This is a genomic window from Streptomyces sp. NPDC050564 (assembly GCF_044457265.1).
Lineage (GTDB): Bacteria > Actinomycetota > Actinomycetes > Streptomycetales > Streptomycetaceae > Streptomyces.
Genome location: NZ_JBITGS010000012.1, coordinates 1 through 54071 on the forward strand (window position 1 = coordinate 1; position 54071 = coordinate 54071).

52 protein-coding genes are annotated in these 54071 nt (G+C 70.1%); 23 read left to right on the forward strand and 29 right to left on the reverse strand.

From position 1 onward, the window contains the following. Positions 1-248: 248 nt before the first annotated feature. The 3 genes from ACIBK0_RS19960 to ACIBK0_RS19970 form a co-directional block, all read right to left on the reverse strand. Complete coding sequence (locus ACIBK0_RS19960) at positions 249-2537, reverse strand: HelD family protein (protein ID WP_399081894.1); 2289 nt, start codon at positions 2535-2537, stop codon at positions 249-251. Positions 2538-2668: 131 nt separating this feature from the next. After that, the gene (locus tag ACIBK0_RS19965; RefSeq protein ID WP_399081427.1) at positions 2669-3001 is read right to left on the reverse strand and encodes a thioredoxin family protein; all 333 of its coding nucleotides are present in this window, start codon (positions 2999-3001) and stop codon (positions 2669-2671) included. Further along, entirely contained in the window at positions 2998-3426 is a 429-nt protein-coding gene (locus tag ACIBK0_RS19970) for a MerR family transcriptional regulator (RefSeq protein ID WP_399081429.1), read from the reverse strand. Before ACIBK0_RS19970 ends, ACIBK0_RS19965 begins: the two co-directional genes overlap by 4 nt. A 68-nt stretch (positions 3427-3494) precedes the next feature. On the opposite strand from ACIBK0_RS19970, the gene ACIBK0_RS19975 reads away from it, so the two are divergent. After that, the gene (locus ACIBK0_RS19975) at positions 3495-4496 is read left to right on the forward strand and encodes a hypothetical protein (protein WP_399081431.1); all 1002 of its coding nucleotides are present in this window, start codon (positions 3495-3497) and stop codon (positions 4494-4496) included. Here the strand turns inward: ACIBK0_RS19975 and ACIBK0_RS19980 are convergent. Continuing rightward, positions 4483-5004: an Lrp/AsnC family transcriptional regulator gene (locus ACIBK0_RS19980; protein ID WP_399081433.1), complete on the reverse strand. Its 522-nt coding sequence runs from the start codon at positions 5002-5004 to the stop codon at positions 4483-4485. The genes ACIBK0_RS19975 and ACIBK0_RS19980 overlap by 14 nt on opposite strands. Positions 5005-5069: 65 nt before the next feature. Here ACIBK0_RS19980 and ACIBK0_RS19985 point away from each other — a divergent pair, with 65 nt between their 5' ends. Beyond that, the gene (locus ACIBK0_RS19985) at positions 5070-6005 is read left to right on the forward strand and encodes an NAD-dependent epimerase/dehydratase family protein (protein WP_399081435.1); all 936 of its coding nucleotides are present in this window, start codon (positions 5070-5072) and stop codon (positions 6003-6005) included. 1 nt (position 6006) lies between these two features. Next, on the forward strand, positions 6007-6900 hold the full coding sequence (locus tag ACIBK0_RS19990) for an aldo/keto reductase (protein WP_399081437.1): 894 nt from the start codon (positions 6007-6009) through the stop codon (positions 6898-6900). A gap of 1 nt (position 6901) precedes the next feature. On the opposite strand, the gene ACIBK0_RS19995 is transcribed toward ACIBK0_RS19990, so the two are convergent. Together ACIBK0_RS19995 and ACIBK0_RS20000 are read right to left on the reverse strand one after the other, a co-directional pair. Further along, the gene (locus tag ACIBK0_RS19995) at positions 6902-7024 is read right to left on the reverse strand and encodes a hypothetical protein (protein ID WP_399081440.1); all 123 of its coding nucleotides are present in this window, start codon (positions 7022-7024) and stop codon (positions 6902-6904) included. Between the two features lie 15 nt (positions 7025-7039). Then, a complete protein-coding gene (locus ACIBK0_RS20000) occupies positions 7040-8416 on the reverse strand; it encodes an MFS transporter (RefSeq protein ID WP_399081442.1) in 1377 nt (458 codons plus the stop codon). Positions 8417-8942: 526 nt separating this feature from the next. Here ACIBK0_RS20000 and ACIBK0_RS20005 point away from each other — a divergent pair. Continuing rightward, positions 8943-9953 (forward strand): Lrp/AsnC family transcriptional regulator, encoded by a 1011-nt coding sequence (locus ACIBK0_RS20005; RefSeq protein ID WP_399081444.1) that lies wholly within the window; start codon positions 8943-8945, stop codon positions 9951-9953. Positions 9954-9960: 7 nt separating this feature from the next. Here ACIBK0_RS20005 and ACIBK0_RS20010 read toward each other — a convergent pair whose 3' ends face one another. After that, on the reverse strand, positions 9961-10602 hold the full coding sequence (locus ACIBK0_RS20010; protein ID WP_399081446.1) for a maleylpyruvate isomerase family mycothiol-dependent enzyme: 642 nt from the start codon (positions 10600-10602) through the stop codon (positions 9961-9963). Positions 10603-10680: 78 nt separating this feature from the next. Between ACIBK0_RS20010 and ACIBK0_RS20015 the strand changes: the two genes are divergently transcribed. Next, on the forward strand, positions 10681-11121 hold the full coding sequence (locus ACIBK0_RS20015; RefSeq protein ID WP_399081448.1) for a MarR family winged helix-turn-helix transcriptional regulator: 441 nt from the start codon (positions 10681-10683) through the stop codon (positions 11119-11121). Positions 11122-11246: 125 nt separating this feature from the next. On the opposite strand, the gene ACIBK0_RS20020 is transcribed toward ACIBK0_RS20015, so the two are convergent. Both ACIBK0_RS20020 and ACIBK0_RS20025 read right to left on the reverse strand, forming a co-directional pair. Then, positions 11247-12020, reverse strand: coding sequence for a DUF2127 domain-containing protein (locus ACIBK0_RS20020; protein ID WP_399081450.1), 774 nt, complete (start codon positions 12018-12020; stop codon positions 11247-11249). Positions 12021-12167: 147 nt separating this feature from the next. After that, positions 12168-13934 (reverse strand): MFS transporter, encoded by a 1767-nt coding sequence (locus ACIBK0_RS20025; protein WP_399081452.1) that lies wholly within the window; start codon positions 13932-13934, stop codon positions 12168-12170. Positions 13935-14083: 149 nt separating this feature from the next. Here ACIBK0_RS20025 and ACIBK0_RS20030 point away from each other — a divergent pair, with 149 nt between their 5' ends. Further along, complete coding sequence (locus ACIBK0_RS20030; RefSeq protein ID WP_399081454.1) at positions 14084-14701, forward strand: TetR/AcrR family transcriptional regulator; 618 nt, start codon at positions 14084-14086, stop codon at positions 14699-14701. A 210-nt stretch (positions 14702-14911) separates the two neighbouring features. Here ACIBK0_RS20030 and ACIBK0_RS20035 read toward each other — a convergent pair whose 3' ends face one another. After that, entirely contained in the window at positions 14912-16327 is a 1416-nt protein-coding gene (locus tag ACIBK0_RS20035; protein ID WP_399081456.1) for a cation:dicarboxylate symporter family transporter, read from the reverse strand. Between the two features lie 230 nt (positions 16328-16557). On the opposite strand from ACIBK0_RS20035, the gene ACIBK0_RS20040 reads away from it, so the two are divergent. Continuing rightward, entirely contained in the window at positions 16558-18249 is a 1692-nt protein-coding gene (locus ACIBK0_RS20040) for an ATP-binding protein (RefSeq protein ID WP_399081458.1), read from the forward strand. Next, complete coding sequence (locus ACIBK0_RS20045) at positions 18246-18929, forward strand: response regulator (protein ID WP_399081460.1); 684 nt, start codon at positions 18246-18248, stop codon at positions 18927-18929. Before ACIBK0_RS20040 ends, ACIBK0_RS20045 begins: the two co-directional genes overlap by 4 nt. 10 nt (positions 18930-18939) lie before the next feature. Here the strand turns inward: ACIBK0_RS20045 and ACIBK0_RS20050 are convergent, their stop codons facing one another. From ACIBK0_RS20050 to ACIBK0_RS20060, 3 genes are read right to left on the reverse strand one after another with little or no spacing between them, the layout of a single operon-like run. Continuing rightward, positions 18940-19098, reverse strand: coding sequence for a hypothetical protein (locus ACIBK0_RS20050; RefSeq protein WP_399081921.1), 159 nt, complete (start codon positions 19096-19098; stop codon positions 18940-18942). A 30-nt stretch (positions 19099-19128) separates the two neighbouring features. After that, positions 19129-19557 (reverse strand): hypothetical protein, encoded by a 429-nt coding sequence (locus tag ACIBK0_RS20055; RefSeq protein ID WP_399081462.1) that lies wholly within the window; start codon positions 19555-19557, stop codon positions 19129-19131. Positions 19558-19594: 37 nt separating this feature from the next. Next, positions 19595-20155, reverse strand: coding sequence for a hypothetical protein (locus tag ACIBK0_RS20060; protein ID WP_399081464.1), 561 nt, complete (start codon positions 20153-20155; stop codon positions 19595-19597). 338 nt (positions 20156-20493) lie between these two features. Here ACIBK0_RS20060 and ACIBK0_RS20065 point away from each other — a divergent pair, with 338 nt between their 5' ends. The 3 genes from ACIBK0_RS20065 to ACIBK0_RS20075 are packed head-to-tail and all read left to right on the forward strand — an operon-like array spanning position 20494 to position 23658. Beyond that, positions 20494-21864, forward strand: coding sequence for an extracellular solute-binding protein (locus tag ACIBK0_RS20065; protein ID WP_399081466.1), 1371 nt, complete (start codon positions 20494-20496; stop codon positions 21862-21864). 41 nt (positions 21865-21905) lie between these two features. Next, on the forward strand, positions 21906-22796 hold the full coding sequence (locus ACIBK0_RS20070) for a carbohydrate ABC transporter permease (RefSeq protein ID WP_399081896.1): 891 nt from the start codon (positions 21906-21908) through the stop codon (positions 22794-22796). 1 nt (position 22797) lies between these two features. Further along, the gene (locus tag ACIBK0_RS20075; protein ID WP_399081468.1) at positions 22798-23658 is read left to right on the forward strand and encodes a carbohydrate ABC transporter permease; all 861 of its coding nucleotides are present in this window, start codon (positions 22798-22800) and stop codon (positions 23656-23658) included. Here ACIBK0_RS20075 and ACIBK0_RS20080 read toward each other — a convergent pair. Continuing rightward, positions 23648-25792 (reverse strand): ATP-binding protein, encoded by a 2145-nt coding sequence (locus tag ACIBK0_RS20080; protein WP_399081470.1) that lies wholly within the window; start codon positions 25790-25792, stop codon positions 23648-23650. The genes ACIBK0_RS20075 and ACIBK0_RS20080 overlap by 11 nt on opposite strands. A 114-nt stretch (positions 25793-25906) precedes the next feature. Here ACIBK0_RS20080 and ACIBK0_RS20085 point away from each other — a divergent pair, with 114 nt between their 5' ends. The 3 genes from ACIBK0_RS20085 to ACIBK0_RS20095 all read left to right on the forward strand — a co-directional run bounded on the left by ACIBK0_RS20085 (position 25907) and on the right by ACIBK0_RS20095 (position 29809). Further along, complete coding sequence (locus ACIBK0_RS20085; RefSeq protein WP_399081472.1) at positions 25907-26770, forward strand: nucleosidase; 864 nt, start codon at positions 25907-25909, stop codon at positions 26768-26770. 172 nt (positions 26771-26942) lie between these two features. Then, complete coding sequence (locus tag ACIBK0_RS20090; protein WP_399081898.1) at positions 26943-28844, forward strand: tetratricopeptide repeat protein; 1902 nt, start codon at positions 26943-26945, stop codon at positions 28842-28844. A 335-nt stretch (positions 28845-29179) separates the two neighbouring features. After that, entirely contained in the window at positions 29180-29809 is a 630-nt protein-coding gene (locus tag ACIBK0_RS20095) for a helix-turn-helix domain-containing protein (protein ID WP_399081900.1), read from the forward strand. A gap of 132 nt (positions 29810-29941) precedes the next feature. On the opposite strand, the gene ACIBK0_RS20100 is transcribed toward ACIBK0_RS20095, so the two are convergent. Beyond that, positions 29942-30967, reverse strand: a complete 1026-nt coding sequence (locus ACIBK0_RS20100) for an ATP-dependent 6-phosphofructokinase (protein ID WP_399081474.1) — start codon at positions 30965-30967, stop codon at positions 29942-29944. A gap of 263 nt (positions 30968-31230) precedes the next feature. Between ACIBK0_RS20100 and pta the strand changes: the two genes are divergently transcribed. The 3 genes from pta to pyk all read left to right on the forward strand — a co-directional run bounded on the left by pta (position 31231) and on the right by pyk (position 36093). Then, entirely contained in the window at positions 31231-33321 is a 2091-nt protein-coding gene (pta, locus tag ACIBK0_RS20105) for a phosphate acetyltransferase (protein ID WP_399081476.1), read from the forward strand. A 38-nt stretch (positions 33322-33359) separates the two neighbouring features. Continuing rightward, positions 33360-34583: an acetate kinase gene (locus ACIBK0_RS20110; protein ID WP_399081903.1), complete on the forward strand. Its 1224-nt coding sequence runs from the start codon at positions 33360-33362 to the stop codon at positions 34581-34583. 73 nt (positions 34584-34656) lie between these two features. Continuing rightward, complete coding sequence (gene pyk, locus ACIBK0_RS20115; RefSeq protein WP_399081478.1) at positions 34657-36093, forward strand: pyruvate kinase; 1437 nt, start codon at positions 34657-34659, stop codon at positions 36091-36093. A gap of 91 nt (positions 36094-36184) precedes the next feature. Here the strand turns inward: pyk and ACIBK0_RS20120 are convergent, their stop codons facing one another. The 4 genes from ACIBK0_RS20120 to ACIBK0_RS20135 all read right to left on the reverse strand — a co-directional run bounded on the left by ACIBK0_RS20120 (position 36185) and on the right by ACIBK0_RS20135 (position 40392). Then, positions 36185-37480 carry a hypothetical protein gene (locus ACIBK0_RS20120; RefSeq protein WP_399081480.1) on the reverse strand — a complete coding sequence of 432 codons (1296 nt, stop codon included), beginning with the start codon at positions 37478-37480 and terminating at the stop codon, positions 36185-36187. Continuing rightward, positions 37470-38036, reverse strand: coding sequence for a DUF6114 domain-containing protein (locus ACIBK0_RS20125; protein WP_399081482.1), 567 nt, complete (start codon positions 38034-38036; stop codon positions 37470-37472). Before ACIBK0_RS20125 ends, ACIBK0_RS20120 begins: the two co-directional genes overlap by 11 nt. A gap of 118 nt (positions 38037-38154) precedes the next feature. Beyond that, the gene (locus tag ACIBK0_RS20130) at positions 38155-38787 is read right to left on the reverse strand and encodes a DUF6230 family protein (protein ID WP_399081484.1); all 633 of its coding nucleotides are present in this window, start codon (positions 38785-38787) and stop codon (positions 38155-38157) included. Between the two features lie 621 nt (positions 38788-39408). Further along, complete coding sequence (locus tag ACIBK0_RS20135; protein WP_399081486.1) at positions 39409-40392, reverse strand: tetratricopeptide repeat protein; 984 nt, start codon at positions 40390-40392, stop codon at positions 39409-39411. Between the two features lie 245 nt (positions 40393-40637). Here ACIBK0_RS20135 and ACIBK0_RS20140 point away from each other — a divergent pair, with 245 nt between their 5' ends. Further along, on the forward strand, positions 40638-41264 hold the full coding sequence (locus tag ACIBK0_RS20140; protein WP_399081488.1) for a TetR/AcrR family transcriptional regulator: 627 nt from the start codon (positions 40638-40640) through the stop codon (positions 41262-41264). Positions 41265-41426: 162 nt separating this feature from the next. On the opposite strand, the gene ACIBK0_RS20145 is transcribed toward ACIBK0_RS20140, so the two are convergent. The 4 genes from ACIBK0_RS20145 to ACIBK0_RS20160 form a co-directional block, all read right to left on the reverse strand. Beyond that, a complete protein-coding gene (locus ACIBK0_RS20145) occupies positions 41427-43127 on the reverse strand; it encodes a methylmalonyl-CoA mutase (protein ID WP_399081490.1) in 1701 nt (566 codons plus the stop codon). Between the two features lie 75 nt (positions 43128-43202). Next, positions 43203-43541, reverse strand: a complete 339-nt coding sequence (locus ACIBK0_RS20150) for a DUF3817 domain-containing protein (protein WP_399081492.1) — start codon at positions 43539-43541, stop codon at positions 43203-43205. A gap of 67 nt (positions 43542-43608) precedes the next feature. Next, a complete protein-coding gene (locus ACIBK0_RS20155; RefSeq protein WP_399081494.1) occupies positions 43609-44118 on the reverse strand; it encodes a MarR family winged helix-turn-helix transcriptional regulator in 510 nt (169 codons plus the stop codon). Between the two features lie 69 nt (positions 44119-44187). Then, positions 44188-45441, reverse strand: a complete 1254-nt coding sequence (locus ACIBK0_RS20160) for an MFS transporter (RefSeq protein ID WP_399081905.1) — start codon at positions 45439-45441, stop codon at positions 44188-44190. A gap of 166 nt (positions 45442-45607) precedes the next feature. Here ACIBK0_RS20160 and ACIBK0_RS20165 point away from each other — a divergent pair, with 166 nt between their 5' ends. Continuing rightward, entirely contained in the window at positions 45608-46591 is a 984-nt protein-coding gene (locus ACIBK0_RS20165; RefSeq protein WP_399081496.1) for a DUF5937 family protein, read from the forward strand. Positions 46592-46711: 120 nt separating this feature from the next. On the opposite strand, the gene ACIBK0_RS20170 is transcribed toward ACIBK0_RS20165, so the two are convergent. From ACIBK0_RS20170 to ACIBK0_RS20190, 5 genes are all read right to left on the reverse strand, one after another. Continuing rightward, the gene (locus ACIBK0_RS20170) at positions 46712-47344 is read right to left on the reverse strand and encodes a TetR/AcrR family transcriptional regulator (RefSeq protein ID WP_399081499.1); all 633 of its coding nucleotides are present in this window, start codon (positions 47342-47344) and stop codon (positions 46712-46714) included. Then, positions 47341-48021, reverse strand: a complete 681-nt coding sequence (locus ACIBK0_RS20175) for a DUF4166 domain-containing protein (protein WP_399081501.1) — start codon at positions 48019-48021, stop codon at positions 47341-47343. Before ACIBK0_RS20175 ends, ACIBK0_RS20170 begins: the two co-directional genes overlap by 4 nt. Beyond that, a complete protein-coding gene (locus ACIBK0_RS20180) occupies positions 48018-48770 on the reverse strand; it encodes a hypothetical protein (RefSeq protein ID WP_399081503.1) in 753 nt (250 codons plus the stop codon). The genes ACIBK0_RS20175 and ACIBK0_RS20180 overlap by 4 nt, the downstream gene beginning before the upstream one ends. A 148-nt stretch (positions 48771-48918) precedes the next feature. Next, positions 48919-49212 carry an MTH1187 family thiamine-binding protein gene (locus ACIBK0_RS20185; protein WP_399081506.1) on the reverse strand — a complete coding sequence of 98 codons (294 nt, stop codon included), beginning with the start codon at positions 49210-49212 and terminating at the stop codon, positions 48919-48921. Continuing rightward, the gene (locus ACIBK0_RS20190; protein ID WP_399081508.1) at positions 49209-49553 is read right to left on the reverse strand and encodes a DUF3817 domain-containing protein; all 345 of its coding nucleotides are present in this window, start codon (positions 49551-49553) and stop codon (positions 49209-49211) included. Before ACIBK0_RS20190 ends, ACIBK0_RS20185 begins: the two co-directional genes overlap by 4 nt. Positions 49554-49732: 179 nt before the next feature. On the opposite strand from ACIBK0_RS20190, the gene ACIBK0_RS20195 reads away from it, so the two are divergent. The 4 genes from ACIBK0_RS20195 to ACIBK0_RS20210 all read left to right on the forward strand — a co-directional run bounded on the left by ACIBK0_RS20195 (position 49733) and on the right by ACIBK0_RS20210 (position 52383). Next, positions 49733-50365 carry an AIM24 family protein gene (locus ACIBK0_RS20195; protein ID WP_399081907.1) on the forward strand — a complete coding sequence of 211 codons (633 nt, stop codon included), beginning with the start codon at positions 49733-49735 and terminating at the stop codon, positions 50363-50365. A 1-nt stretch (position 50366) separates the two neighbouring features. Continuing rightward, positions 50367-51017: an AIM24 family protein gene (locus ACIBK0_RS20200; RefSeq protein ID WP_399081510.1), complete on the forward strand. Its 651-nt coding sequence runs from the start codon at positions 50367-50369 to the stop codon at positions 51015-51017. Continuing rightward, on the forward strand, positions 51014-51814 hold the full coding sequence (locus ACIBK0_RS20205; RefSeq protein WP_399081512.1) for an AIM24 family protein: 801 nt from the start codon (positions 51014-51016) through the stop codon (positions 51812-51814). Before ACIBK0_RS20200 ends, ACIBK0_RS20205 begins: the two co-directional genes overlap by 4 nt. Positions 51815-51906: 92 nt before the next feature. Next, positions 51907-52383 (forward strand): MarR family winged helix-turn-helix transcriptional regulator, encoded by a 477-nt coding sequence (locus ACIBK0_RS20210; protein WP_369249246.1) that lies wholly within the window; start codon positions 51907-51909, stop codon positions 52381-52383. 78 nt (positions 52384-52461) lie between these two features. On the opposite strand, the gene ACIBK0_RS20215 is transcribed toward ACIBK0_RS20210, so the two are convergent. After that, positions 52462-53721 carry an MFS transporter gene (locus ACIBK0_RS20215; protein WP_399081514.1) on the reverse strand — a complete coding sequence of 420 codons (1260 nt, stop codon included), beginning with the start codon at positions 53719-53721 and terminating at the stop codon, positions 52462-52464. Positions 53722-54071: the final 350 nt, after the last annotated feature.

The window sequence follows — 54071 nt, forward strand, 5'->3', positions numbered from 1 at the left end:
CGTCAAACCCGAACCCACCGGCGCCCACGGCCGCCCCGCCAGCATCCAACTGACCCTGCCACCCCTGGCCACCATCTGGCTGCGACCCGCCTAGGCGTTTTTCGCCCCCTCCGCCCCTGCCCGTTCCCGTCCCTGGGGGCTGCGCCCCCAGACCGCCCAAAAGATTGCGCAGTTCCCCGCGCCCCTGAAGGGGCGCGGGGAACTGCGCGTACGGGACGGGCAGGGGCGGAGGGGGCGAGAACCCGCCTTTACCTCAGCCCGACCCCACGCAACGACTCCGGCAACTCCCCTGTATGGAGCACCCCCAGCGCCTGCGTGGCCCGAGTCAGCGCGACATACAGGTCACTCGTCCCGTACAGCGCGGGCTCGACCACCAGGACGGAGTCGAACTCCAACCCCTTGGCCTGCCGAGGATCGAGAAGGACGACGGCGCGGGTCAGATCGGGCTCGGCGCCCGCCGTCACCCCGTCCAGCCGCCCGGCGAGCGAGGCATGCAGGGAACGCGGGGCGATGACAGCGACCCGCCCCTCCACGGGAGTCAGCTCGGCCACCGCCTTGGCGACGGCGCCGGGAAGATCGTCCCCAGCGGGGCGCACCCACGGCCGTACCCCAGTGGACCGTACGGACCGAGGCGGCTCGAACCCAGGACGCTCCGCCCGTACCACCTCCGCCGCCACATCCATGATCTCGGACGGAGTCCGGTAGTTGACGGCAAGACGCGTGTGCTCCCACCGGTCCTCGACGTACGGCGCGAGGATCTCGGACCAGGAGCCGACCCCCGCCGCCTCGGCGGTCTGCGCGGGATCGCCGACGAGCGTCATGGACCGCGTGGGACTCCGCCGCATCAGCAGGCGCCACGCCATCGGCGACAGTTCCTGCGCCTCGTCGACGATGATGTGGCCGAAGGCCCAGGTCCGGTCGGCCGCCGCCCGCTCGGCGGCGCTGCGGTGGTCGTCCTCCTCGTGCCGCTCGGCCATCCGCTCGGCGTCGATGATGTTGTGCGCGGACAGGACCTCGGAGTCCTCCTCGTCCTTGTCCTCGAACTCGTAGGTCCGAGAGGCGTAGGAGACGTCCAGGACGCCCTGCGCGTACGCGATCTGGGTACGACGCTCCTGGTCGGCCATCGCCCGCGTCACCCGGTCGTCCTCACCCAGCAGCTCGGCGGCCTCGTCGAGAAGGGGGACGTCCGCGGTGCTCCATTCGCGCGTGAGCGGCCGCCGAATCGCCACCGCCTCCTCCTGCGAGACGTATGCCTCCGGCTCGGCAAGGAAGTCCGCGACCACCCGCTGCGGGGTCAGCCGCGGCCACAGCTGGTCGATCGCGCCCCACACCTCGGGGTTCTCGGCCAGCTCGTCCCGGATCTGCGTGATGTCGCTCGCATCGAGGAGGTTCGAGCCGTCGAACGGATCCGTGCCGATACGTTCGGCCAACATGTCGGTGAGGGTGTTGAGGATGTGGCCCTCGAAGTGCTCGCGCGCGACGTTGTGGGGCAGTTCGGTCTCGCGGGTGCGTTCGCGCGCGACCTGCACCAGCCCGGCGTCGAGCATCAGGATGTCCCGGTCGTGCTCGATCGCGATCACCGGGTCGGGAAGGGCCTGGCGGTCACGGACCACGGCGGCCAGCACCTCGGCCATGTCGGCGCGGCCCTTCACGGCGGCCGCCTCGGGGGTGTCGATCGCCGTGGCCTTCACGCCGGGGAACAGCTCGCCGACCGTCGCGAGCAGGACGCCCGTCTCGCCGAGCGAGGGCAGCACCTCGCCGATGTAGCCGAGGAAGGCCGGGTTGGGGCCGACGATGAGGACGGCGCGCTTGGCGAGCAGTTCCCGGTACTCGTAGAGCAGATACGCCGCGCGGTGCAGCGCCACGGCCGTTTTGCCCGTGCCGGGACCGCCTTCCACCACCAGCACGCCCCGGTACGGCGCGCGGATGATCTGGTCCTGCTCGGCCTGGATGGTCTGCACGATGTCGCTCATGCGTCCGGTGCGCGCGGAGTTGAGCGCGGCCAGGAGCACCGCGTCGCCGGTGGGGTCCTCGTGCCCGGTCCGCTCGCGGTCCCCGAGGTCGAGGATCTCGTCGTGCAGGTCGGTGACGTGCCGGCCGTCGGTGGTGATGTGCCGTCGCCGCCGCAGGCCCATGGGCGTGTGGCCGGTGGCCAGGTAGAAGGGACGGGCGACCGGGGCCCGCCAGTCGATGAGCATCGGGGTGTGCTCGGTGTCGTCGGCGCGGATGCCGATCCGGCCGATGTGGTGGCTGACGCCGCTGGTGAGGTCGATGCGGCCGAAGCACAGCGAACCGTCCACGGCATTCAGTGCGGCGAGCAGGCCCGAGCGCTCGGCGACCAGGACGTCCCGTTCGAGCCTGGCCTGCATGGGCGTGCTGCCCTGGGCGAGCGCGTCCCCCACGGATGCCTCCGTGACCCCGCGCAGGGCGTCCACGCGCGCGTACAACCCGTCGATGAATTCTTGCTCATGCCGCAATTCATCGTCGGGAAATTCTGTGTGTGAGCCCCTGTTTGACAATTCCACTCCCGCCCGGATATACTGTGGCCAGTGAACTTCTCCGCGACCCAATCCCCGTGAAGTCGCGAATCATTGAATATACGCAAAGAAATCCCCCGAGCGCAATCGCTCAGGGGATTTTTCGTATGGCCGGTAAGGTCCGGGGAAGGTCAGAGCACGTCGGACAGCTCCTCCAGCAGCCGTCGCTTGGGCCGTGCGCCCACCATCGACTTCACGGGCTCGCCTCCCTGGAACACCATGAACGTCGGCATCGACAGCACCCCGTAAGCGAGTGTCGTCTGTGGATTGGTGTCCACATCCAGCTGGACGACCTTGAGCCGGTCGCCCTCCTCGAAGGCAAGGGCGCTGAGCACCGGCCCCATCTGCCGGCACGGCGGACACCAGTCGGCCGTGAACTCCACCAGCACGGGCAGATCCGCCCCGATCACCTCCGCCCCGAAGTCCGCGTCCGTCACCTCGGCCAGGCCTGCCGCCTTGATCATCGCGTCCGCCCTCCCAGTTCGCATACGGGTTCCGGGCCGCCCGGAACCTCCGCGTCGGCCGCCAGCTCGTCACGCGCGCGCTCCGCCCGCGCCAACTGCTCACCGACCATCGCGCGCACCGACTGCAACTCGTCGATCAGCGCGTCGAGTTCGCCGAGCTTGCGGCGGTAGACCGCGAGCGACGCGGGGCACGAGTCGCCCTCCGGATGCCCGGCCCGCAGACATTCCACGAAGGGCCGCGTCTCCTCCAGGTCGAACCCGAAGTCCTGCAACGTCCTGATCTGCCGCAGCAGCCGCAGGTCGTGCTCGTCGTACGTCCGGTACCCGTTCTCGCCCCGCCGCGCGGGCACCAGCCCCCGCGACTCGTAGTACCGCAGAGTCCGCGTGGTCGTCCCGGCCCGCGCCGCCAGCTCGCCGATTCGCATGCGTTGACGGTAATCCTTGACGCCGACGTCAACGCAAACAGTGAGGACCCGATCCTGTGACTGGCCCGATGAGGCGTACGACCCCGCCGCGCCCGCTCGACGCGGAGGCACTCTTTCCCGGCCTGGACGCCCACCGACGTACGACCACACGTCTGCATCCGCGACCGGGGAAGCCCTCCGTCGCGGACAGCTCGGTCGGCGGGCCGCTGCTGTGGCCCGCCGATGAACCCTGGCCGGTATGCACGGAGCCGCACCGGCGGAGCAGCGGGGAGCGGCCCGCGGACATCAGGCGCCGCCGGCGCATCCTGGCGCAGGCGTGGGCGCGTACGCCGCGACCCGGTGAACGGCCCGGACCGACCGACGAGGAGCGCGAGATCCTCGACTCGCTCCGTCGCGGACGCCACGCGCCGTGGCTGACGGACACCGACCCGATCCCGATGATCGGTCTGACCCAGCTGTATCGCCGCGACATACCCGATCTGACCGCGGGCCCCGCCGACCGCGACCTCCTCCAGGTGTTCTGGTGTCCCTTCGACCGGCACGGCCCGACGGGTTACGGCATGTCACTGCAGCTGCGCTGGCGTGATGCGGGCACCGTCACACAGGTGTTGGACCCACAGCCCGAGCCGGAAGTCGTCGGGTCGGACGTCTATGTACCCGAGCCATGCGTCCTGCATCCGGAACAGGTGGTGGAGCACCAGTACTCCGATCTGCTCCCGGAACCGCTGCGGGACGCGATCGACGAGTGGGACACGGAGGACTTCGTCTACCAGACCGATCTGTCGATCGCCCCGGGGTGGAAAGCCGGCGGATACGCCTCGTGGCACGTCACCGATCCGGCTCGGACGGAGTGTGGCGAGTGCCGGCAGCCGATGGAGATGCTGCTCGCCATCGCGAGCTACGAGTGGGACGGGGCCGAGTCCAGCTGGACACCGCTGGAGGATCTCCCCCTCGTCGGTACGGATGGCATCAAGACGCCGACGGAGGTCGCCGTCGGCCGCTGGGGAACCGGCTATCTCTTCGTGTGCCCCGCCGACCCCGCCCACCCTCATCGCATCAGCGTCCAATAGGCGGCAGCAGCGGCTTCCGCCCCACCGGCGAGGACAGCACGATCGAGGTCGTCGTACGCCCCAGCGCGGAGGTCTGCTCCAGGACGTCCTCCAGGTGGATCGTGTCCTCGACGGCGACCTTGAGAATCCAGCAGTCCTCGCCGACGACGTGGTGGACCTCGACGACCTCGGGGCGGGACAGGAGCTCAAGGGTCCTGGGGTGCTTCAGGGTGTAGCCGCCGTGCGGGTTGACGCGGATGAATGCCTGGATGCCGTAGCCGAGGCGGGCCGGTGAGACATGGGCGCCGTAGCCGGTGATGGCGCCCGCGGACTCCAGGCGCCGGACGCGTTCGGCGACGGCCGCCGGGCTCAACCGGACGCGGCGGCCCAGCTCGCTGAGCTTGATCCGGCCGTCGCTCTGCAACAGCTCCAGGATCTGCCGGTCGAGCGCGTCGAAGGCCACCGACGTTTCGTTGGTGGCGGCACGCAGCTGCCGTGGTTCCTTCGGTGCCGCGGCCGAATCTCCCATGACTCCCCCTTCAGACCTCACCCCTATGCCGGGAGAATTATGACCACAGGGCAGGGGAACACGGAATGAGAAGCGGGGAGGGCGTCGTGCGCGAGATATGCGTCATCGGCGGGAACCGGTATTTCGGAAAGCGTCTGATAGCGCGGCTGATGGCCGCCGGTGACCGGGTCACCGTCATCAATCGCGGTTCGTCGGCACCGCCCGCAGGGGCAATTCATCTGGTCGCCGACCGCAATGACGAGAATTCCCTGGAGAAGGCGCTGGGTTCGCGGACTTTCGACGTCGTCATCGACCAGGTCTGCTATACGCCCCGGCAGGCGGAGATCGCCCGAAGGGTGTTCGCGGGGCGCACGCGGCGGTACGTCATGACGTCCACCGTCGAGGTGTACGAATACGAGGACTCGGCGGCCCTCGTGCGCGAGGACGCCGTGGACCCTCGCACGGTCGCCGTCGACCTGGAACTCCCCTGGGACGACCCGGAGTTCCTCGACTCGCACTACGGCGAGGGCAAGCGGCAGGCCGAGGCGGTCTTCGCCGGCACCCGAGCGGCCGAGCCCGCGTTCCCGTACGTGGCCGTCCGCGTCGCCCATGTCCTGGGCGGGGACGACGACTTCACCGGCCGCCTCGACCACTACACCGACCGTATCCGCACGGGCGAACCGATCGCCGTGCCCGTCGTGAACCACTCGGCGACCTACATCCATGTCGAGGAGATCGCGGACTTTCTCGCCTGGGCGGCGGGCGCGGACTTCACCGGGCCGGTGAACGCCGCCTCCCACGGGGTTCTCACCACCGAGGAGTTGTGTGAGGCGGTGGCCGCGCGCATCCCGGAGGGCAGGACGGTCTTGCGGAGTGTCGAGGTCGGAGAGGTCTCGCCGTTCTCGTTCGCCCGCTCGTACGGGATGGACAACTCCCGGGCCACGCGGCTCGGTTTCACCTTCGGCCAGTCCGGGCAGTGGCTGCCGCGCGCGATCGCCGAGACGCTCGGAAAGGACAACTGACATGCTGACCAGGGCTCTTGGAGACCTCCACGTCGGCGCGATCGGCCTCGGCGCGATGCCCCTGTCCATCGAGGGCCGCCCGGACGAGGCGCGGGCCCTCGCCACAGTGCACGCCGCCCTCGACGCGGGCGTGACCCTCCTCGACACGGCGGACTCGTACCACCTGCCCGGCGCCGAGCCCGGCCACAACGAACGGCTCCTGGCCCGGGCCCTGGCGACGTACGGCAGCGACACCAGCGATGTGCTGGTGACCACGAAGGGCGGCCGCGGCAGACCGGCCGACGGCAGCTGGACGGTGACGGGGTCCCCCCGGCACCTGAAGTCGGCCGCGGAGGCCTCCCTGAAACGACTCGGCGTCGAGGCGATCGGCCTCTACCAGCTCCACAAGCCCGACCCCGCCGTCTCCTTCGAGGACTCGGTCGGCGCCCTGCGCGAACTCCTCGACGAGGGCAAGATCCGCCTGGCCGGCATCTCCAACACGACCACCGACCAGATCCACCAGGCCCACGCGATCCTCGGCGACCGCCTCGCCTCGGTCCAGAACCAGTACTCCCCCGCGGTACGGCACAGCGAGCCGGAGCTCCGCCTGTGCGCCGCACTCGGCATCGCCTTCCTGCCCTGGAGTCCGCTCGGCGGCATCTCACGCAGTTCCCTGGACGGCCCGTCGAAGGTGGCGTCCGACGACACCTTCGGCGCCTTCCACACGGTGGCCCGCGAGCACGGCGTGAGCCCCCAACAGGTGTGCCTGGCCTGGCTGTTGGCGACCTCCCCCCACGCGATCCCGATCCCGGGCGCCAGCCGCCCGGAGACGATCCGGGACTCGGCGGGGGCGACGGACCTGGTACTGGGCACGGAGGAGCTGGCACGCCTTGACGCGGCCGCGGGCCGAGAGTGAACTACTGGTCCTGATCGTCCTCCAGGACGATGCGGGGTGCCTCCTCCTGGAGGAACGGCCCCTGGGTCCGAACTCCCAGCAGCCTGCGCGTCAGACGGTCCCGGCCCGAGGGCAACTCGGACAAGTACCGACTATTTGGTCAGCTACGCACCGAAAGGTAAGCAGGCGCCCGCCTCGGGACCATGAAGACCACCGCCGCGCCCGTGGCGACCAGCAGCCCGGCCGCCGCCCAGAACGCGTCCTCGGCCCCGCCCCGGAAGTAGACACTGCCGAGCAGGGCGACGCCCAGCGTGGAGCCGAGCTGCTGCACCGCGTTGAGCAGCCCGGCCGCCGAACCGGTCTCGTGCGGACGGACCCTGTGGAGGGCCGTCGTGAAGAACGGCACGGCGAACAGGCCCTGGCCGACACCGCACACGGCGAGCGCGGCGAGCAACGGCCACGGGTAGCCGGTCGCCGGCACGGTGGCGTACGCCGCGACGGCTCCGAGTACACCGGCGAGCAGCGCGGCGAGGCCCGCGTACATCACCCCGGACCCGTACCGCGGGACCAGGCGCCGGCCCGCCGTCCATGAGGAGATCCCCATCGCGCAGGACCACGGCAGCAGCGTCAGTCCCGCGGCCAGGACCCCGATGTGCGGACCGAGTTGGAGCTGCACCACGACGACCAGCATCAGTCCGCCGACCACGGCGAAGAAGAGCACCGAGCCGAGCAGGGCGGCAAAGAAGCCGCGATTGCCGAAAAGGCTCGGTTCGACGAGGGGGCTGAGCGCGCGACGGGTGCGGTGGCGCTGGTGCAGGACGAAGGCCGCGCAGAGGGCGATGCCCAGTCCCCAGGCAGCGGCGTACGAACGGGAGTCGGCGCCCTGGATCAAGGGGTACGTGATCGATCCGACCACCCCGCTCACCAGCACCGTGCCGACGAGGTCGAGGCGGGGGCGGTGCGCCGACCGGTCCTCCCTGAGCAGCGGGGTCGCCAGAAGCGCCCCGAGCCCCAGCGGCACATTGACGAAGAACACCGCGTGCCATGAGGCGGTATGGGTCAGCACCCCGCCGGCCACCGGTCCGCAGACGGCCGCGAGGCCCATGACCGGGCCGATGCTGCCCATGGCCCGGGCGAGTTCGTCCCCGTCGAACATCACGCGGATCAGTCCGATCGTCTGCGGGATGACGAGCGCGGCGGCGGCCCCCTGCACGGCCCGGGCGCCGATCAGCAGCCCGGCCGACGGGGCGAAGGCGCAGGTCAGCGAGGCGAGGACGAATCCGGCGACGCCGATCACGAAGACCCGCCTGCGCCCGGCGATGTCGCCGAGGCGTCCGCCCGCGATGAGCAGCACCGCGAACGGCAGGGTGTAGGCGGCGCCGTACCACTGGATGTCCGAGACCGGGCCTCCCAGGTCGGCGTGGATGGCCGGGGCGGCCACGGTCATGATCGTGGCATCGAGCAGATTCATCGCCTCGGCGACGAGAAGAACAGCCAGCGCGGGCCAGCGGTGGCGATAGGTGTTCGACCTGGGCATGGGTGGACTCCTTCGGGTCTGGTGCAGGGTCGGTGGTGCGGGGCGGTGCGGGGCGGTGCGCGGTGGTGTTTGGCGGCCGCCGTGCGACGGCGGCCGACTGCCCTGAGCGGGCTGACGGCCGTACGCGGGCTGACGGCCGCTGATTGCCGGGCGGGTCGGCCGTACTGGCCGGTCCGCCGTACGCAGGCCGATCCGGCACACGGGCCGATCCACGGTCGCGAGCCGATCCACAGTCGCGAGCCGGTCCGTCGGCACGGGTCGGCCCGCCGCACACCGAGCCGATACACAGCCGCCGGCCGAACCGCCGTCGCGGCCCGGGCCGGCACACGAGCCGGTCGGCCACCACGGGTCCGCCCGCCGCACACCGAGCCGACCCGCCGCCGCGAGCCGGACCGCCGCCGCGACCCGGCGCCCCACCCTGCGCGTTCGCCAACGAGCCTGCTCGGCCGTACCCTCGGTGTTCCACTTTCAGGGGTGTAGTTGCCGATTACTTCCATCAAGGGCGACACCAGCAAGGAATCCACTCATGCTCGATGACATCGACCGCGGTCTCGTGCAGGCACTGCACATCGACGGCCGGGCGGCCTTCAGCCGAATCGGTGCGGTGCTGGGCGTATCGACGCAGACCGTGGCGCGGCGCTACCGGCGGCTGTGCGCGGAGGCGTCGTTGCGGGTGGTCGGGCTGGCCGATCCGCGGCACACGGGGCGCACCCAGTGGCTGGTGCGGCTGACCGCGGGGCCGCACACCGCGCAGGACCTGGCACACGCCCTGGCCCGCCGCCCGGACACGTCGTGGGTACGGCTGGCGTCGGGCGGCACGGAGATCCTGGCCGTGGTCCAGACGACCGTCGACGTCTCCGACGGCCACGGGCTGCTGTTGCACGACATCCCGCGCACGGCCGGGATCACCGCGGTCTCGGCCCACTGCCTGCTGCACACCTACCTCGGCGGTCCGACGGCGTGGCGCGGCCGGGCGGGAGCCCTGAGCGAGCAGCAGCGCCGTCAACTGGAGCCCGCCGACGGCGAGTCGGCCGGAGCACGGCCGCTCACCGACGCCGATCACGCCCTGCTGACCGCCCTCGCGCACGACGGCCGCGCGAGCCACGCCGATCTCGCCGCGGCCACCGGCTGGTCCCCCGCGACGGTCGCCCGCCGCCTGGCCGACCTGCAGTCCTCAGGGGCTCTCTTCTTCGACGTCGACATGAACGACACACTGCTGGGAGCCACCGCACAGGCCCTGTTGTGGATGTCGGTCGCCCCGGCCCATCTCGACGCGGTGGCCCACACCCTGGCCGGGCACGACGAGTTGGCGTTCGTCGCGGCGACCACCGGCCCGACCAACCTGGTCGCCCAGGCCCTCTGCCCGGACCCGGCCGCCCTGCACCGCTACCTGACCCGCCGTCTGGGCGCGCTCGACGCGATCCGCACGCTGGAGACGGCGCCGGTACTCCGTACGGTCAAAGCGGCGGGCCCCTTGGCCGGGCCCGCCGCTTCGCTCCCCCGTGGCGCCTCCCCCGGGCGCCGGCCTGCCCGCTGAAGCGGGCTCAATTGTCCATGGTCATGGCCCTGTTGAGCCGGGGAGCAGCGGCCTGCGTACGCCCCGTCAGCAGGAGCAGCAGCGCGGAGATCGGGCCACTGATCTCCGCCCCCGCACCGCGCGTCCATTCCACGTCGGTGGCGACGAGCCGGCCCCGCGGGTGGAGCCAGGGCCTGGGCGGGAACCGCATGGTCCACACCCGGTCGGCGGCGTCGCGGGCCGCCTCGACGGGCATGGTGCGTTCCCGGCCGATCGCGAGGGTGATGTCCTGGCCGTGGACGAGGATGTCGAGGAGGGGTTCGCGGCGGGTGGTGCTGGGGGCAAGACGGCGGGAGCCGGTGATCGAGCGGAGGTTCGCGACGATCTCGGCGACGGGCAGTCGCGCCTCACGGACGGCGGTGTCGTGGATCATGCGGTCGACGTTCCCGCGGGCGCGGGCGAATTCGCGGACGGCCGCCCCGTACGACAGGCGCGCCGCGAGGGTCAGATGCGCGGCGACGTCCCGTACCCGCCAGTCGTCGCACTGTGTGGGCCGCTCCCACTCCTGAGGGCTCAGCCTCTCCAGCAGATCCGCGAGACTCGCCCGCTCGCGGTCGACGATCCGCCAGCTCTCGTCCACGCCCAGCACGACATCCACGGCGATCACCACCCACTCAAGTGGTAAGATTCCCTGACCAAATTAGTCAGAGACTCTGACCACTGTCAAGGCGCGGAGGGAGCACCGACCATGGTGCCGGAGAGCGAGCTCAACACGGGGCTGCTCCTGTTCATCCCCTACCGGGCCCTGGAGAACCGCGTCTTCGCCGCGCTCGCCGAGGCGGGCTTCGACGACTTCACGCCCGCCCAGGCCCGGGTCATGCAGCGCATCGGCCCGAACGGCACACGGCTGACCGACCTCGCCGAACAGGCCCAGGTCACCAAGCAGACCGCGGGCTTCCTGGTCGACCAGTTGGAGAAGGCGGGCTATGTGCGGCGCAGGCCGGACCCGACGGACAAGCGGGCCCGCCTGGTGTGCCTCGCCGAGCGGGCGCTGGCGACGCAGCCCATCGCCGCCGGCGTCGTCGCCGAGGTCGAGAAGGAGTGGGAGGCGCACCTCGGCAAGCGTCGGATGACCCAGCTGAGACAGGCGCTGACGATGCTGCGGGAGATCACCGACCCGTACGCGTAAGCCGGTTGGGGGCCTGCCGCCCCCTGCGCATAAGCCGGCTCCGGGCACGCCGACCCCCTGCTCATGAGGCGGCTCCGCGCCCGCCGACCCGCTACGCGTGAGAGACGGCTCCGCGCCTGCCGTCCCTACGCGTGAGACGGCTCCAGGCCCGCCGACTCCTCCACCTCCAGCAGCGACGCGCTGTGCCGCTCCTCCTCGAAGGCCTTGCGGCCGCCGCGCAGCCCGAACAGGCGCTTGGCGAGGGCGATGTAGAGCACGGCGATGATGTTGAGGACAAGCGTGGCGATCTTCAGATAGCTGACGTGCTCGGTGAGTTCGTAGATCTCCAGCGGGAGGAAGGCGGCGGTGGCGACGACCGTGAGGTACTCGGCCCAGCGCTTGGCGTACCAGAGCCCGCCCGCCTCGACGAGTTCGATCAGGGCGTAGGCGAGGAGCAGCACGGCCACCAGCACCAGCGTGGAGTGCTTGTAGCCGAAGGTCTTCTGGATGGTGCCGACCACGGGTGAGTGGTCGAGGTCGTAGTGGAAGTGCTTGAAGACCGGGCGGAAGACGTCCAGGTACTCGTCGAAGAGCCGGCGCACCGAGTTCTGGCTGTTGCTGAACTTCCACACGGCGGCCGCGACCAGCACGATGAACACGCCGCGCACGGCCCGTTCGATGGCCAGGAAGCGCAGGATGAACAGATCGCGCAGCACCTTGCCGCGCGGCACGAGCGGGGCTTCGTCCGCGGGACCCGAGCCGTGCGGGGCGCCGAGCGCGAAGTCACCGCAGCGCAGACAGCGCCAGGCCTCGCCGAGGCTCGTCTCGGCACACAGTCGCGTGCGCAGCGCCGACTCGTCGGGCGCGTACGTCACGTGGCCGCGCCGCGCGCACGTGCGCCGGTCCCAGTCGATCTTCATGCTCCGTGCCCTCCGCAGAACGTGCCGTGCCGTGCCGGTCAGTCCGGCACGGCACGGTAGTGCATGTTCTACGAGACGACCGCCGGAGGGTCACGGTTCCGGGGGCGAACAGCGCGTCGCGCCGCCTGCCGTGGCCTCCGGAGGCGGTCAACGCGTCGCGCTGCCCGCGGGCTCGGTGTCGAGCTCGGGCTCGGGCCCGGGTTCGTCCGACGCCGCCTCGGCCGCGGCATCAGGCGTCACCGCGAGACCGGAATCCACCTCGGACTCCGCCTCGCCTTCGGCCTCGATCTCCACCGCACGCCCGTTCCGCGGCAGCAGCACCGCCACCAGCACCGTTCCCAGCCCCAGAATCACCGCGCCGACAAGGCTGGTGTGCGAGACCGCGTCCGCGAAGGACGAACCGACCGCGTCCGCCATCTGCCGTGCGCCATGGGCGAGTTGGTCGGACTGGGCCTTGAACTGCGCGGCCTGCTGGGTGCTGCTCGCGTGGGCGGCCTGCTCGCCGACCTGGCGAGCCTTGTCGCCGATGCCCTGGGCGACGGCGTACCCGGCGCCCACCGAGTCCTGGGCCGTGGCGAGGGCACCCGCGGGAAGCCTGCCGCCCGCCGTCGCGTCCGCGAGGTGCGAGGAGTACGAACTCGCCAGCACCGATCCGAGGATGGCGATGCCGAGCGAGCCTCCGAGTTCCAGGGAGGTGTCGTTCACCGCGCCGCCTACGCCCAGTTCGGACTCGGGGAAGGCGCCCATGATGGCGTCCGTGCAGGGCGAGAGCGCAAGCCCGATCGCGAGGCCCAGAATGACGAGGGGCAGGACGAAATCGCCGTACGAGGATGCCGCGTCCACCTGGGTGAGCAGCGCGAGCGCCACCGTGCCACCGACCATGCCGGCGGTGACCGTGATCTTCATGCCGATGCGCGGGGTGAGGTAGCCGGTGAGGGCCGAGCCGACGAAGACGGCGCCGGCGAGCGGCAGCATGCGCACCCCGGTGTCCAACGCGTCGTATCCGAGGACGAATTGGAGGTGCTGGGTGAGGTAGTAGAAGGCGCCGAAGACGGCCAGGAAGAAGAGCGCGACGGCGAGGTTCGAGCCGGCGAAGCGGCGGTTCGCGAAGCGGCGTACGTCGATCACCGGGCGGGGGTGGCGCAGTTCCCACACCACGAAGAGCACCAGGCCGACGCCCGCCACGATCGCGGCGGTCACGGCCTTCACGCCCCAGCCGAAGTGCGGACCCTCGATGATCATGTAGACCAGCGAGCCGATCCAGACCACGGACAGCAGGCCGCCCACGTAGTCGATGCGGTTGTGGTGCGCGGCTTTGGAAGGCGGTACGAGGACGAAGGTGCCGACGATCGCGAGCGCGGCGACGGGCACGTTGATCAGGAACGTGGACGACCAGCCGTGCTGCTGCAACAGCGCACCCGCGACCAGCGGACCGGCGGCGATCGCGAGTCCGGCCGTGGCGGTCCACAGGGTGATCGCCTTCGCCCGCTCCGCACGGGGGAAGGTCGCGGCGAGCAGGGAGAGCGTGGCGGGCATGATCATCGCCGCACCGACCCCCATGACCGCACGGGCCGCGATGACCCCCGTGGAACTGCCGACGAGGGATCCCGCGACGGCGCCCGCCCCGAACACGACGAGCCCCAGCACGAGTGCGCCGCGGCGGCTGTACTTGTCGCCGATCGCGCCGAGCAGCAGCATCAGCGCGGCGTACGGAACGGTGTAGCCGTCGATGACCCACTGCAGGTCGGCGCTGGACAGGCCCAGATCCTGGGTCATGTCGGGGGCCGCGACCGTGAGGGCGGTGTTCGCCATCACGATGATCAGCAGACTCAGGCAGAGCACCAGCAGCGCCCACCAGCGCCGGGCGTAGGGCCGGTCCATCCTCTCGACCGGTTCGTTCATGACGAGACGCATGGGTACGGTCGCCCTTTCCTCGCTCGATTTGCACAGTGGCGTGCAATTGCACGGTCATGTGCAATGTACGACGCTGCACAGCACTGTGCAAATCAACGAGGTGGAGGCCCTGTGGACGTAGGCCAGGACCTCGGCGAAGGGCATGCACAATGGCAGCCATGACCACGGGTAACGTCAGCCGCGCCGATGCGAACCGCCGTCGCATCCTCGACGTGGCGCTCGCCGAGCTGCTTCGCGACCCCGACGCGTCCATGGACCAGATCGCACGGGCCGCGGGCGTCGTACGGCGCACGGTGTACGGGCACTTCCCCAGCCGGGAGGCGTTGATCGGGACGCTCTTCGAAGGGGCCGCGGAGGCGGTGGAGACGGCGCATGCCCGGGGCCGGGAGGGCGTCGAGGACCCCGCGGAGTCGCTGGTCCGCTCGACCCTCGCCGTGTGGGAGGTCGCCGACCGGTACCGGCTGCTGGTCGCGCTCGCCCAGCGCAGCGTCACGGTCCAGGGCATCCGCGAGCGGCTCACGCCCGTGCGAGAGGCCTGCGCGGAGGTGCTCCGACGCGGCCTGGATCAGGGCGTGTTCGAGTCACCACTACCGGCGCCGGCACTGGCGTACGTGCACGAACAGATGCTCTTCGCCCTCATGGAGGCCGTGAACGACAGCCTCCTGGCACCCGAAGAGGCGGGCCGCTCCGCCGCGGTCACCATACTGACCACGGCGGGCGTACCCGCCTCCCGCGCCGCCGAGCTGGTGGCGAAACTGAGCGACTGAAGCAACGGAGAAGCGACCGAGGCGACGCAAACAAAAGGGCCGGCGGCCAGGTCCACGGGGGGAGGACCCAGCCACTCGGCGCCTTGGGGGCGCGCCCCGTTCAGGAGGGCACGCCCGGTTCGGGAGAGGCGCCCCGCGAGGGGAGCGGGGGACCGTGCGACCAGCGTGGTCGCCGGACGGCGCCTCTTGGACCGCGGTCCCGGTAGCCGTTTACGCCTTGGCGAGCTCCTTCTCGCCGCCCTGCTCGGGCACGTCCACGTGGGCGCCGTCCGGCTCCTCGTCCAGCAGGGTCTTCTCGTCGAACGGCAGCTCACCGGCGAGAACCCGGTTCACGCGCTCCTTGTCGACCTCACCCGTCCAGGTACCGATCAGCAGAGTCGCGACCGCGTTCCCCGCGAAGTTGGTGACGGCACGCGCCTCGCTCATGAACCGGTCGATGCCGATGATCAGGCCGACGCCGTCGACCAGGGCGGGCTTGTGCGACTGAAGACCGCTGGCGAGGACCGCGATACCGGAACCGGAGACACCGGCGGCACCCTTCGAGGCGACCATCATGAAGAGCAGCAGCCCGATCTGCTGGCCGATGCTCATCGGCTGGTCCATCGCGTCGGCGATGAACAGCGAGGCCATCGTCAGGTAGATCATCGTGCCGTCGAGGTTGAAGGAGTAGCCGGTCGGCACCGTGATGCCGACGACCGGACGGCTGACGCCCAGGTGCTCCATCTTGGCGATGAGCCGCGGCAGCGCGGACTCCGACGATGAGGTGGAGACGATCAGCAGGAACTCCCGGCCCAGGTACTTCAGCAGCTGGAAGAGGCTGACCTTGGCCACCAGCTTCGTCAGCGTGCCGAGCACGATCACGATGAACAGGAAGCAGGTGATGTAGAAGCCGAGCATGATCGTGCCCAGCGCCTTCAGGGCGTCCATTCCGGTCTCGCCGATGACGGCGGCCATGGCGCCGAAGGCACCGACGGGCGCGGCCCACATGATCATGCCGAGTACCCGGAAGACCAGCTTCTGAATGTGCTCCACCCCGCGCAGCACCGGCTCACCGGCGCGCCCCATCGCCTGCAGCGCGAAGCCCGTGAGCAGCGCGACGAGCAGGGTCTGCAGCACCTGGCCCTCGGTGAAGGCCGACACGAAGGTGGTCGGGATGATCCCGAGGACGAAGTCGACGGGCCCCTCGGCCGCGGCCTCGGCCTGCGTGTGCCCGACGCCCTTCACGGCCTCGGTCAGGTGCATCCCGCTGCCCGGGTGGATGATGTTGCCGACGACCAGGCCGATGGCGAGTGCCACGAAGGACATGGCGATGAAGTAGCCGAGCGCGAGCCCACCGACCTTGCCGACCTTGGCGGCCTTCCGTACGGAGCCGACGCCGAGCACGATCGTGCAGAAGATGATCGGGGAGATCATCATCTTGATCAGGCTCACGAAGCCCGTGCCGATCGGCTTGAGCTCCTTGGCGAAGTCCGGCGCGGCGAATCCCACGGCGATGCCGAGGGCGACCGCGATGATCACCGCGATGTAGAGATAGTGGGTGCGGTCCCGCTTGGCTGCGGGTGCGGCAGGTGCGGTGAGCGGTGTGCTGGCCACGGCTGCCCTCCTTGACGACGTCGTCGGCATCATCCGGCGTGCGGCTCACGACCGGGGGAACCCGGCGTGCGGCTCACGTCCGGGGATCCGGGAGGCGTGGACTCCCGGGGGGATGCGGTGACTATCTCCCGGCCTGTGAGGGCGGTCACCCTTCCGTTCATTGAGTACATCGAAACAATGAGCGGGAACCTGCTTACACACTGGAGTGCTAGAAGAAACACAGCACAGGAGGGTGACGGGTAGGGGCGAGGCACACTGATTCCATGCGTTTCCCCCGCGTCCCGAGACCCCGCAGCCTGGCCGGCCAGCTCTTCGCCATGCAGGCCGTGCTGATCGCGGTCCTCGTGGCCGGGTACGCGCTGTTCACCTACGTCAGCGACCGCAGCCAGGCCGAGGAGGCGGCGGGGCGGCAGGCCATGGCCGTCGCGCGCTCGATCGCCGACGCCCCGTCCGTGCGCGAAGCCATCCGCACGAGCAACCCCACCAAGGACCTTCAGCCGTACGCCCTCCAGGTGCAGCGGGACACCGGGGTCGACTTCGTGACGATCATGAACCCGCGGGGCATCCGCTGGACCCACCCCGACGAGAACCTGATCGGCAAGCACTTCCTCGGGCACATCGCCCCCGCCTTGGCGGGCAAATCCTTCACGGAGACCTACACAGGCAGCCTCGGGGCGTCCGTGCGTGCCGTCACCCCGATCTACGACAACGGCCGCATCGTCGGTCTGGTCAGCGCCGGCATCAAGGTCGAGGCGATCACCAAGCGCGTCCAGGACCAGGTCACAGCCCTCATCGGGGTCGCGGGGGGCGCCCTGATCCTGGGCGGCATCGGCACGTACGTCATCAACGCCCGGCTGCGCCGCTCCACTCACGGCCTGAACGCGGCCGAGCTCAGCCGTATGCACGACTACCACCAGGCCGCGCTGCACGCCGTACGCGAGGGGCTGCTGATGCTGGACGGGCAGTTCCGGGTGGCGCTGATGAACGACGGCGGACGGGAGTTGCTCGGCGTGACGGACGAGGTGGTCGGCCGCTCGGTGGCCGAACTCGGCCTGCCCGCGCCGCTGACGGGCGCGTTGCTGTCGGCCGAGCCGAGGGTGGACGAGGTGCACCTCACCGCCTCACGCGTCCTGGTCGTGAACACCTCCCCGGTCTCGGGGGGCGAGCGCCGGGGCACGGTGGTGACGTTGCGCGATGTGACCGAACTCCAGGCGCTGATGGGTGAGTTGGACTCGGAGCGCGGCTTCTCCCAGGCGCTGCGTTCACAGGCGCACGAGGCCGCGAACCGTCTGCACACGGTGGTCTCCCTCATCGAGCTTGGCCGCGCCGAGGAGGCCGTCGACTTCGCCACGGCCGAGCTGGAGCTGGCGCAGGCGCTCACCGACCAGGTGGTCGCGGCGGTCAGCGAACCGGTCCTCGCCGCACTGCTGCTGGGCAAGGCGGCGCAGGCGAACGAGCGGGGCGTGGAGCTGGTGGTGTCCGACGACAGCGCCATCGACGACGGGCTGCTCCCGGCCTCCCTGCCCGCCCGCGACCTGGTCACCGTCCTCGGCAACCTGATCGACAACGCGGTGGACGCGGCGCAGGGGACGATCGGCGCGCGGGTCACGGTGACGGCGTTCACGGACGAGTCCGTGCTGGTGCTGCGGGTCGCCGACACCGGCGCGGGGGTGCACCCGGCCCACGCCGAGCAGGTCTTCCAGCGCGGCTGGTCCACGAAACCGGCCGGCCCCGGCGGCCGGGGCCTCGGCCTGGCACTCGTACGACAGGCCGTGACCCGTCACAAGGGCAGGCTGACGGTGCGGGAGGCGGCCGGAGGCGGGGCGGAGTTCGAGGTGCGGCTGCCGTTGCCTACGGTGTCCTCGGCCTCGGGCGCCACGGGAGCAGCTGTTGCCGAGCCCAAGCCCACCCCGTCCGAGCCTGCCCAGCCCGCCTTGCCTGGAGGCGACGCATGACCGACCCCGAGCCCATCCGCGTACTCGTCGTCGAGGACGACCCGGTCGCCGCCGACGCGCACGTCATGTATGTCGGCCGGGTGCCCGGGTTCACTGCGGTGGGCAAGGCGCACACCGGTGCGGAGGCGCGCCGCGCCCTGGACCGTACGCCCGTGGACCTGCTCCTGCTGGACCTGCACCTGCCCGACGTGCACGGACTGCAGCTCGCCCGCTCGCTGCGGGCCGCCGGCTACCACGCGGACGTGATAGCGGTGACGTCCGCGCGGGACCTGGCGGTCGTACGGGAAGGGGTCTCGCTCGGGGTCGTCCAGTACGTCCTGAAGCCCTTCACCTTCGCGACCCTGCGGGACCGGCTGATCCGGTACGCCGAGTTCCACGCGGCGGTGGGCGAGGCGAGTGGCCAGGACGAGGTGGACCGCGCCCTGGCCACTCTGCGCGCCCCGGGCCCGGCCGCCCTGCCGAAGGGCCTGAGCGCACCGACCCTCGAACGCGTCACCGTCGTCCTGCGGGACTGCGCCGACGGCCTGACGGCAGCCGGGGTCGCGGAGGCCGTCGGCATCTCCCGGATCACGGCCCGGCGGTACCTGGAGCACCTGGTGGATGCGGGACGGGCGGCGCGCGCTCCGCAGTACGGGCAGGTGGGACGGCCGGAGTTGCAGTACCGGTGGGTGAAGGGATGACCGGGGGCGGTCAGCCGTCGGGCAGGATGACCGCCCGGCCGTTCACCTTCCCGGCGTGCAGGCGCTCGAACGCGGGGGGCGCCTCATCGAGCGAGTACGTCTCGGTGCGGCGCGCGAGCGCCGGCTTCTCCTCGCTCACGTCGAAGGCCACCACGCGGGCCGCGGTCATCGCCCGCAGCAACTGGATCGCGGGACACGTTCAGCGAAGTGCCACTCCCTGGCGACCCGGCAGGCGGGTGATCGCCGCGAAGGCGACGAGAGCGGCCAGGCTCCCGGTGGCGAGGGCGGGATAGTCGGCCCAGTCGGGATCGGCAGGCGCGGAGGTCACGGCCCGTACGAGCCGGTCGGCGCCCCAGGCGGCCGCCAGACCGACGACGACAGCCGGCCACCGGTACCGCACACCCTTGATCACGTCGTCGACCATCGCGAGCACCGAGAAGATCATGATCAGCGCCAGCTGATCGCGCCAGCCCAGAGCGGCGGTACCCGCCCCCGCGGCGACGTTGAAGATCCCTACACGCGCCAGCGGCAGGGCCGGCGCGGGAGCCCGCGGGACCTCCCGCGGCAACCAGAAGAACCGGCGCACGCTCTCGACGAACGTATAGCTGCGATCCCTGTCGTCCGACACCACGTCTCCCCCAGACATACGAGACGGACTTATCGACTCAACTCACGTCAGGTGGACCCGCAGCCGCCCCGAAAGGTTGCGCGTACGACACGACCTGCACGCCCAGGCCCACCGCCGCACCCCCCTCGACCACCGACAACACCAGCAGCCCCGGGGCGACTTGACCGCTCGCCCAATAGACGATGAGCCCCGCGAACGGCACGACACAGAACGCCAGAAGATCGACCCCGCACTGGATGACCTTGCGCGAGGCCCTGCGCGCATCACCGCGATGAGCGCTCTCCCACCGGAAGGCGGCTTCGATATCGGCGAGTTCCGCAAGACGGGGACCCAAGTCACCCCGCACATATGCCCCGATGGCGGAGATCTTCTCGTCGTTGACCAGGTAGGTCCACCCGAGAACGACACACACGGGCGGCAACGCCAGCAGCATGGGCGTCTGCCTGGCCTGCGCGGCCGCGGCGACCACAGCGGCCACGACGGCGAGCGTCACATACAGCAAATTGTCCCGGAACCCGATCCGCGCCTTCTGCTCATCCTTCACACTCTGATACTCGGCGAGCAGCAACTGCCCCACGGTGACATCCCGCTCCGCCACTCGCTCCCCCGTCTCCGGCGCCCAACGCACCTTCTGCACAAGCAACTTGGCGGTACCTTATGAGTGTGCCGGAGACAAAACCCACCGTCGTGGCCCTTACCGCACTTCCTTGCATGCGGCGGTGACGCGGGCAGAGCACGGTCGCGGAGGCACACACGGCCCCGTGCCTGTCGCCGCCGCCTCCTTCCTCGCAGCACCCGCCACCAAAGCCCGTGCAACCTCCAGACCGCCCAAGCCCAAGCCGCTGCAAGGTCATTGACCTGACATCCGCACACCTCTTAGGTTCACCAGGCAGACAACTCGGCTCGGTCGACAACGATGTCGGCCAGTAGGAGGTCGTGCCCGTGCGCCCCACCGCCGCCCCACTGCTCCTCGCAACGCTGCTCGCCGCCACCACGCTCACCGCCTGTGGATCAGGGTCCGGGAGTGATCCGGACACCGTGAAGATCTCCTTCAAACAGTCCACGGACAACTCGATCCGCGTCATGGACACCTACTTGGGCCAGATGAAGAAGGAGTTCGAGAAGGCGCACCCCGGCAAGAAGGTCGAGCTCGTCCCGATCAAGGCCCCGGACTCCGAGTACTACACGAAGCTCCAGCAGATGCTGAGGTCGCCCAAGACGGCGCCCGATCTGGTCTACGAGGACACGTTCCTCATCAACTCGGACATCACGAGCGGGTACTTGAAGCCGCTCGACCCCTACCTCGACAAGTGGCAGGACTGGGGCCAGTTCATCGACACGGCCAAGGCGGCGGCCAAGGCCCAGGACGGGAAGACGTACGGCGTCCCGGACGGGACGGACACCCGGGGGCTCTGGTTCGACAAGGACATCTTCAAGAAGGCCGGTCTGCCCGGTGACTGGCAGCCGAAGACGTGGGACGACGTGCTGAGCGCCGCCCGGGCCATCAAGGCGAAAGTCCCCGGCGTCACCCCGCTGAACGTCTACACGGGCAAACCCGCCGGCGAGGCCGCCACCATGCAGGGCTTCGAGATGCTGCTGTACGGGACGGGTGACGGGAAGACGGACCCCCTGTACGACACCGCCACGAAGAAGTGGATCGCCGGAAGCCAGGGTTTCAAGGACGCCCTGACGTTCGTGGAGACGGTCTACAAGGAGAAGCTCGGCCTCGACGTCGCCGACGCCCTCGACCCCAACATCCAGACGAGGATCCGCGGTGAGCTGCTCCCCAAGGGCAAGCTCGGCATCAACCTCGACGGCAGCTGGCTCCCGCAGGACTGGCTGAAGGGTGCGGGCCACGAGTGGCCGCAGTGGTCGCAGAAACTCGGCCTCGCCTACATGCCGACCCAGCACGGCCAGGCCCCCGGCAAGGTGAGCATGTCCGGCGGCTGGACCTGGTCGATCCCGTCCAAGGCGGCCAACCCCGACCTGGCGTTCAAGTTCATCGAGACGATGCAGACCAAGGCGAACGCCCAGAAGTGGTACATCGCCAACTCCGGTATCTCGGTGCGCAAGGACGTCGCCGCCGACCCCGCGTACGTGCAGGCGCAGCCCGGCATCAAGTTCTTCACGGACCTGGTCGCCAGCACGCACTACCGGCCGGCGTACCCGGCGTACCCGAAGGTCTCGACCGCCGTCCAGGAGGCGATGGAGGGCGTGACGACGGGCGACAACTCGGTCGAGAAGGCGGCGAGCGGCTACGACGAGGAGCTGAAGACGGCCACCGACAACCAAGTGATCAAGAAGTGAGTGCGGGTACGGGGGCGGCGGCGCCCCCGGTCCGCTCCGCGGTGACGAAGGGCGCCCCCCGGCGCCGCGGAGGGGTGCGCCGCACCCTGGCCCGCGCGCTGCCCCTCACCCCGGCCGTGGTCCTGCTGCTCCTCTTCCTCGCGGGCCCGATCGCCTACTGCGCGTACATCGCTTTCACGGACCTGCAGTTGACGGGCCAGGCCCATTCGTCCTTCGTCGGCTTCGACAACTTCCGGGCCGCGTTCAAGGACGACGCCTTCCTCAACGCCGTATGGCTGACGCTGGTGTTCACTTTGCTGTCGTCACTGGTCGGTCAGAACACGTTGGGTCTCGCGCTGGCTTCGCTGATGCAGCGGGCGTCGAAGCCGGTCCGCACGCTGGTCGGCGGGATCGTCATCACGGCGTGGGTACTGCCGGAGGTGGTGGCGGGCTTCCTGCTGTACGCCTTCTTCCGCCGCGAAGGGACGTTGAACGCCATCCTCGACCGGCTCCATCTTCCCTCCCAGAACTGGATGTTCACGCTGCCGATCCTGGCCGTGTCGTTCGCGAACGTCTGGCGCGGCACGGCCTTCTCGATGCTGGTCTATTCGGCGGCGCTGAACGAAATCCCGAAAGAGATCACGGAGGCGGCGGAGGTGGATGGGGCGGGGGGCTGGCGACGGATGTGGCACATCACCCTGCCGATGATTCGCAGATCGATCGGTACGAATCTGATGCTCAACACGCTGCAGACGCTGTCGGTGTTCGGACTTATCTGGGTGATGACGCGGGGCGGACCGGGGAACAGAAGTCAGACGCTTCCCTTGTTCATGTACGAGCAGGCCTTCCAGAAGAGCATGATCGGGTACGGGACGGCTGTGGCGCTTTTGCTCCTCGTGGTCGGCTCGCTGTTCTCGGTGGTGTACATGCGGCTGCTGCGGACCGAGGTGTGAGATGGCCGTCTTGACGCGGACTACGGGCACGACTCTCAAGTCCCGCCGCACGGGGCGGCGCCTGGCGGCGGACGCCGGTCTCCTTGTCGTGGCCGCCGCGTTCGCGCTGCCGCTCGCCTGGGTGGTCCTGTCGTCGCTGGACGCGCACGCCGATCTGACGGTAAAGGTGCCGGACGGGGTCACTCTGTCCAACTTCGACGCCGTACTGAAGCCGGACATCACGTTCACCCCACTGCTCAACAGCCTGATTCTGTGCGGGGGCGGAACGTTGCTGACGGTGGTGTGCGCGGCGCTCGCGGCGTACCCGCTGTCGCGTTTCCGCTCGCGCCTCAACCGGCCGTTCCTGCTGACGATTCTCTTCGCGACGAGTCTGCCGATCACCGCGATCATGGTTCCGGTGTACGCGTTGTTCGTGCAGGTGAATCTGATCGACACCATGCAGGGGACGATCTTCTTCTTCGCGGCCTCTCAGCTTCCCTTTGCCATTTGGCTGATGAAGAACTTCATGGACGGTGTGCCGAAGGAGCTGGAGGAGGCGGCATGGACGGACGGGGCTTCGTCCTTTCAGTCGCTGGTTCGCATTGTGCTGCCGCTGATGGGGCCCGGCGTGGCCGTCGTGACGGTTTTCTCGTTCGTGATGATGTGGGGGAACTTCTTCGTTCCGTTCATGTTGCTGCTCACGCCGGATCAGATGCCGGCGTCGGTGAGCATCAATGAGTTCTTCGGGAATCGGGGGATGGTGGTGTACGGGCAGCTGGCGGCGTTTTCGGTGATTTATTCGACGCCGGTGTTGGTGCTGTATGTGCTGGTTGCCCGGCGGTTGGGCGGGGGGTTCGCTTTGGGTGGGGCGGTCAAAGGGTGAGGTCGGGAGAAGGCTGTGGGGCGGCGTCCGCCACGTCGGCGTCGGCGCGGGCTCGGGCCGCTTCGGCCGGGGCGCCGGCTCGGGCATAGGAATCGGCGGCCCGGAGCCAGCAGGTGCGGGCATCGGCAGGGCGGTGGACGGTGACGTGGGCCAGGGCGAGGTTGTGGAAGGTCCGGCCCGAGCAGTACCAGTCCTCCAACTCCCGGTAGATCTCCAGCGCCCTCCGGTAGCCCTCCATCGCCTCCTCCACGCGGCCCACCTCTTGCAGGGCGAGGCCAAGGTTGTCCCGAGCGCGGGCCTCGCGGTGGCGGTCGCCGGTGGCCAGGAACACATCACGAGCGCGCGTGTGCGCCTCGATCGCCTCCTCCACCCGGCCCGCCTCCCGCAGGGCGTTGCCGAGGTTGTCCCACGCGTGGGGCTCGCGGTGGCGGTCACCGGTGGCCAGGAACACATCACGAGCGCGCGTGTGCGCCTCGATCGCCTCCTCCACCCGGCCCGCCTCCCGCAGGGCAAGGCCGAGGCTGTCCCACACACGGCCCTCGCGGTAGCGGTCACCGGTGGCCAGGAACACATCACGAGCGCGCGTGTGCGCCTCGATCGCCTCCTCCACCCGGCCCACCTGCCGCAGGGCGTCGCCGAGATTGTCCGACGCCATGGCCTCGACCACGCGGTCCCCGGCACGACGGGCCGCCGCCAGGGCGACCCGGCCCACGGTGATCGCGTCGTCGAAGTAACGCCGCCAGGACAGGTAGACAGCCAGGCGCTCGGCCAGCCCCACAGCCGCGACTGCATGCCGTTGCTGCTCGGCCCACCCGACCGCGGCCACCAGCCCCGCACGCTCACCATCCAGCCACGCCAACGCCTCGGCCCGCCCAGCGAACCGCCCCGGCGCCGGCATGTCAGGAAGCCACTGCAGCCAGGCATCGGCGGCGCCCGCCCACTCGCGGTAGAAGTCCAGCACCCGCTCCCGCGCCGCCTCCCCCTCCGCTGCCGACCTCGCGTCCCCGGCCACCACGCTCACCCCGTACATCCGCACCAGGTCATGCAGCACCCACAGTCGGCGCCCGCTCCCCCGTTCGACGAGATGCGCACGGGCCAAAGCCTCCAATGCACGGACCGGAGGAACCTCTGCCCCGACAAGGGCGGCGACGACCTCATTGCTCGCGTCGGAAGCCGGTGCGAGCGCAAGCAGCCGCAGCACACGGGCCTGATCGGGCGGCAGCCGGCGGTACGACAGATCGAAGGCCGCGCGGACACTGCGCTCGCCGTCGTCGAGGTGGTCGAGGCGGTCGCGGGACTCGGTGAGTTCGGCGGCGAGTTCCGCGACCGGCTTTTCCGAGTCCACCACCAGCAGCGCCGCCGTGATCTGCAGGGCCAGCGGCAGATGCCCGCAGAGGGCGGCGAGTTCCGCCGCCGCGTGAGCGTCGTCCGCGACACGGCTGTCGGCAGGATCGGCGATCCGCAGGGCACGGTCGAGGAGGTCGTGCGCCTCCGCCGGTGTCAGCTCGTCCAACGCCATGAGTCGCGCTCCCAGTTGGGGAAGCCGGTCACGAGAGGTGACCAGTACTCGATGCCTCGCGGCACCGGGAAGCAAAGGCCGCACCTGGGCGGGCGAGGAGGCGTTGTCGGCGAGGACCAGCACCGGGCCCCGGTCCCGGGCACGATCGGCGAGGGCCGAACGGTAGAGCGCGGACCGCTCGTCCAAACGGACCGGAATGTGTTCCGGCTCCGTACCCAGCGCCCGCAACAGCGCCTCCAGAGCCTGTTCGGCGGTGACGGGTTCCTCGTCGTACCCATGCAGGTCCACGAAGAGCACCCCGCCCGGGAACCACCCCTTCCCGCACGCCTCGTACCCCGCCTCCACCGCGAGCGCGGTCTTGCCGATGCCACCGAGCCCCGAGACCGCCGCGACCACGACCGCTTCCGATCCGGCGCCGGACGCGGAAGGGTCGAACGCGTCCAGCAGGGAACGCAGTTCGCCCTCCCGCCCGGTGAAGCCGACCGCTCGCGCGGGCAGGGCATCCAGCGCACTGGGCGCCGGCGTGTGCTCGCGATACTCCGCCTTCGCCGTGAAGGACCCCGTGAACTTCCCTCCCCGGAAGTCCAGGTGATCCCCGTCGTACTCGGTCGCCATGGATGCCGTCCGTCCCCCGTACCGCGCCTTCACGCACCGCGTGACATCAAGGTACGCCCGATATTCGTACCCAACACCCGTTCTGTGCAGGCGCCTTGGCAGTACCGTGGAAGCGTGCCGGAGACAAAACCCACCGTGGCGGTCCTCACCGCGCTGTCCCTGGAGTACGACGCCGTACTCGCCCACCTGACCGACGTCGAGAAGGTCACGCACCCGCGCTACGGCACACGAGCCAGGCGAGGCCAACTCCCGGGCACGCCCTGGCAGGTCGCCCTCGTCGACATGGGCGAGGGCACGCTCACGGCCGCCACGCTCACCGAACGCGTCCTGTCCTGGCTCAACCCCGAGGCCGTGCTCTTCGTCGGCGTCGCGGGCGGCCTGAAGGACGACATCGCGATCGGCGACGTCGTGGTCGCGACCAAGGTGTACGCGATCCAAGGCGGCAAACAGACCCCTGACGGTTTCCTGCACCGCCCCGAGGCATGGCGCGCCTCGCACCGCCTGGAGCAGGCGGCCAGGGATGCCCTGCGCGGCAAGGCCCACTTCAAGCCGATCGCCGTCGCAGACGTCGTCCTCGCAGACAGCGACTCCCAGCTCGCCCAGCGCATCCGGACCACCTACAACGACGCCGTCGCCGTCGAAATGGAGAGCTCTGGCGTCGCCCACGCGGTGCACCTCGCCGGCGAGGCGGGTGTGTTGATCATCCGGGGGATCAGCGACAAGGCGGACGCGGACAAGTCACGTGCGGACGCGGAGGGTTCGCAACCCCGGGCCGCGGCGAATGCGGCAACGGCCGCGGTCGCCGTACTCCACGAGGTGCAGCCGAAGCAGAGCCAGGCGCACTCCGACCCTCGGGAGGGCCCCTTTCGCGACGGCTCCACGTACGGCGGAGACCATCTCGACTTCCGGGGCAGCACGTTCAACGGCCCCTTCACCGCCAAGTCGGTCGGTCAACACCCGGTCGACGACGCCCGCTGACGAGCCTCCGGCCCACACTCACGGCCCCACTCCCCTCGCAACCATCGCATTGCCCCCACGCCCGCCGGGCTTTACAGGTCGATCTGCGGATCTGGGCCGCCTGCTGCCGCACCTGGATCCGGCGTCGGACGCCGCGGCCGTCTTCCCTCTGCTCATTTTCGCCGTCACCGGTATGGGCGGCATCGGCAAGACGGCGCTGGCGATCGAGGCCGCTCACCGGGCGTGTTCCCAGGGCTGGTTCCCCGGCGGCACCCTTTTCGTCGACCTGCGCGGCTACGACGAGAACCCCGTGACCGCCGATCAAGCGGTCCTGGCCCTGCTCGACGCGCTGGGAGTGCGTGGCCCGGATCTGCCGACAACACCCACGGGGCAGTACGACGCGTACCGGACTGCCCTCGACGGGCGACAGGGGCGGGTGCTGCTGGTCCTGGACAACGCATCGGATTCGGGGCAGTTCCTTCCCCTTCTGCCCGGCACCGGCCGGCACCGGGTGCTGATCACCTCCCGCGACCGGCCGGACTCACTCCCCGTACGACTCATCGACCTCGAAGCACTGTCTCCCGACGACTCCGCCGCCCTGATCACCCGCGCCCTCCACGACGCCGACGAACGCGACGGACGCGCGGCCCGCGAACCCGACGCCTTGCGCGAACTTGCCACTCTCTGCGGCCACTTGCCCCTTTCCCTCCAGATCGCCGCGGCGATGCTGCGTCGACGGCGGCACCGCACCATCGCCTCGCTGGTGAGCGAGATCGAGAAGGCCGGAGGCCCCACCGCCGTACTGGACAAGAGCACCCGAGGAACCGACCTCTACGGCCGCTCCCTCGCGCTCAGCCCGGTTCTGGACACCTCGTACCGGCGGCTGCCGCCGGACCAGGCCCGCCTGCTGCGACTGCTCGCCCTGGCACCAGGCGTGGAGACCGGCACGGAGGCCGTGGCCGCCCTGACCGGCCTGGACTCGGAGGGCGCCCTGGACCTCCTGGAGGATCTGGCCGTCACCCACCTCGTCACTGCGGTGCCGACGGAAGGGGGTGTGCGGTGGCGGCTGCACGACCTGGTGCGGGCGTACGGGGCGACCATGGTTGCCGGGAACGCGGACTGGACGGAGGACGGGGAAGCGGCACGGGAACGCGTACTGGCCTTCTACCACCGGTGGGCCGATGCCGCGGCCGTCCGGCTGCGGTGGCTGCCGGGAATGCCGGAGCCGGAGCGGTTCGCAAGCCGGTCGGAGGCGCTGGCGTGGCTGGACGGAGAACGGGCGGGACTGGTGGCCGCGGCGGGATGGGCGGAGCAGGAGCGGTACGCGGACATGGCGGTGGCGCTGGCCGAATGCCTGACGGAATACCTGGCCCCGCGGCGGTACTTCGACGACTGGATCACAGTGAGCCATGCCGCCCGGAAGGCTGCCCAGAGCAGGGGGGACCACAGAGCCGAGGCCATCGCCTGGAACGCCCTCGGCTTCGCCCTGCGGAAAACGGGCCATGTGACGGAGGCCATCGAGGCCCACTCGCGGGCCCGCGACCTCTTCCAGGCCGCCGGGAACCGCCACAACGAAGCCGAAGCGCAGGACAATCTCGGCAGCGCCCTGGGGAAAGCGGGTCGCGTGACGGAGGCCATCGAGGCCCATTCGCGGGCCCGCGATCTGTTCCAGGCCGCCGGGAACCGTCGCGACGAAGCCATCACATGGAACAACCTCGGGCTCACCCTGAGAGAGGCGGGGCGCGTGGACGAGGCCATAGAGGCCCACTCCCGCGCCCGCCTCCTGCACCAAACCGTCGGGGATCGCCGCCGGGAGGCTCTCACTTGGACGAACCTCGGCCTGTCTCTGCGAGAGGTGGGCCGACTGGAGGAAGCAATCGCGGCCTGCGACAAAGCCTTGGAGATCCACCGGGAGTCCGAGAACTGGTACGGAGTCGGCCAGGCGTTCCGCGGTCTCGCCCTCGCCCACGAGTCCGCCTGCCGCCCCGCCGACGCCCGCGACCACTGGCTCCAGGCCGCCGACGCCTACGACCGAGCGGATGCCACCACCGAAGCCGCCCAGGCCCGCACCCGGGCCCAGGAACTGATGGGGTGACCGAACGTGGCGGGAACGACTGCCTGCAGCGCACCGGGCACCCCCGACTGCCCCGGCCGGGTGCACCGGGCGCATCCAGCCGCACCGGCACCCCCGGGCGCATCCGACGGGAAATCCCTTACGGCCGCCCGCCCCGTCCGTCACGAAGTAGCCTTCGGCCAGCTGGACCCGACGGCCGAAACCGTATGTTCCTACAATCCGTAATTGTGGCCGAACAGACCGTAGTCACCGCTGCCTCGGACCCATACTTTGTGCGCGTGCACCCACCGCAAGCCCATCAGCCCACCCCGCCCTTCAACGCTCCGGCCGCCCGCAGACTGCGGGCAGCGCTCGGCATGGGGCCCGAGCATGTCGCGTACGGGATGAGGGCCTCGTACGGGCTGCCGTACGTCACCCCTGACCTCGTCGCCGCCTGGGAGCGCGGAATCACCTCACCGAGCGCACCCGAGCTCACCGCGCTCGCGGGCGTGTTGTGGTGCTCGCCGGGCGAGCTCATCGGCGCGCCCCGCACCCTGCGCGAACATCGCGTCGCCCGCGGCCTTGCCCAGGAGGACGTCGCACGCGCCGTCGGCTTCGAACTCCTCGTGTACCAGCGGATGGAGGAGTCCGGCGAGTGGCGCGGCAACGAACGGCAGTCGGCCGCGCTCGCCGACGCCCTCGACCTCTCGCTGCCCGACTTCATCACGGTGACCGGACGCGACGACAAGCTCGCGGAGCTGCTGCGCAGCGCGATGACGACGCGCTGGCAGGCGTATGTGCGCCCGGTCGGGAAGATGGTGCCCCTGGACCGGCGCCTCCTGGAGAACGTGATGGAGGAGATGCACACCGACTACCAGGGGCAGATGGTCGCCACGCTCAGCTGGGGCGGCGGCTCGGCCGCCGCCGACTCCGGCGACTCGGGCCGGGATTTCCTCGACCGGATCGTCGACCATTTTTGGTCGATGGTCCAGGGGAGCACGTACTGACGGGGCCCGAAGGGCCGGATGCCCCGGAGGCCCGGAGGCCCGGAGGCCCGGAGGCCCCGGAGGCCCCGGAGGCCCGGAGGCCCCGGAGGCCCGGAGGCCCGGAGGCCCCGGAGGCCCGGAGGGGACCCGTCCTTAGAACACCGACTCTGCCTCGTCCATCCGGTCCTTCGGCACCGTCTTCAGCTCGGTGACCGCCTCCGCGAGCGGCACCATCATGACGTCCGTGCCGCGCAGCGCCGTCATCCTGCCGTAGTCGCCTCGGTGGGCGGCCTCCACCGCATGCCAGCCGAAGCGGGTGGCGAGCACCCGGTCGTACGCCGTCGGCGTGCCCCCGCGCTGGATGTGGCCGAGGATGACCGGCTTGGCCTCCTTGCCGAGGCGGCGCTCCAGCTCGTACGCGAGGGCCGCGCCGATGCCCTGGAAGCGCTCGTGGCCGAACTGGTCGATCTCGCCGTGGCCGTAGTCCATGGTGCCCTCGGCGGGGTGAGCGCCCTCGGCGACGCAGACGACGGCGAACTTCTTGCCGCGGGCGAAGCGCTCCTCGACCATCTTGACCAGGTCGGCCGGGTCGAAGGGACGCTCGGGCAGGCAGATGCCGTGGGCGCCGGCGGCCATGCCGGACTCCAGGGCGATCCAGCCGGCGTGGCGGCCCATGACCTCGACGACCATCACACGCTGGTGGGACTCGGCCGTGGTCTTGAGGCGGTCCATGGCCTCCGTGGCCACGCCGACCGCGGTGTCGAAGCCGAAGGTGCGGTCCGTCGAGGAGATGTCGTTGTCGATCGTCTTCGGGACGCCGACCACCGGCAGGCCCGCGTCCGACAGCATCCGCGCCGCCGTCAGCGTGCCTTCGCCACCGATCGGGATCAGCACGTCGATGCCGAACTCGCGCGCCATGTCCTGCGCGTTCTCGCAGGCCTCACGGAGCCGGTCGCGCTGCAGGCGCGAGGAGCCGAGTACGGTGCCGCCGCGGGCGAGGATGCCGCTCACCGCGTCGAGGTCGAGGTTGCGGTAGCGGCCTTCGAGCAGCCCGGCGTAGCCGTCCTCGAAGCCGATGACCTCGTCCCCGAAGTTGGTGACCGCTCGGTGCACGACCGACCGGATCACTGCGTTCAGGCCCGGGCAGTCGCCGCCTGCGGTGAGAACTCCGATGCGCATCGTGCTGTGTCTCCTGCTCGCTGTTGGTACCGGTGAGCCAGTCCGATTGTTTCACGGCCCACGGGGCACCGCCGCGCCCCTCCGGTCCACCAGGACGTTTGCCCTGGCGGGCGCCTTAGCTACCCGCAGAGGTATTGTCAAGAGGGTTCTGCTCACCCCAGTGGGCCATGTCGTCGCGCCGCCGAGAGCGCGGAAGCGACCCCGCGATGCCCAAGAGCACAGCACCGAGGCCACCCCAGCGACGCAACGGATGGAGAGCACGCGTGACGCGCAGCGTGTACGTGACCGGGATCGACCGCGGCGACGGCCGCCAGGTCGTCGAGCTGGGGGTCATGGAGCTCCTGACCCGCCAGGTCGACCGGGTGGGGGTGTTCCGTCCGCTCGTGCACGACAGCCCGGACCGGCTCTTCGAGCTGCTGCGCTCCCGCTACCGGCTGGCGCAGGACCCGGCGACGGCGTACGGCATGGACTACCACGAGGCGTCCGCGCTCCAGGCCGAGCAGGGCGCCGACGAGCTGGTCTCCTCCCTGGTGAACCGTTTCCACGCGGTGGCGCGGGACTATGACGTCGTCCTCGTCCTCGGCACCGACTACGCCGACACCCAGTTCCCCGACGAGCTGGCGCTCAACGCCCGTCTCGCGAACGAGTTCGGCGCGTCGGTCATCCCGGTCATCGGCGGCCGCGGCCAGACCGCAGAGTCCGTCCGCGCCGAGACGCGCAACGCCTACCGCGCGTACGACGGCCTGGGCTGCGACGTCCTCGCCATGGTCGTGAACCGGGTGGCTCGCGAGGACCGCGCCGAGATCCACGAGCGGCTCGACTCCCGTCTGCCGGTGCCCTGTTACGTCCTGCCCGACGAGCCCGCGCTCTCCGCACCCACCGTCGCCCAGATCACCCACGCCCTCGGCGGCAAGGTGGTCCTCGGCGACGACGCGGGACTGGCACGGGACGCGCTCGACTTCGTCTTCGGCGGCGCGATGCTGCCGAACTTCCTCAACGCCCTGACCCCGGGGTGTCTCGTGGTCACCCCGGGCGACCGCGCCGACCTCGTCGTCGGGTCGCTCGCCGCGCACAGCGCGGGCACCCCGCCGATAGCCGGCGTACTGCTCACCCTGAACGAGACCCCCAGCGACGAGATCCTCACCCTCGCCGCCCGGCTGGCCCCCGGCACCCCGGTCATCTCGGTGGCGGGCAACTCCTTCCCCACCGCCACCGAACTCTTCGGCCTGGAGGGGAAGTTGAACGCGGCCACGCCGCGCAAGGCGGAGACCGCGCTCGGCCTCTTCGAGCGGTACGTCGACACCAGCGACCTGCTCAAGCGGGTCTCCGCGCCGAGCAGCGACCGGCTCACGCCGATGATGTTCGAGCACAAGCTCCTCGAGCAGGCCCGCTCCGACAAGCGCCGCGTCGTCCTGCCCGAGGGCACCGAGGAGCGCGTCCTGCACGCCGCCGAGGTGCTGCTGCGCCGGGGTGTCTGCGATCTGACGCTGCTCGGGCCCGTCGACCACATCCGCAAGAAGGCCGCCGACCTCGGCATCGACCTGGGCGATACCCAGCTGATCGACCCGGTGACGTCCGAGCTGCGCGACTCCTTCGCCGAGAAGTACGCCGTGCTGCGCGCCCACAAGGGCGTCACGGTCGAGCTGGCGTACGACGTCGTGGCGGATGTGAACTACTTCGGGACGCTGATGGTGCAGGAGGGTCTCGCCGACGGCATGGTGTCGGGTTCGGTGCACTCCACGGCCGCCACCATCCGGCCGGCCTTCGAGATCATCAAGACCAGGCCGGACGCCAAGATCGTGTCGTCCGCCTTCTTCATGTGCCTCGCCGACAAGGTCCTCGTCTACGGCGACTGCGCCGTGAACCCCGACCCGAACGCAGAGCAGCTCTGCGACATCGCCATCCAGTCGGCCACCACCGCCGAGCAGTTCGGCGTCGAGCCGCGGATCGCGATGCTGTCGTACTCGACCGGTACGTCAGGTTCGGGTGCCGACGTCGACAAGGTGCGCGAGGCGACCGAGCTGGTACGGCTGCGCCGCGGCGATCTGAAGATCGAGGGGCCGATCCAGTACGACGCCGCCGTCGAGCCGACGGTCGCGGCGACCAAGCTGCCGGACTCGAAGGTCGCCGGACAGGCGTCCGTGCTGATCTTCCCGGACCTCAACACCGGCAACAACACCTACAAGGCCGTACAGCGCTCGGCCGGCGCGATCGCCGTCGGCCCGGTCCTGCAGGGCCTGCGCAAGCCCGTCAACGACCTGTCCCGGGGCGCGCTCGTCCAGGACATCGTCAACACCGTCGCCATCACGGCGATCCAGGCCCAGACCTCCGACCAGAAGGCTTCCCAGCAGTGAGCTCCCACCCGTCGCCCACCACCGCCCTGCCCGACGAGCTGCGCTCGGTCCCCCTCGCCTCCCGCGTCCTCGTCCTCAACTCCGGCTCGTCGTCGGTGAAGTACCAGCTGCTCGACATGCGCGACAACGCGCGGCTCGCGGTCGGTCTGGTGGAGCGGATCGGCGAGGAGACCTCCCGGCTGAAGCACACGCCGCTGGCCGGCGGTCGGTCCCGCGAGCAGGTCGGTCCCATCGCCGACCACGAGGCGGCCCTGAAGGCCGTCGCGACGGAACTGGCCACGGACGGGCTCGGCCTGGACTCCCCCGAGCTGGCCGCGATAGGCCACCGGGTCGTGCACGGCGGGAAGTTCTTCACCGACCCGACCGTCATCGACGACGCCGTCCTCGCGGAGATCGAGCGGCTCATCCCGGTCGCCCCGCTGCACAACCCGGCGAACCTCACCGGCATCCGCACCGCCATGGCGCTGCGCCCGGACCTCCCCCAGGTCGCCGTCTTCGACACCGCCTTCCACACGACGATGCCGGAGTCGGCCGCACGCTACGCGATCGACGTGAAGACCGCGGACGACCACCGCATCCGCCGGTACGGTTTCCACGGCACCTCGCACGCCTACGTGTCCCGCGCGACCGCGCGGCTCCTGGGCAGGGCGCCGGAGGACGTGAACGTCATCGTGCTGCACCTGGGCAACGGTGCCTCGGCCTCGGCGGTCAGGAACGGCCGCTGCGTGGACACCTCCATGGGGCTCACGCCACTGGAGGGGCTGGTGATGGGTACGCGGTCCGGCGACATGGATCCCGCGGTCATCTTCCATTTGATGCGCGTTGGCGGAATGTCCACCGACGAGATCGACACTTTGCTCAACAAGCGAAGCGGCCTGATCGGCCTGTGCGGCGACAACGACATGCGCGAGATCCGCCGTCGTATCGACGAGGGTGACGAGCAGGCCCGGCTCGCCTTCGACATCTACATTCACCGCCTGAAGAAGTACATCGGCGCCTACTACGCGGTCCTCGGCCGGGTGGACGCCATCGCCTTCACCGCCGGAGTCGGTGAGAACGCCGCCCCGGTGCGCGAGGCCGCGATCGCCGGCCTGGAGGAGATGGGCCTCGCGGTCGACGGCGACCTGAACGCCGTACGCAGTGACGAGGCGCGGCTCATCTCGCCGCCGGACGCACGAGTCGCGGTCGCCGTGGTGCCGACGGACGAGGAACTGGAGATCGCCACACAGACGTATGCACTGGTCGGAAAGAACCACGCCTGAGCGGCCGGCCGCCCATTTGTATCTTCCACCAGACGGAATATTCCGTAGCGAAACAAACCGATAGGATCGCCCCATGCGCCGTTCGAAAATCGTCTGTACTCTCGGCCCCGCGGTCGACTCCCACGAGCAGCTCGTCGCGCTGATCGAAGCCGGCATGAATGTGGCCCGCTTCAACTTCAGCCACGGCACGCACGCCGAGCACCAGGGGCGGTATGACCGCGTCCGGGCCGCCTCGGCCGAGACCGGCAAGGCCATCGGTGTGCTCGCCGACCTGCAGGGTCCGAAGATCCGTCTGGAGACCTTCGCCGAGGGTCCCGTCGAGCTCGAGCGTGGTGACGAGTTCATCATCACCGTCGAGGACGTGCCCGGCGACAAGCACATCTGCGGCACGACCTACAAGGGTCTGCCCGGTGACGTCTCCAAGGGCGACCCGATCCTGATCAACGACGGCAACGTCGAGCTGAAGGTCGTCGAGGTCGACGGCACCCGGGTCAAGACGGTCGTCATCGAGGGCGGCGTGATCTCGGACCACAAGGGCATCAACCTGCCCGGCGCCGCCGTGAACGTGCCGGCGCTGTCCGAGAAGGACATCGAGGACCTGCGCTTCGCCCTGAGGATGGGCTGCGACATGGTCGCTCTGTCCTTCGTGCGCGACGCCAACGACGTGGCCGACGTCCACAAGGTGATGGACGAGGAGGGCCGCCGGGTCCCCGTCATCGCCAAGGTGGAGAAGCCGCAGGCGGTCGAGAACATGGAGGGCGTCGTCGCGGCGTTCGACGCGGTCATGGTGGCCCGCGGCGACCTGGCCGTCGAGTACCCGCTGGAGAAGGTCCCGATGGTGCAGAAGCGCCTCGTGGAGCTGTGCCGCCGCAACGCCAAGCCGGTGATCGTCGCGACCCAGATGATGGAGTCGATGATCACCAACTCCCGCCCGACCCGCGCCGAGGCCTCCGACGTGGCCAACGCGATCCTGGACGGCGCCGACGCGGTCATGCTGTCCGCCGAGTCGAGCGTGGGCGCCTACCCGATCGAGACCGTGAAGACGATGTCGAAGATCGTCGTCGCGGCCGAGGAAGAGCTGCTCTCCAAGGGCCTGCAGCCGCTGGTGCCCGGCAAGAAGCCGCGTACGCAGGGCGGTTCGGTCGCCCGTGCCGCCTGCGAGATCGCCGACTTCCTCGGCGGCAAGGGCCTGATCGCCTTCACCAAGTCCGGTGACACCGCGCGCCGGCTGTCTCGCTACCGCGCGACCCAGCCGATCCTCGCCTTCACCACTGACGAGGGCACCCGCAACCAGCTGACGCTGAGCTGGGGCGTCGAGTCGCACGTCGTGCCGTTCGTTAACAGCACCGACGAGATGGTCGACCTGGTCGACCAGGAGCTGCAGAAGCTCAAGCGCTTCAACGACGGCGACGTCGTCGTGATGACCGCCGGTTCGCCCCCCGGCGTCCCCGGCACCACCAACATGGTCCGGGTGCACCACCTGGGCGAGGGCAACCACGCCCACGCCTGACCCGCGGTCCCCGTACGCCACTGAGGGCGCCCCCTGCGAACAGGGGGCGCCCTCAGTGTGTTGCGGCTCCCGGACGGGCTCTGGGGGGCGCTCAGTCGGTCTGGTACGAATGCAGCCCGGGCACGGTCAGCGTCCCGCCGAACTGGCCGGCCTGCACGACCTTCACCTTGGTGAAGTAGATCAGCGGGATGTTCAGCGGCGGAGGGTTGTCCGGGCTGAACGTGATCGGGATCAGGCCGAGCAGATTGCCCGAGATGCTCTCCGTGTACATGACCGTCTTGCCGTCACGGATGGTGGACGTCGAGCCTGCGGCCGCCTGTACGTGGTACGTCTTGCCGGACTGCTTGTCCTTCACCGTCTGGTGCAGGTCGCCGATGTCGGTGCCGTCGGAGATGACGTACTTCAGGACCTTCTTGGTCGACCCGTTGGCCGTCTTCACCTTGACGATGCCCTGGTAGTCGGCACCCTTGAGCAGCAGTGAGCTGGCGTCCAGATACCAGGGGTCGTCGGGCAGCGGCGAGGTGTTGTCGACACCGCCCACCTCGTCCGTGGCGACCGGGCAGTCCGACGGGTCCGTGCTGGAGCTCGCGGACGGGCTGGGAGTCGCGGTGGCCGCGTCGGCGGCCTCCTTGACCTTCTCCGTGGTGTCCGAGGCCGCCTTGGACGCCGTGTCGGTGGCGTCCTTCACGGTGCCCTTGACCGTCTCGGTGACCTTGTCGGTCGTGTCCTTGACGGTGTCGGAGACGCTGCCGGAGGTGTCCTTGCTCGCGGACGCGCTCGCGCTCGCCGTGGGGCTGGAGCTCGCCGTCGAGTCGCCACCACCGGTGAGGACGTCGTTGATCGCGTTGCCGATGGTGTCCAGCACGTTGCCGCTGCTCGCGGATGCCGAGGGGGTCGGCGTGGACGCAGTGCTGTCCGACGACTTGTCCGACGTGCTCGACGAGGACGAGGAGGCGGACGCGGACGGCGTGGGCTCGGCCTTGTCGTCGGAACCTGAATCCGACGAAGAGGTCTTGCCCGAGGACGCCGAGGCCGAAGGGGTCGGCTTCGCCGTGTCGCCGGACTTGTCGGCACTCGCCGAGGCGGTGGGCGACGGCGTGGCCGACGCACTGGCGCCGTCCTCGGAGCCGGTCACGGCCGCGACACAGTCCTTGTACTCGTCGGCCGTCAGGCTCTTCGACGACCCGTGGTCGTCGGCGAGGGCGAGCGTCGGGGTGAACCCCATCCCCATCAGGACCGCTGTCGGCATCGCCGCGATGGCGACGGCCTTCCCGGCAGGCATGTGGAACCTGGTGAACAGCGGCTTCCTGGGGGCCGCGTGGCGCGGCCCGGTTCTCACACGGGACTCCTCCACATCAGTCCCGTGGGTCACCTCGTCAGCCGGCACTGTGCCTCCCGTTCGCCCCGTTCGCCGGGCTCGTTCCTGACAGATCGTTCGGCTCGCTCAGCCCGCTCATGCTGTCCGCGGTCCCCACGGGCGCCCCCTCGGGGGCCTCGTCCTCACCCTTGGCCACCGTCTTGGCCGGCTCCGTCTCGGACCCGCCCGGAGCCCAGGAGACCGCCATCGCGCCGCCGATCATGGCGAACAGGAAGCCGATGAGGAAGCCGCCCAGGTTGGACACCGGGATGGACACCAGGGCCAGCAGAATCGCCGCGACTCCGGCGAAGGTCCGTACGTGCTTCTGGAACCAGAGGCTGACGCCCAGCACGCCGAGCAGCACGCCGATGATCAGGGAGCCCGCACCCGCGGTGGTGGCCATCGCCAGCGTCAGATGGCCGATCTGGAGGTTCGCATACGGGAAGTAGGCGATGGGGAAACCGCCGAGCAGGACGAACAGGCCGGCCCAGAACGGGCGGTCGCCCCTCCAGGTACGGAAGTTCCGCCGGAAGACCCGGAGGTAGTGCTCGTTCTGGCCGGGCGCGGCAGGAGTCTCGGCGCTCATGGAAAACAGCTCCCTGGAACGGCTTTGCTGTGAGAAGTACGGGTGAGTGACCCGCGTACGGCGGTGAGGAGCGGGGCGGGTGAGGCGGCCGAGGCCCCCTCACCCGCCCCCGGAGTGCCTAGTAGCACTCCTTGACGCCCTTGGACAGCGACATCTTCAGGCCGCTGAGCTTGAACGTACCGGCAGTGGTCGCCCACGCCGTCTGCTTGACATCGGTCAGGTCGGCCGAGTCGGCCTGCTGGGCGAACCCGTACGGGTTGGCCGCGTCACCCTTGCCGATGCCCGGACCCTTGCTGGCGTCCTTGGCCGCAACACCGATGTCGATGTTGTGGAACGTCGCGTTGGCCTCGAGGTCCTCGACGTCGATGTACAGGTTCTCGGCCTGGACCGGCGTACCACCGCCGCCCGCCTTCAGGATCAGGCTGACTGATCCGAGCAGCGGGATGTCCGGGGTGACCACCGACTGGCACATGTTGGTGATCGACGCGGACTTGAACGCCGAGACCGCGACGGGGTGAGCCGTCTTCTTGCCGTCGAGGGTGTACCCCGAGTCGATGGCTCCGTACTGCTCGAAGCCTTCGCCGTGGAGCGAGTCCGCCGTCACCTTGAACGACTGCCCCGACACACTGAACGACGCGGCGAGAGCGCCCTGCGCGAGGGCGACACCTATCGCTGCCGTGGCGGCCACGCTGGGCACCATCACGACCGCGAACCGCTTCCATCTGGTCCCGCCACGCACCTGGGACTCCATATTTCCTCCTTCTCGGACGTACATCTCCTGGCCCTGACTGCCCCATGTCGGCGGCTCAGCCGGGCAGGGATGGGAGAAGTGCTACGTCCTCGGGAAGGAGAGCGCCCGTACTCGGAGGCGCGAAGAGCACCCGAATCACCGGCGATCACCCCCGAGCGACAACCACTGGTCGCGCCTGACACGCATCACGCACAACCTGCTGGACAGGCTCTGCCGAACGGCAAAGACCCCCCTGCCCAAGAGCCGACGCCACTGCCGGCGGCTCTACTCGGTGGGGACCCAGAAAACCCCTTGACCCGATTGGTTGTCGGGGGAGGGGGAATGGACCGAGCGTCGCCGATCGTGGTGCATTCTCGCCGCCCGCACAAGGGGGTTCGTTACTCGCTAGTAACGGCCGGATAACCGAACAACGACCCGTCGGTATCGGTCGGCGACGCAGGGTGGCCTCAGGCCGGGGTGCACAACGGTTGATTGTCGGACGAAATCCGACAGATCAACGCCCCTGACTTACTCCTAGTAACAGCGGCCGCGTTTACCAAGATTTGGTAAAGCGCGGCCACGTGTCGCTCCCTCGGCCAATCTTTCACCTGGGCATCACAAGCCCCGGCGTTTAGGGACAGGTCAGAACAGGGCCCTGGCCAGCGCCCGGCGCGCCGCGATCACCCGCGGATCGTCGCCACCGACCACCTCGAAGAGCTCGAGCAGTCGCAGCCGTACGGCATCACGGTCATCGCCGGCCGTACGGCGCACCGTCTCGATGAGCCGCCCGAACGCGTCTTCGACATGCCCGCCCACCAGGTCCAGGTCGGCGGCGGTGATCTGCGCCTGGGCGTCACCGGGCTTCTCGGCGGCATCCTTGCGCACCTGCTGCGGGTCGACGCTCTGCACGCGCTGGAGCAACTCGGCCTGGGCGAGGCCCAGTTTGGCCTCCGTGTTGCCCGGGTCGTCGCTCAGGACGTTCTTGTACGCCTGAATCGCGCCGCCCAAGTCACCCGCGTCCAGGGCCTGTACGGCGGCCTCGAGGAGCGCGTCGTAGGGGCCGGCCGGCACCTCGGGCGCCGCCGGGGCGCTGCCGGGCTCGGCGTCCGGGTCGACGGTCAGGCCAGTGAGGCCGAAGCGCTGCTCGGCCACCTGGACGAGCTGGTCGAGGGTGCCGCGGATCTGCTCCTCGCCGGCCGCACCCTGGAAGAGCGGCAGCGCCTGCCCGGCGACCACCGCGAAGACGGCCGGGATCCCCTGGATCCCGAACTGCTGCATCAGCATCTGATTGGCGTCGACGTCGACCTTGGCAAGGAGGAAGCGCCCGTTGTACTCGACGGCCAGTCGCTCCAGCACCGGGCTCAGCTGCTTGCAGGGCTCGCACCACTCGGCCCAGAAGTCGATGACGACCGGGACCTCGGTGGAGCGCTGCAGGACGTCGCGCTCGAATCCCGCCTCGTCGACGTCGATGACGAGACTGGCGGGGGACACGGCCCCGCTCCCACCGCCGCCGCCCTGCCTGGCCGCTTCGGCGCGCGCCTGCTCCGCCTTCGCCTTGGCCTCCTGGGCCGCCTTCACCGCGGCGAGGTCGACGACTCCGCTCATGGACATGTTCCGTGGCTGCATGAGTACATCCTCCCCCTTCTGCGCGCGCGCGTGAAAAGCGTTCCGAAAGCCAGGCGTTTTACGACTTGATACGTGATGCTCGGCGCCGGGTCCCCACCTGGCGCCAGTGGTTGTCGCTCGCACACGATCGCGGTGCACGAGCTTTCGCTACGAGTCGTAGCGTAACTGTCGAGAGATGCGCCCGTGTGCCATACCCCGGTGATCTCCCTCACGACTTCACAGAACGGCCGGATATGGTCACTGGCATGCAAAGTCGCACTTCCGCCTCCCGTACGGGGCGCCCGCGCAACGCAGCCGCGGACGCCGCGATTCTGGAGGCGACGCGCGCGGCACTGGTCGAACTGGGCTGGTCCAAGCTCACGTTGGGAGACGTGGCGACCCGCGCCGGGGTCGCGAAGACCACGTTGTACCGCCGCTGGGCGGGCAAGAACGAACTCGTGGTGGACGCGGTGGCGGTCCTCTTCGACGAGCTGGAGCTCCCCGACCGGGGGAGCCTGGCGGCGGACATCGAAGGCGTCGTGCTCCAGTTCGCGGCGATCCTGGACCGCCCGGAGGCCAAGACGGCGCTGATGGCCGTCGTGGCGGAATCCACCCGTGACGAGCCCCTGCGCGACCGCATTCGTACGTCGATCGTCGACCGGCAGAAGCGCCTCGTCCTGGAGGGCCGCGCCCGCGCGAGCGCCCGCGGCGAGCTTCCCCCGGAGTCCGACCCGGCCGCCGCCGCCCGCACCGCCGACCTGATCTTCGACGTGGTCGCGGGTGCGGTGGTCCATCGCACCCTCGTCAGCGCGGAGCCCGCGGACGAGGAGTGGGTCCGCAGCTTCACCCGCGTACTGCTGCTGGGCCTGAAGGGGGCGACGGGGCAGAACTAGGGGCAGAACCGGCTGACTACGCAGTCCCCGGCCCGTCCGGGGGCGCGGGGAACTGCGCGACAAGCCCCCACGCACCCGCACCCAGAAGTCGGCCAAGGGGGGCTGGGGGCGAAGCCGCCCAGGTACGGGACGGGCAGGGGCGGAGGGGGCGAAGAAAGCCCCTCAGAAGCCGGCCGGCTCCGTGTACACCCCCCACTCGTCCCGGAGGGCATCGCAGATCTCGCCGAGCGTGGCCTCGGCCCGCACCGCGTCCAGCATGGGCGCGATCATGTTGGACCCATCCCGCGCGGCCGCCAGCATGGCGTCCAGAGCGGCCCGGACAGCCGCGTCGTCCCGCCCGGCCCTGCGGCCACCGAGCACCCGCACCTGCTCCCGCTCCACCTCGTGGCTGACTCGCAGAATCTCCAGGTCGCCGGTCACCGAGCCGTGGTGGACATTGACACCCACCACCCGCTTGTCGCCCTTCTCCAGCGCTCGCTGGTACTGGAACGCGGACTCGGCGATCTCGCCGGTGAACCATCCGTCCTCGATCCCCCGCAGGATCCCGGAGGTGATCGGTCCGATCGGGTGCTGCCCGTCGGGGTGCGCCCGCAGCCCCCGCTCCTTGATCTGCTCGAAGATCTTCTCCGCCTCGGCCTCGATCCGGTCGGTGAGCTGCTCGACGTACCAGGAACCGCCCAGCGGATCGGCCACGTTGGCGACCCCGGTCTCCTCCATCAGCACCTGCTGGGTGCGCAGGGCGATCTCCGCGGCCTGCTCGCTCGGCAGCGCCAGCGTCTCGTCCAGCGCGTTCGTGTGCAGCGAGTTCGTCCCGCCCAGCACCGCCGCCAGCGCCTCCACGGCCGTACGCACCACGTTGTTGTACGGCTGCTGAGCGGTCAGCGAGACGCCCGCCGTCTGGGTGTGGAACCGCAGCCACTGCGCCTTCTCGGACTTGGCCCCGTAGACATCGCGCATCCAGCGGGCCCAAATCCGCCGCGCCGCCCGGAACTTGGCGATCTCCTCGAAGAAGTCGACGTGCGCGTCGAAGAAGAAGGACAGACCGGGCGCGAAGACATCGACGTCCAGTCCCCGCGACAGGCCCAGCTCCACGTACCCGAAGCCGTCCGCCAGCGTGTACGCCAGCTCTTGGGCGGCCGTGGCCCCCGCTTCGCGGATGTGGTAGCCGGAGACCGACAGCGGCTTGTACGCGGGGATCTTCGACGCGCAGTGCTCCATGAGGTCGCCGATGAGGCGCAGGTGCGGCTCGGGCTGGAAGAGCCACTCCTTCTGCGCGATGTACTCCTTGAAGATGTCGGTCTGGAGGGTGCCGTTGAGCACGGACGGATCGACACCCTGGCGCTCGGCGGCCACCAGGTACATGCAGAAGACGGGAACGGCCGGACCGCTGATGGTCATCGACGTCGTCACGTCACCCAGCGGAATGTCCTTGAACAGGACCTCCATGTCGGCCGCCGAGTCGATCGCGACCCCGCAGTGCCCGACCTCGCCGAGTGAGCGCGGATCGTCGGAGTCGCGCCCCATGAGTGTGGGCATGTCGAAGGCCACGGACAGTCCCCCGCCGCCGTTGGCGAGGATCATCTTGTAGCGCTCGTTGGTCTGCTCGGCGTTGCCGAACCCGGCGAACTGCCGGATGGTCCACGTACGCCCTCGGTAGCCGGTCGGATAGAGACCGCGGGTGAAGGGGTACTCGCCCGGCCAGCCGATCCGCTCGAAGCCCTCGTACTCGTCCCCGGGCCGCGGCCCGTACACGGGCTCCACGGGGTCGCCGGAGAGCGTGGTGAAATCGGCCTCGCGCTTGCGCGAAGCGTCGTAGCGGGCCTGCCAGCGTCGGCGGCCTTCCTCGATGGCGTCAGCGTCCATACCATCGAATTTACTAGGACGTCCTAGTAAATGTCGATGGGGAACCGCCGCACGTTGCCCGTACGGCGGTGAGTGTTACGCCTTCGCGACCGCGGGAGAGTCGTCCGCGACCTTGGACTCCAGCTCGCGGGAGACCTTGCGCTCCACGAAGAAGGCGGCCGTGGGGATCGTCCCGGCGAGCAGCACCCACAGCTGCTTGCCGACCGGCCACTTCGCCTTGGAGCCCAGGTCGAAGGCGAAGACCAGGTAGACGACGTACAGCCAGCCGTGCGCGATACCGACAACGCGGGTGAAGTCCGCGGCACCGTTCATGTCGAGCACGTACTTGGCGATCACGCCGAGGGTCAGCAGGACCAGCAGCACACCGGTGACGTAGGCCATCACGCGGTACCTGGTCAGCACGCTCTTCTTCATGGGTACGAGCGTAACGACCCCTTTTGCGCGATCTTCGCGCGCCCCCACTCGCCCTCGGAGCGAGGCTCTACTCGTCCTCGAAGTCCCGCGCGGCGACTCGCAGCGGCCGCAGCATCGCGAAGATCTCCGCGCACTCCTCGGCGTCGTACGCCCCGAGCCCGAAGTCCATGGCCATCAGGTCGCGGGTGGCCGCGTCACAGACCTCGCGGCCCTTCTCGGTGATGGAGGCGAGTGTGCCCCGCCCGTCGTTGGGGTTGGGCCGCTTGTCGACAAGTCCGGACCTCACCAGCCGGTCCACGGTGTTCGTGACGGACGTGGGATGCACCATGAGCCGCTCGCCGATCTTGGACATCGGGAGCTCGCCGGCCTTGGAGAAGGTGAGCAGCACCAGTGCCTCGTAGCGCGCGAAGGTCAGTCCGTACGGCTTGACGACCGCGTCCACCTCGGCGAGCAGGATCTGGTGCGCGCGCATGATCGATGTGATCGCGGCCATGGACGGCACGGATCCCCAGCGCTGCTTCCAGTGTTCGTCGGCGCGGGCGATGGGATCGAAGGCAAGACTGAGCGGCTTCGGCACGCCAAAGACCTTACCGGCCGGTCACATCGTGGTCAGCCCCGTCTCGCCCTTCGGTCGGGCGCAGGCGGCTCACTTTCGCGGCCGGGTCCGCGCCACCTCCCGCACGAGCAGGGCGCAGCACACCGTGCCGAGCATCCCGACCCCGCCGACGACCGGGCCGACCGGCGCGAACTCGGCGGCCACTCCCGCGAGCGCCATGCCCACGCCCTGGATCGTCATCAGCCCGGCGGTGTGCACGGTCATGGCCCGGCCGCGCAACTCCTCGGGGACGGCGTCCACGAACCAGCGGTCCAGGCCCAGGGTGTACGCCCCCGTGAGCCCGGTGACGAGGAGGGCGAGCAGGATCCAGCCGAGGCCGGGGGCCGTCGGGTAGACCAGCAGGGGCAGCAGCCCGCAGGCCGCGAGCGGCAGGACGATCCGGGACCGGCCGGCGGGCGTGAGGACGGAGCCGGCGTACAGCTCGCCCGCGATCGTCCCGACGGGCATCGCGCACATCAGCAGACCGACGCCGGCCGTGCCGACCCCGATCTCGTCCGCGTACGCCGCCGCCAGCGCCTCGGGCGCGACCACGAACATCGGCGGCGCCCACAGCAGCAGGAGCAGCGCCCGGATCCTGCGGTCGCCGAGCACCTTCCGGGTGCCGGCGAGCGAGTACCGCATCAGCGAGCCGCCCCCGGCCCGGGCGGGCCTGCGCCGGGTGCCGAAGCGCAGCAGCAGCGCGGAGCTCGCGAACGTGCACAACGTGATGACCAGCGCGCCGCGCGGCGATACGACGGTGAGCAGGACGCCGCCGAGCCCGAACCCGATGAGGACGGCACTCTGCGAGACGATCCGCAGCAGCGAGCGTCCGAGCACGAAGAGGTCGCCCTCACCGAGGACGTCGACGAGCGTGGCCGTCCGGGTGCCGGTGAACACGGGCGACACGGCGGCGATCACGCACCGCAGCGCGAGCAGCGCGGCCACGGGAGTCACGGGCAACGCCATCCCGGCCGCGCACCCGGCGCACACCAGGTCGCACACCACGAGCACGCGCCGGGCGGGGAACCGGTCGGCGACCCCGGACAGCAGTGTGCCCCCGACCAGATAGGGCAGGAAGCCGAGGGCGAAGGCCAGCGCGCTCAGCAGGGGCGAGCCGGTCAGCCCGTACACGAGCACGGTCAGGGCGATCTCACTGACGACCACGCCGAGCAGGGACAGGGCGTGGGCGAGGAAGACGGCCCGGAATTCACGGACGGCGAAGACGCGGGCGTAGCCGGTGGCGTCGGGCGGAACCGGGGGTTCGGGCTGGTTTTCGGGACCGGTGGGTGCCGGGCGGGTGGGCATCCTCGTGGTGCCCTCGGTCTCTTCAGGCATGGCGGCAGCGTGCACGCGTGCGTGCGGCGGCCGTAGAGTTTCGGCACCAGCCGAATGATCCGCTGGACCGCCTGTCCCGCCGACCACATGTCCCGCTCGACCACCTGATGATCCGCCCCACCGCCGGAGGCCGCGCATGCCCTTCCACATGCACTTCGGCGACGACGACCTGCTGCGCTGCCGATTCGCGGTGTCCCCGCTGTGGGAGACGCAGGAGGCAGTGCGCACGCTGGCCAGGCCGGACCGGCAGGGCTACCACCCGCACTGGCTGCGCCGCATCCGGGAAGCGGCCCGCGAACTGGACCTCACCCCCCTTTGGCTGCTGATGCCCCGGCGCGGCCACAGCCCGGACTGGCTGGGCCCGCCGCCGATCGGCCCGGCGGCCACGTTCGACGAGGAGATCGCCGCGGTACGGGCGGCCGACCCCGAGCAGGCGCGGGACGACATGGCCCGGTCGCTCGCCGACACTCCGGGCGCCCTGGATTCCACGCGCGGCCGGGCGCTGCTGGCCGATCCGGCCCGTACGGTCCGGGAGCTGGCCGACCTGATGGAGGCCGCCTGGCACACGCTGGTAGAACCCGACTGGCCCCGGCTGCGCGCCCTCCTGGAGGCCGACGTCGCCTTCCACTCGCGCCGCCTCGCTCAGGTGGGCCTGGGCGCGCTGCTGCCGGAGCTGAATCCGCGCCTGGCCTGGGACGGCCGCACCCTGACCATCGCGTGGCTGGGCGAGCACGTCCGCAACCTCGACGGCCAGGGCCTGGTGCTGATGCCGAGCGTCTTCTCGTGGCCGGACGTGGTCAGCGGCTTCGACCCGCCCTGGCAGCCCACCCTGGTCTATCCGGCGCGCGGCATCGGCGCCCTGTGGTCGGAGCCCGCCGACCGCACGTCGGACACGCTGGTACGACTCCTCGGCCGCGGCCGGGCCACGGTCCTGACCGCACTGAACGAGCCCACCAGCACAACGGCCCTGGCCCACCGCCTCGGCCTCGCCCCGTCATCGGTCTCCGCCCACCTGACACTCCTGCGCGACGCCGGCCTCCTCACGGCACGCCGCTACGGCCACCAGGTCCTGTACGAACGAACACCCCTGGGCATCGCGCTGACGTCAACGGGTAACTGAGCCCGTCAGCCCGCGGGCAGTCGTGCCGCTGGGGCAGCACGGGCGGGCGCGGGCGGCACCCCGTCAGCGCCGGGCAGCGCGACCCGCCCCCTGGCACCAGCGCGCCGGGCACCCCACAGGTCAACGGCGACTTGACCGCCGTAGATGCAACCGCACCGCTCGCTGCCCCACAGGCCCAAGCTCCTCCAACGCACCCACCAGGAACGCGAGTTGCTCCAGCGCATCCAGCGCCGCAGTCGCCCCCGCCCCGTCCACCCCCTCGTACAACTCGATCCCCACGAACGACGCCGCAACCGCCCGCGCCAGCCCCGCCGGATCCGCGAACTCCCCGAACGGCGTCCCCCCGAGGACCCTCCTCAGGACCTTCTCGATCTCGGCGATCCACAGGTCGAGACCGGCCGCCGTGGCGGGTGCGATACGGGGATGCGTCTGCGCCCCGGCGAGCAACTGCCCCAGGACACCGACATACCCCTCCGCGCGCTCGGCCTCATGCATCTCCCGCCCGAACGCGAGCAGTTCGGCAAGGCTGGAGACCTCCGCGAGCCGGTCACGGTAGCGAGCGACCCGCCGCTCCGCCCCCTGCCGGCAGGCCGCCGACAGCAACTCGTCCACGGACCCGAAGTGGTAGAAGACCAGCGCCTGATTGACCCCGGCGGTCGCCGCGATCGAACGGGCCGAGGTCTTCGCGATCCCCTGCTCGGTGAGCGTCCGCAGCGCGCCCTCCAGGAGCTTCGCCCTGGTCGCATCGCTCACGCCCGCGCCTCCTCGCGCACGGGGCGCAGTCCGGGGCGTACACCGCAGGTACGGATGTCGGTGTAGGTCGCCCGGAAGGAGCCCTCGTAGCCGAAGAGCGGCCCGAAGTGGCGGTTCACGACGCGGACTTGGATGCGGAAGCGTCCCGTGGAGTCGTCGAAGGACTCCCGCGCCTCGGCCTCACCACCGATGAGTTCGGGGACGCGGACGTCCACGGGGCCCTCCCGGAAGCGGTGTTCGCCGGACCGGATCAGCAGCGAGCCGTCGGGCTCGGCACGGAAGAACAGGTCGCTGGCGAGGTGCTGATGGGTGCCGAGGTAGTCCAGGACGCGGTCGCCCTTGGGGCTCAGCACCATCTGGGCGTCGAAGCGGCGGGCGCGGCCGGGCAGGTCGAAGGTACGCACGAACGTCACCGTCTCACGCCCGAAACCGTCGGCGTACGGCACGTTCTCGATGGTGAAGGGGACGTTGCGGCCCGTGCGCGGGACCAGGATGTTGCGGGTGGTGCCCAGCGCCAGGAACGGCTTCAGCAAGCCGCTCCCGTGCCAGATCCGGTCCATGACGCCGCGCCCGGTGCACGCCTCACCGCCGGCCAGGCCGACGGAGAAGCGCCGTTGCAGCTCGGGGTGGAGGCGTTCGAAATCGGCGCCCATCACGGTGCGGAAGATCGATGTCATCGCTGGTGCTCCAGGGTGGTGAGGAGACGCGGTGCCCGGAGGCGGACGGGTGGCGTGCGCAGGCAGCGGCGGGCCGCCGGGGTGCCGGCCAATGGAGGTGCGAAGAGAGTGGCCAGGACGGCCGGTACGGCGAGCACCGGGGTCGCGAACAGTGCGAGCGGTGCCGGCGGTCCGGCGGCGTCCACCAACGCTCCGCACACCAGCCCCGAGCAGGCGGCCAGCAGGACGAGGGCGCGTACGGCCTGCTCGGCGAGCCAGTTCCGCAGCGCCCGCTCCGGGGTGATCCCCCGCTCCAGCCACAGCCGCAGCCGGTCGAAGGACCAGGCGGTGGCCCAGCCCAGGAGGGGGCGGAAGAGCAGCCGGTCGGCCACGGCTCCGAGGCGGCCCCAGCGCGGGCGGTAGTCGTACCCGGTCAGGAACCGGACGCCGTCGCCGTCGGGGACGTACCGCCAGTAGCCGCTGCCCTCGGCGAGCAGCGAGAGCGGATGCGGTGAGGCGAAACGCAGCGCCGAGGTGCGGGTGCCGTCCGGGCGCTCCTTCTCGCCGGCCGAGACACCTGTGCCGGCGACGGTCAGGAAGGGGAGCACCCGTGTGGCGTAACGGAAGCGCTGCGGTTCGCCGTCCGTGCGCGGAAGGTAGTCGATCTCGGTGAAGCGAAGGTCCCAGCGCCGGTGTTGCGCGGGGTCCTGCGTCCGCGCCCACAGGTCATCGAGGTCGCCGCGTATATGCGCCTCTATGTAGAGCCCCATCCTCGAACCCCCAGATCAGTGAGCCCTTTTGAGCGACCGCTCAATCGGCTGGCACGGAGACTACAGCGGTTTGAGCGATCGCTCAATCTCCGGGGTGCGAAAAACCCCGGCCCTGGGGACCGGGGTTTCGTTGCCGAGTGGGGGAGACCTAGGCGGACAGGTGCCGCTCCACCGTCTCCACCTTGGAGGTCAGACCGTCCGTCACACTGGGACGGATGTCCGCCTTCAGGACGACCGAGACGCGCGGTGCGCGCTTCTCGACGGCGGCGACGGCACGCTTGACGACGTCCATCACCTGGTCCCACTCGCCCTCGATCGAGGTGAACATCGCGTCGGTGCGGTTCGGCAGACCCGACTCCCGGACCACGCGGACGGCGTCGGCGACGTACTCCCCCACGTCCTCGCCGACGCCCAGCGGCGTCACGGAGAAGGCGACGATCATGCGTTCACGATCCCTTCCTTGCGGGCGCGGGACGCGATGACCGCGTTCTCGGCCTCGCGCTTGAGCTTGCGCTCCGCGAAGAAGCCGCCGGTGGGCAGCACGGAGAGGACGAAGTAGAGGAGTCCGGTCCCGGCGCTCCACCTGGAGCGGTTCCAGGCGTCCGCCCAGAAGATCACGTACAGGATGAAGAGGACGCCGTGGATGGAGCCCATGACGGGCACCGCGTTGAAGTCCGTGGTCCGCTTCAGCACCGAGCAGAGGAGCAGCAGCAGAAAGGAGACGGCTTCGGGGGCCGAGACCAGGCGGAGGCGGCGGAGGGCGGTGGCGGTCTTTATGTCCACGGGTCACCTTCGGTGGGAGAGTCGTCAAACGCTTTGTGAACGCAAGCACAAGCGCCCGCCCATTGTGGCACTCGGGCTTCGCGCGTCCCGGCAGGGGGTCTCGGGGTGTCTTCGGGGTCCGGATCATCCCGGAGGCTCTGTCGGCGGCCCCACCCGGCGGCTACCTTCACAGCGTGGCGATGTTTCGACTTCAAGGCAGCAAGGTGCTGGCCGTCGACATGACCGGGGACGCCGTGAAGGCGAAGAACGGCTCGATGGTCGCGTACGACGGCCAGATGGCCTTCAAGAAGCTGAGCGGGGGCGGTGAGGGCATACGGGGGATGGTGACCCGGCGCCTCACCGGTGAGCAGATGACGGTGATGGAGGTGAAGGGGCACGGGACCTGCTGGTTCGCGGACCGGGCCTCCGAGATCAACCTCGTCGGTCTCCAGGGGGACAAGCTGTACGTGGAGTCGAGCAATCTGCTCGCCACGGACGCGGGGCTGCGCACCGGCACGTCGTTCACGGGTCTGCGGGGTGCCTCGCAGGGCAACGGACTGTTCACGACCACCGTCGAGGGGCACGGGCAGGCGGCGATCATGTCCGACGGCCCGGCGGTGGTGCTGCGGGTGAGCGCCCAGTACCCGCTGACGGTCGACCCGGGCGCGTACATCGCGCACCAGGGCAATGTGCGGCAGTCCTTCCAGTCCGGTGTGACGTTCCGCACATTGCTGGGCGAGGGCGGTGGCGAGGCGTTCCAGATCCGCTTCGAGGGTGACGGCCTGGTCTATGTGCAGCCCAGTGAGCGCAACACGATCGCGGGGGACGTGTGACATGCCCTTTCGCGAAGTGAACTCGAAGATGGTCGAGGCCACGGTGCTGCCGGGCCGGCGCATGTTCAGCCAGCGCGGCGCGATGCTCGCCTACAAGGGCGAGGTCTCCTTCACCCCCAACATCCAGGGCGGCCAGGGCGGTGTGATGTCGATGCTCGGCCGCCGCCTGGCCAACGAGGCCACTCCACTGATGACCGTCGAGGGCTCCGGCACCGTCCTCTTCGGGCACGGCGGCCACCACGTCCAGGTGATCAACCTCACCGGTGACACCTTGTACGTCGAGGCGGACCGGCTGCTCGCCTTCGACGGCACACTCCAGCAGGGCACGATGTTCCTCGGCTCGCAGGGCGGGGTCATGGGCATGGTGCGCGGCCAGGTGACCGGCCAGGGCCTCTTCACCACGACTCTCCAGGGACATGGTGCGGTCGCCGTCATGGCGCACGGCGGCGTCTTCGAGATCCCGATCACCCCGCAGCGCCCGGTCCACGTCGACCCCCAGGCGTACGTCGCCCACCACGGCGACGTACGCAACAAGCTGTCCACCGCGCTCGGCTGGCGCGACATGGTGGGCCGCGGCTCGGGCGAGGCGTTCCAGCTGGAGCTGAGCGGCAATGGCGCGGTGTACGTCCAGGCCTCGGAGGAGAAGCTGTGAGCGCGTACGGGACTCCGGGCGGCCCGGTCATCCACGACCCGATGTCACTGCCGGTCGACGACAACGTCAACAACTACACCTTCTGCGTCGAGCTCAAGGGGAGCCAGTGGTTCCTGCAGAAGGGCAAGATGATCGCCTACTACGGGTCGATGGAATTCAACGGCGTCGGACACGGCCGGCTCGACCGTCTGGTCCGTACGTCGTTCCATTCGCCTCTGCACGCGAGCGACTGGGTCGTGGCGGAGGGCTCGGGCAAGATGCTGCTCGCCGACCGGGCCTTCGACGTCAATTCGTACGACCTGGACGACGGCAATCTGACCATTCGCTCGGGCAACCTGCTCGCTTTTCAGCCAAGTCTTGCCCTCAAGCAGTCGATCGTGCCGGGGTTTCTGACGCTGATTGGAACCGGCAAGTTCGTAGCCGCATCCAACGGTCCGGTGGTGTTCATGGAACCTCCGATCCGGGTGGACCCGCAGGCCCTGGTCGGCTGGGCCGACTGCCCGTCCCCGTGCCATCACTACGACCACGGGTACATGACAGGTGTAATGGGCGGTCTACGTGCGATGACAGGCCTCGGTGGGGCCTCCGGAGAGGAGCACCAGTTCGAGTTCGTAGGGGCCGGCACGGTGCTGCTCCAGTCCACCGAAACCCTCATGGCCGAGCAGGCCATGGGCGCGGTCCCGCACGAGCCCGGAGTACCTGGCGCGGGCGGGGTACCCGGTCACCAGGGACAGCAAGCCGGCGCACCGCGCCTTCCCGGACAGCTGGGGGACCTCCAGCGTCGCTTCGGGCTGTGAGCGGTAGTCTGCGGAGTGTGACATCGAACGCGTGCGCACAGTCACACCACCCTCACTAGTTCGCCTTTCAACATTTTAGGTAGACTTCATTTATGGAGACCGAGACGGCCACGCGCTGGCTGACCGATGCGGAGCAGTGCGCCTGGCGCACCCACCTGGAGGTCAACAGGCTGTTGACGTACCAGCTCGAGAGGGACCTGCAGCCGTTCGGGCTGACGATGAACGACTACGAGATCCTGGTGAACCTCTCAGAGTCGGAGGGCGTACGGATGCGGATGAGCGACCTCGCGTCCGCCACCCTCCAGTCCAAAAGCCGCCTCTCGCACCAGATCACGCGCATGGAGAACGCGGATCTGGTGCGCCGTGAGAACTGCGAGTCGGACCGCCGGGGTCTGTACGCCGTCCTCACCGAGCACGGCATGGAGACGATGAAGAAGGTCGCGCCGTATCACGTGGCGTCTGTGCGGAGGCACTTCATCGATCTGCTCTCCCCGGAGGCGCTGGAAGACCTCCACAAGTCGTTGCGGCCGATCGCCGAGCATCTGCGGGGGCAGCGGGGCAAGCCCTAGGGGTTCTGAAGCGGCCGACTGCCCTCAGGATGCCGGCCGCCCCCAGTCCGCCGGCCGTCCTCAGACTGTCGGCCGTCCTCAGACTGCCGACCGTTCGTGGCTGATCGCGCCGTTCTCCGCGCCCTCGACGGGGCGCGGAGAAGCGCGCACACCCCGCACGGAGATCAGGCCCGCAGCGATGGCCACCGCTCCCGAGAGCGCGAAGCACAGGCCCAGGGACAGATGGCCCACCACGAGCCCGACCCCTGCGGCGCCGCCCGAATTGCCCGCGTTCACCGCGGTGTTGACCCAGGCGCCCGCCTGGGTGCGGAAACCGGCCGGGGCCGCCTCGTCGGCGATCAGGTAGGACGTGGTCAGCGCCGGGGCGACGAAGAAGCCCGCGCAGGCCACGGCGACGGTCAGTGTGCCGAGGCCGGGAGCGAAACCCGCGGCGAGCAGGGCGAGGCCCAGGCCGCCGGCCTGCAGCGGCAGCCGCACCCGCACGGACCTGCGCCAGTTGACGGCGCCGTTCAGCAGGCCGCCCAGCGCGCTGCCCACCGACAGCGCGGCGAGCACCCAGGCGACCACGTCGTCCCCGTGATGGCGCTGCTGGGCGAAGGCCATCACGAGAAGGTCCAGGGATCCCAGGGACAGTCCTACGCCCGCCGCGACGACGACGGGCTGCGCGAGCGCGCGTCCGCCGCGAAGCCGGCCCCATGAGCGTGCGGGCTTCTTCTCCGCGGCCGGTCGTACGCCCGCCACGACCGGCGACAGGACGAACGCGAGGGTTCCGGCCCACACCAGCAGGGCGCTGAGCGCGATCCCGGCGGCCGACGGCGCGAACTGCACGACCGCGCCCACCAGCAACGGCCCCGAGACGAAGAGGATCTCCTCCGCCACGCCGTCCAGGCTGTACGCGCGCTGCAACAGCCGTCTGTCCTCGACGACTTCGCCCCACACGGCACGCATCGTGGGGCCGAGGGGCGGCGTGCAGCCGCCCGCGGCGACGGCCAGCGCGCCGAGCGCCGCCGCCGGTACTCCCGGCCGCCAGGCTGCCGCCGCCAAGGCCGTGAGCAGGCCCGCGTACAGCGAGGCCATCGGGACGAGGGCACGGCGAGGGCCGTACCTGTCGATCAGGGCCGCCCTCGCGGGCGACAGGCACACGCTCATCGCGCCGAACAGCGCCATGACCGTGCCGGCCACGGCGTACGACCCGGTTGCCCGGGTCACCGTGAGCATCATGGCCAGCGAGACGATGCCGTACGAGAGCCTGCCGATCAGGGCGGCGGCGAAGGTGCGGCGGGTGTGGGGAATGCGGAAGAGCGCGGCGTACGAGGGCCGCGAGAGCGTCGCAGACATGCGAAAGGTTCCTCAACTTCGAGGCGGACGAGGGGACGCCTGAGTGCCGCGACGGCGCGGCGCCGAGTGGCTGCCTGTCCGTCGCGGGCCTGGGCGGGCCCTATGCCAAGAGGAGGAACATGCGGCCCAACTTAACAGCGGGCGGTGGGAGTTGGCCAGGAGGGTTTTTCGCCCCCGCCACCCCTGCCCCTCCCGACCTGGGGCTCCGCCCGGGACCCCGTTCGCGGGGGGGCCCCCGCCCCCCGGCGGGGGGGGGGGGGGGGGGGGGGGGGGGTTTGGGGGGGGGGGGGGGGGGGGGCCCCCCCGCCCCCCCCGGGCGGGGGGGGGGGGGGGGGGTAATGGAACACAGC

Excerpts from the sequence above, each read along its gene's own strand:
- ACIBK0_RS19965 (WP_399081427.1), bottom strand. The coding sequence starts at position 3,001 with ATGATCAAGGCGGCAGGCCTGGCCGAGGTGACGGACGCGGACTTCGGG.
- ACIBK0_RS19970 (WP_399081429.1), bottom strand. The coding sequence starts at position 3,426 with ATGCGAATCGGCGAGCTGGCGGCGCGGGCCGGGACGACCACGCGGACT.
- ACIBK0_RS19975 (WP_399081431.1), top strand. The coding sequence starts at position 3,495 with ATGAGGCGTACGACCCCGCCGCGCCCGCTCGACGCGGAGGCACTCTTT.
- ACIBK0_RS19980 (WP_399081433.1), bottom strand. The coding sequence starts at position 5,004 with ATGGGAGATTCGGCCGCGGCACCGAAGGAACCACGGCAGCTGCGTGCC.
- ACIBK0_RS19985 (WP_399081435.1), top strand. The coding sequence starts at position 5,070 with ATGAGAAGCGGGGAGGGCGTCGTGCGCGAGATATGCGTCATCGGCGGG.
- ACIBK0_RS19990 (WP_399081437.1), top strand. The coding sequence starts at position 6,007 with ATGCTGACCAGGGCTCTTGGAGACCTCCACGTCGGCGCGATCGGCCTC.
- ACIBK0_RS20000 (WP_399081442.1), bottom strand. The coding sequence starts at position 8,416 with ATGCCCAGGTCGAACACCTATCGCCACCGCTGGCCCGCGCTGGCTGTT.
- ACIBK0_RS20005 (WP_399081444.1), top strand. The coding sequence starts at position 8,943 with ATGCTCGATGACATCGACCGCGGTCTCGTGCAGGCACTGCACATCGAC.
- ACIBK0_RS20015 (WP_399081448.1), top strand. The coding sequence starts at position 10,681 with ATGGTGCCGGAGAGCGAGCTCAACACGGGGCTGCTCCTGTTCATCCCC.
- ACIBK0_RS20020 (WP_399081450.1), bottom strand. The coding sequence starts at position 12,020 with ATGAAGATCGACTGGGACCGGCGCACGTGCGCGCGGCGCGGCCACGTG.
- ACIBK0_RS20025 (WP_399081452.1), bottom strand. The coding sequence starts at position 13,934 with ATGCGTCTCGTCATGAACGAACCGGTCGAGAGGATGGACCGGCCCTAC.
- ACIBK0_RS20030 (WP_399081454.1), top strand. The coding sequence starts at position 14,084 with ATGGCAGCCATGACCACGGGTAACGTCAGCCGCGCCGATGCGAACCGC.
- ACIBK0_RS20035 (WP_399081456.1), bottom strand. The coding sequence starts at position 16,327 with ATGATGCCGACGACGTCGTCAAGGAGGGCAGCCGTGGCCAGCACACCG.
- ACIBK0_RS20040 (WP_399081458.1), top strand. The coding sequence starts at position 16,558 with ATGCGTTTCCCCCGCGTCCCGAGACCCCGCAGCCTGGCCGGCCAGCTC.
- ACIBK0_RS20045 (WP_399081460.1), top strand. The coding sequence starts at position 18,246 with ATGACCGACCCCGAGCCCATCCGCGTACTCGTCGTCGAGGACGACCCG.
- ACIBK0_RS20050 (WP_399081921.1), bottom strand. The coding sequence starts at position 19,098 with ATGACCGCGGCCCGCGTGGTGGCCTTCGACGTGAGCGAGGAGAAGCCG.
- ACIBK0_RS20075 (WP_399081468.1), top strand. The coding sequence starts at position 22,798 with ATGGCCGTCTTGACGCGGACTACGGGCACGACTCTCAAGTCCCGCCGC.
- ACIBK0_RS20080 (WP_399081470.1), bottom strand. The coding sequence starts at position 25,792 with ATGGCGACCGAGTACGACGGGGATCACCTGGACTTCCGGGGAGGGAAG.
- ACIBK0_RS20090 (WP_399081898.1), top strand. The coding sequence starts at position 26,943 with ATGGGCGGCATCGGCAAGACGGCGCTGGCGATCGAGGCCGCTCACCGG.
- ACIBK0_RS20095 (WP_399081900.1), top strand. The coding sequence starts at position 29,180 with ATGGGGCCCGAGCATGTCGCGTACGGGATGAGGGCCTCGTACGGGCTG.
- ACIBK0_RS20100 (WP_399081474.1), bottom strand. The coding sequence starts at position 30,967 with ATGCGCATCGGAGTTCTCACCGCAGGCGGCGACTGCCCGGGCCTGAAC.
- pyk (WP_399081478.1), top strand. The coding sequence starts at position 34,657 with ATGCGCCGTTCGAAAATCGTCTGTACTCTCGGCCCCGCGGTCGACTCC.
- ACIBK0_RS20125 (WP_399081482.1), bottom strand. The coding sequence starts at position 38,036 with ATGAGCGCCGAGACTCCTGCCGCGCCCGGCCAGAACGAGCACTACCTC.
- ACIBK0_RS20130 (WP_399081484.1), bottom strand. The coding sequence starts at position 38,787 with ATGGAGTCCCAGGTGCGTGGCGGGACCAGATGGAAGCGGTTCGCGGTC.
- ACIBK0_RS20135 (WP_399081486.1), bottom strand. The coding sequence starts at position 40,392 with ATGCAGCCACGGAACATGTCCATGAGCGGAGTCGTCGACCTCGCCGCG.
- ACIBK0_RS20140 (WP_399081488.1), top strand. The coding sequence starts at position 40,638 with ATGCAAAGTCGCACTTCCGCCTCCCGTACGGGGCGCCCGCGCAACGCA.
- ACIBK0_RS20145 (WP_399081490.1), bottom strand. The coding sequence starts at position 43,127 with ATGGACGCTGACGCCATCGAGGAAGGCCGCCGACGCTGGCAGGCCCGC.
- ACIBK0_RS20150 (WP_399081492.1), bottom strand. The coding sequence starts at position 43,541 with ATGAAGAAGAGCGTGCTGACCAGGTACCGCGTGATGGCCTACGTCACC.
- ACIBK0_RS20160 (WP_399081905.1), bottom strand. The coding sequence starts at position 45,441 with ATGCCCACCCGCCCGGCACCCACCGGTCCCGAAAACCAGCCCGAACCC.
- ACIBK0_RS20165 (WP_399081496.1), top strand. The coding sequence starts at position 45,608 with ATGCCCTTCCACATGCACTTCGGCGACGACGACCTGCTGCGCTGCCGA.
- ACIBK0_RS20175 (WP_399081501.1), bottom strand. The coding sequence starts at position 48,021 with ATGACATCGATCTTCCGCACCGTGATGGGCGCCGATTTCGAACGCCTC.
- ACIBK0_RS20180 (WP_399081503.1), bottom strand. The coding sequence starts at position 48,770 with ATGGGGCTCTACATAGAGGCGCATATACGCGGCGACCTCGATGACCTG.
- ACIBK0_RS20185 (WP_399081506.1), bottom strand. The coding sequence starts at position 49,212 with ATGATCGTCGCCTTCTCCGTGACGCCGCTGGGCGTCGGCGAGGACGTG.
- ACIBK0_RS20195 (WP_399081907.1), top strand. The coding sequence starts at position 49,733 with ATGTTTCGACTTCAAGGCAGCAAGGTGCTGGCCGTCGACATGACCGGG.
- ACIBK0_RS20200 (WP_399081510.1), top strand. The coding sequence starts at position 50,367 with ATGCCCTTTCGCGAAGTGAACTCGAAGATGGTCGAGGCCACGGTGCTG.
- ACIBK0_RS20210 (WP_369249246.1), top strand. The coding sequence starts at position 51,907 with ATGGAGACCGAGACGGCCACGCGCTGGCTGACCGATGCGGAGCAGTGC.
- ACIBK0_RS20215 (WP_399081514.1), bottom strand. The coding sequence starts at position 53,721 with ATGTCTGCGACGCTCTCGCGGCCCTCGTACGCCGCGCTCTTCCGCATT.